This window comes from Oleiphilus sp. HI0043 (assembly GCF_001634935.1).
The window spans coordinates 1-57671 of the sequence record NZ_LWEY01001256.1 but is presented as its reverse complement, the minus strand read 5'-3'; the positions used below and the strand labels follow the sequence as shown (position 1 = coordinate 57671).

Annotated in this window: 46 protein-coding genes and 3 tRNA genes (1 of these 49 running past the window's edge); 35 read left to right on the top strand and 14 right to left on the bottom strand. The window is 43.8% G+C overall.

Annotated features, from left to right (window positions below; genetic code table 11):
- The 8 genes from bamB to A3729_RS15830 all read left to right on the top strand — a co-directional run.
- Positions 1–923: the 3' portion of an outer membrane protein assembly factor BamB gene (bamB, locus tag A3729_RS15865; protein WP_068634063.1), read on the top strand. The gene continues 322 nt to the left of window position 1, outside the view; the window shows 923 of its 1245 coding nt (coding positions 323–1245); its start codon lies off the left edge, out of view; it ends in the stop codon at positions 921–923.
- A 10-nt stretch (positions 924–933) separates the two neighbouring features.
- Positions 934–2376 (top strand): ribosome biogenesis GTPase Der, encoded by a 1443-nt coding sequence (der, locus tag A3729_RS15860; protein WP_068510592.1) that lies wholly within the window; start codon positions 934–936, stop codon positions 2374–2376.
- 39 nt (positions 2377–2415) lie between these two features.
- The gene (locus tag A3729_RS34635; protein ID WP_068510590.1) at positions 2416–2667 is read left to right on the top strand and encodes a cysteine-rich CWC family protein; all 252 of its coding nucleotides are present in this window, start codon (positions 2416–2418) and stop codon (positions 2665–2667) included.
- Positions 2668–2945: 278 nt separating this feature from the next.
- Positions 2946–4022: a Glu/Leu/Phe/Val dehydrogenase dimerization domain-containing protein gene (locus A3729_RS15850; protein ID WP_068510587.1), complete on the top strand. Its 1077-nt coding sequence runs from the start codon at positions 2946–2948 to the stop codon at positions 4020–4022.
- Positions 4023–4032: 10 nt separating this feature from the next.
- On the top strand, positions 4033–5220 hold the full coding sequence (pdhA, locus tag A3729_RS15845; protein ID WP_068510584.1) for a pyruvate dehydrogenase (acetyl-transferring) E1 component subunit alpha: 1188 nt from the start codon (positions 4033–4035) through the stop codon (positions 5218–5220).
- A gap of 1 nt (position 5221) precedes the next feature.
- Positions 5222–6283 (top strand): alpha-ketoacid dehydrogenase subunit beta, encoded by a 1062-nt coding sequence (locus tag A3729_RS15840; RefSeq protein WP_068510657.1) that lies wholly within the window; start codon positions 5222–5224, stop codon positions 6281–6283.
- Between the two features lie 2 nt (positions 6284–6285).
- The gene (locus tag A3729_RS15835) at positions 6286–7503 is read left to right on the top strand and encodes a dihydrolipoamide acetyltransferase family protein (protein WP_068634062.1); all 1218 of its coding nucleotides are present in this window, start codon (positions 6286–6288) and stop codon (positions 7501–7503) included.
- 159 nt (positions 7504–7662) lie between these two features.
- Positions 7663–8079, top strand: a complete 417-nt coding sequence (locus A3729_RS15830) for an MAPEG family protein (RefSeq protein ID WP_068510580.1) — start codon at positions 7663–7665, stop codon at positions 8077–8079.
- Positions 8080–8096: 17 nt separating this feature from the next.
- Here the strand turns inward: A3729_RS15830 and A3729_RS15825 are convergent, their stop codons facing one another.
- On the bottom strand, positions 8097–8435 hold the full coding sequence (locus A3729_RS15825; RefSeq protein ID WP_068507198.1) for a hypothetical protein: 339 nt from the start codon (positions 8433–8435) through the stop codon (positions 8097–8099).
- A gap of 203 nt (positions 8436–8638) precedes the next feature.
- Here A3729_RS15825 and A3729_RS15820 point away from each other — a divergent pair, with 203 nt between their 5' ends.
- The 6 genes from A3729_RS15820 to A3729_RS15795 all read left to right on the top strand — a co-directional run bounded on the left by A3729_RS15820 (position 8639) and on the right by A3729_RS15795 (position 12570).
- Positions 8639–9283, top strand: coding sequence for an MBL fold metallo-hydrolase (locus A3729_RS15820; protein ID WP_068510655.1), 645 nt, complete (start codon positions 8639–8641; stop codon positions 9281–9283).
- A 74-nt stretch (positions 9284–9357) separates the two neighbouring features.
- Positions 9358–10869: a glutamate--tRNA ligase gene (gltX, locus tag A3729_RS15815; RefSeq protein ID WP_068634061.1), complete on the top strand. Its 1512-nt coding sequence runs from the start codon at positions 9358–9360 to the stop codon at positions 10867–10869.
- Between the two features lie 72 nt (positions 10870–10941).
- Positions 10942–11017: transfer RNA gene (locus tag A3729_RS15810), tRNA-Ala, on the top strand.
- A gap of 21 nt (positions 11018–11038) precedes the next feature.
- Positions 11039–11114: transfer RNA gene (locus A3729_RS15805), tRNA-Glu, on the top strand.
- A gap of 459 nt (positions 11115–11573) precedes the next feature.
- Positions 11574–11804 carry a hypothetical protein gene (locus A3729_RS15800; protein WP_068634060.1) on the top strand — a complete coding sequence of 77 codons (231 nt, stop codon included), beginning with the start codon at positions 11574–11576 and terminating at the stop codon, positions 11802–11804.
- A gap of 142 nt (positions 11805–11946) precedes the next feature.
- Complete coding sequence (locus A3729_RS15795; RefSeq protein ID WP_068510570.1) at positions 11947–12570, top strand: alpha-ketoglutarate-dependent dioxygenase AlkB; 624 nt, start codon at positions 11947–11949, stop codon at positions 12568–12570.
- A gap of 11 nt (positions 12571–12581) precedes the next feature.
- Here the strand turns inward: A3729_RS15795 and A3729_RS15790 are convergent, their stop codons facing one another.
- On the bottom strand, positions 12582–13433 hold the full coding sequence (locus A3729_RS15790; RefSeq protein WP_068510568.1) for a 6-carboxytetrahydropterin synthase: 852 nt from the start codon (positions 13431–13433) through the stop codon (positions 12582–12584).
- 203 nt (positions 13434–13636) lie between these two features.
- Between A3729_RS15790 and A3729_RS15785 the strand changes: the two genes are divergently transcribed.
- Positions 13637–17182, top strand: coding sequence for a DUF1631 family protein (locus A3729_RS15785; RefSeq protein WP_068634059.1), 3546 nt, complete (start codon positions 13637–13639; stop codon positions 17180–17182).
- A 26-nt stretch (positions 17183–17208) separates the two neighbouring features.
- Here A3729_RS15785 and A3729_RS15780 read toward each other — a convergent pair whose 3' ends face one another.
- Positions 17209–18468, bottom strand: a complete 1260-nt coding sequence (locus A3729_RS15780) for a 1-acyl-sn-glycerol-3-phosphate acyltransferase (protein WP_068507188.1) — start codon at positions 18466–18468, stop codon at positions 17209–17211.
- Positions 18469–18520: 52 nt separating this feature from the next.
- On the opposite strand from A3729_RS15780, the gene A3729_RS15775 reads away from it, so the two are divergent.
- Positions 18521–19186 carry a TIGR04282 family arsenosugar biosynthesis glycosyltransferase gene (locus A3729_RS15775; RefSeq protein ID WP_068507183.1) on the top strand — a complete coding sequence of 222 codons (666 nt, stop codon included), beginning with the start codon at positions 18521–18523 and terminating at the stop codon, positions 19184–19186.
- 34 nt (positions 19187–19220) lie between these two features.
- Here A3729_RS15775 and A3729_RS15770 read toward each other — a convergent pair whose 3' ends face one another.
- Positions 19221–21215, bottom strand: a complete 1995-nt coding sequence (locus A3729_RS15770) for a M48 family metallopeptidase (protein ID WP_068507180.1) — start codon at positions 21213–21215, stop codon at positions 19221–19223.
- A 173-nt stretch (positions 21216–21388) separates the two neighbouring features.
- Positions 21389–23470, bottom strand: coding sequence for a flagellin (locus A3729_RS15765; RefSeq protein WP_068507177.1), 2082 nt, complete (start codon positions 23468–23470; stop codon positions 21389–21391).
- A gap of 470 nt (positions 23471–23940) precedes the next feature.
- Here A3729_RS15765 and A3729_RS34365 point away from each other — a divergent pair, with 470 nt between their 5' ends.
- The 4 genes from A3729_RS34365 (at position 23941) to fliS (ending at position 29159) form a co-directional block, all read left to right on the top strand.
- On the top strand, positions 23941–26013 hold the full coding sequence (locus A3729_RS34365) for a flagellin (RefSeq protein WP_068634058.1): 2073 nt from the start codon (positions 23941–23943) through the stop codon (positions 26011–26013).
- Between the two features lie 85 nt (positions 26014–26098).
- Positions 26099–26476: a flagellar protein FlaG gene (locus tag A3729_RS15755; RefSeq protein WP_068508417.1), complete on the top strand. Its 378-nt coding sequence runs from the start codon at positions 26099–26101 to the stop codon at positions 26474–26476.
- A gap of 232 nt (positions 26477–26708) precedes the next feature.
- Positions 26709–28697, top strand: a complete 1989-nt coding sequence (gene fliD, locus A3729_RS15750) for a flagellar filament capping protein FliD (RefSeq protein WP_068508419.1) — start codon at positions 26709–26711, stop codon at positions 28695–28697.
- Between the two features lie 66 nt (positions 28698–28763).
- Positions 28764–29159 (top strand): flagellar export chaperone FliS, encoded by a 396-nt coding sequence (gene fliS / locus A3729_RS15745; RefSeq protein ID WP_068508421.1) that lies wholly within the window; start codon positions 28764–28766, stop codon positions 29157–29159.
- 108 nt (positions 29160–29267) lie between these two features.
- Here the strand turns inward: fliS and rdgC are convergent, their stop codons facing one another.
- Positions 29268–30200, bottom strand: coding sequence for a recombination-associated protein RdgC (rdgC, locus tag A3729_RS15740; RefSeq protein ID WP_068508423.1), 933 nt, complete (start codon positions 30198–30200; stop codon positions 29268–29270).
- 126 nt (positions 30201–30326) lie between these two features.
- On the opposite strand from rdgC, the gene A3729_RS15735 reads away from it, so the two are divergent.
- Genes A3729_RS15735 through A3729_RS15725 form a run of 3 tightly spaced genes read left to right on the top strand, consistent with a single transcriptional unit; the run spans position 30327 to position 32238 of the window.
- Complete coding sequence (locus A3729_RS15735) at positions 30327–30632, top strand: glutaredoxin family protein (protein ID WP_082880485.1); 306 nt, start codon at positions 30327–30329, stop codon at positions 30630–30632.
- 42 nt (positions 30633–30674) lie between these two features.
- Complete coding sequence (yaaA, locus tag A3729_RS15730; RefSeq protein WP_068508425.1) at positions 30675–31463, top strand: peroxide stress protein YaaA; 789 nt, start codon at positions 30675–30677, stop codon at positions 31461–31463.
- 16 nt (positions 31464–31479) lie between these two features.
- Positions 31480–32238 carry a 1-acyl-sn-glycerol-3-phosphate acyltransferase gene (locus A3729_RS15725; RefSeq protein ID WP_068508427.1) on the top strand — a complete coding sequence of 253 codons (759 nt, stop codon included), beginning with the start codon at positions 31480–31482 and terminating at the stop codon, positions 32236–32238.
- Positions 32239–32287: 49 nt separating this feature from the next.
- Here A3729_RS15725 and gltA read toward each other — a convergent pair whose 3' ends face one another.
- Positions 32288–33559, bottom strand: a complete 1272-nt coding sequence (gene gltA / locus A3729_RS15720; RefSeq protein WP_068508429.1) for a citrate synthase — start codon at positions 33557–33559, stop codon at positions 32288–32290.
- A 603-nt stretch (positions 33560–34162) separates the two neighbouring features.
- Here gltA and sdhC point away from each other — a divergent pair.
- From sdhC to sucD, 9 genes are all read left to right on the top strand, one after another.
- The gene (gene sdhC, locus A3729_RS15715; RefSeq protein WP_068508431.1) at positions 34163–34537 is read left to right on the top strand and encodes a succinate dehydrogenase, cytochrome b556 subunit; all 375 of its coding nucleotides are present in this window, start codon (positions 34163–34165) and stop codon (positions 34535–34537) included.
- A complete protein-coding gene (gene sdhD, locus A3729_RS15710; RefSeq protein ID WP_068508433.1) occupies positions 34531–34878 on the top strand; it encodes a succinate dehydrogenase, hydrophobic membrane anchor protein in 348 nt (115 codons plus the stop codon). Before sdhC ends, sdhD begins: the two co-directional genes overlap by 7 nt.
- A gap of 3 nt (positions 34879–34881) precedes the next feature.
- Entirely contained in the window at positions 34882–36654 is a 1773-nt protein-coding gene (gene sdhA / locus A3729_RS15705) for a succinate dehydrogenase flavoprotein subunit (protein ID WP_068508435.1), read from the top strand.
- 15 nt (positions 36655–36669) lie between these two features.
- Positions 36670–37374 (top strand): succinate dehydrogenase iron-sulfur subunit, encoded by a 705-nt coding sequence (locus A3729_RS15700; RefSeq protein WP_068512317.1) that lies wholly within the window; start codon positions 36670–36672, stop codon positions 37372–37374.
- A gap of 392 nt (positions 37375–37766) precedes the next feature.
- On the top strand, positions 37767–40607 hold the full coding sequence (locus A3729_RS15695) for a 2-oxoglutarate dehydrogenase E1 component (RefSeq protein ID WP_068512320.1): 2841 nt from the start codon (positions 37767–37769) through the stop codon (positions 40605–40607).
- 17 nt (positions 40608–40624) lie between these two features.
- On the top strand, positions 40625–41854 hold the full coding sequence (gene odhB / locus A3729_RS15690) for a 2-oxoglutarate dehydrogenase complex dihydrolipoyllysine-residue succinyltransferase (RefSeq protein ID WP_068512323.1): 1230 nt from the start codon (positions 40625–40627) through the stop codon (positions 41852–41854).
- 25 nt (positions 41855–41879) lie between these two features.
- Positions 41880–43319 (top strand): dihydrolipoyl dehydrogenase, encoded by a 1440-nt coding sequence (gene lpdA, locus A3729_RS15685; protein WP_068553414.1) that lies wholly within the window; start codon positions 41880–41882, stop codon positions 43317–43319.
- Positions 43320–43508: 189 nt separating this feature from the next.
- Entirely contained in the window at positions 43509–44675 is a 1167-nt protein-coding gene (gene sucC / locus A3729_RS15680; protein ID WP_068512328.1) for an ADP-forming succinate--CoA ligase subunit beta, read from the top strand.
- On the top strand, positions 44675–45547 hold the full coding sequence (sucD, locus tag A3729_RS15675; protein ID WP_068512330.1) for a succinate--CoA ligase subunit alpha: 873 nt from the start codon (positions 44675–44677) through the stop codon (positions 45545–45547). Before sucC ends, sucD begins: the two co-directional genes overlap by 1 nt.
- A gap of 180 nt (positions 45548–45727) precedes the next feature.
- Here the strand turns inward: sucD and A3729_RS15670 are convergent, their stop codons facing one another.
- From A3729_RS15670 to A3729_RS34630, 4 genes are all read right to left on the bottom strand, one after another.
- Positions 45728–46096: a response regulator gene (locus A3729_RS15670; RefSeq protein ID WP_068512332.1), complete on the bottom strand. Its 369-nt coding sequence runs from the start codon at positions 46094–46096 to the stop codon at positions 45728–45730.
- Between the two features lie 73 nt (positions 46097–46169).
- On the bottom strand, positions 46170–47177 hold the full coding sequence (locus A3729_RS15665) for a chemotaxis protein CheX (RefSeq protein WP_068512335.1): 1008 nt from the start codon (positions 47175–47177) through the stop codon (positions 46170–46172).
- 54 nt (positions 47178–47231) lie between these two features.
- Positions 47232–47798: a hypothetical protein gene (locus tag A3729_RS15660; protein ID WP_068512340.1), complete on the bottom strand. Its 567-nt coding sequence runs from the start codon at positions 47796–47798 to the stop codon at positions 47232–47234.
- A 53-nt stretch (positions 47799–47851) separates the two neighbouring features.
- Positions 47852–48619: a methyl-accepting chemotaxis protein gene (locus tag A3729_RS34630; RefSeq protein WP_068512343.1), complete on the bottom strand. Its 768-nt coding sequence runs from the start codon at positions 48617–48619 to the stop codon at positions 47852–47854.
- 187 nt (positions 48620–48806) lie between these two features.
- Here A3729_RS34630 and A3729_RS15650 point away from each other — a divergent pair, with 187 nt between their 5' ends.
- Entirely contained in the window at positions 48807–51947 is a 3141-nt protein-coding gene (locus A3729_RS15650) for a GAF domain-containing protein (protein ID WP_068634057.1), read from the top strand.
- Positions 51948–52174: 227 nt separating this feature from the next.
- Here the strand turns inward: A3729_RS15650 and A3729_RS15645 are convergent.
- Both A3729_RS15645 and A3729_RS15640 read right to left on the bottom strand, forming a co-directional pair.
- Positions 52175–52250: transfer RNA gene (locus A3729_RS15645), tRNA-Asn, on the bottom strand.
- A 72-nt stretch (positions 52251–52322) separates the two neighbouring features.
- Complete coding sequence (locus A3729_RS15640) at positions 52323–53534, bottom strand: pyridoxal phosphate-dependent aminotransferase (protein ID WP_304439727.1); 1212 nt, start codon at positions 53532–53534, stop codon at positions 52323–52325.
- Between the two features lie 266 nt (positions 53535–53800).
- On the opposite strand from A3729_RS15640, the gene uvrB reads away from it, so the two are divergent.
- The gene (gene uvrB, locus A3729_RS15635; protein WP_068512349.1) at positions 53801–55813 is read left to right on the top strand and encodes an excinuclease ABC subunit UvrB; all 2013 of its coding nucleotides are present in this window, start codon (positions 53801–53803) and stop codon (positions 55811–55813) included.
- A gap of 500 nt (positions 55814–56313) precedes the next feature.
- On the top strand, positions 56314–57336 hold the full coding sequence (locus A3729_RS15630) for a quinone-dependent dihydroorotate dehydrogenase (protein ID WP_068512352.1): 1023 nt from the start codon (positions 56314–56316) through the stop codon (positions 57334–57336).
- Between the two features lie 46 nt (positions 57337–57382).
- Here A3729_RS15630 and rmf read toward each other — a convergent pair whose 3' ends face one another.
- On the bottom strand, positions 57383–57592 hold the full coding sequence (gene rmf / locus A3729_RS15625) for a ribosome modulation factor (RefSeq protein WP_068509010.1): 210 nt from the start codon (positions 57590–57592) through the stop codon (positions 57383–57385).
- Positions 57593–57671: the final 79 nt, after the last annotated feature.

The window sequence follows — 57671 nt, the reverse complement described above, 5'->3', positions numbered from 1 at the left end:
TAGCAGTTGACCGAGATAGCCTCTATGTTGTGACGTTTTCTGGTTATTTAGTGTCACTACAACTTGAAAATGGCCAAGAGAATTGGCGCTCTCCGCTAAGCAGTGAAGCAACGGCTCCGCCAGCAGTAAACGGAGAACTGGTGATCGTTCAAACTATTGATGGCAAAGTTGCTGCTTTCGGGGCACAAGATGGCAAGCAACGCTGGCGTCATGATAGTGTTGTGCCGATACTTTCCTTACGAGGTACTGCCAAACCTTTAGTATCGAGGAAGTATACGGTGACTAGCTTCGCCAATGGTGAGTTGCTCACATTGAGGAACGACATTGGTTTGCCTCTCTGGAAAGCAACACTTGCTCTACCAAAAGGGCGCACAGAACTAGAGCGTTTGGTCGACTCGGATGGTCAGCCTTTGCTTGATGGTGATACCCTTTATGCAGCCGCTTACCAAGGTAAAATATTTGCTTTAAGTGCGCTCGATGGGCAGGAAATTTGGTCTAAAGAAATTTCATCTTTTAACAAGCTCGCGTTAGGCTTTGGCAAGCTCTTTGTTACCACGGATAAAGGTGAGATTATTGCGCTTGATAAGCAAAGTGGAAAGGAGTTGTGGCGAAATGAAGAGTTCTTATATCGTCGTTTAGGCTCACCAGTGGTCTTTGACCAGTTTGTGATGGCCGCTGATTTCGAGGGCTATATCCATGTGCTATCAGTGCTGGATGGAAAAGTACTTGCACGGAAATACCCTGACAGTGATGGTGTCATGGGTGAGATGATTGTAAAGGGCGACCGGCTATATGTTTATGCACGTTCTGGTGACATAGTATCGTATCAGTTGAATTCGAAGGTAAAGGACCTTAGACCCTTGGGTTCGAGGTTTAGAAATAGAAGACTTTTCGAAGAGTCGTCTAACGAATATAGAGATTAAAGGTAGATAGATGGTTCCTGTAATAGCGCTAGTAGGTCGTCCTAATGTAGGTAAATCTACCTTATTCAATCGTTTGACCAAAACAAAAGATGCAATTGTCGCAGACTACGCAGGCTTAACTCGGGATCGTAAGTACGGCTCTGGAGTGGCGTTGGATAAGAAGTTCATTACTATCGATACCGGTGGTATAAGTGGTGATGAAGTCGGGATCGATGCTGTCATGGCTGAGCAGTCCTTGTTGGCAATAGAAGAGGCTGATCTAATCTTCTTTGTTGTGGATGGCCGGGATGGATTGACCCCTATTGATGAAGAGATAGCTCGTCATATCCGACAAACGGGAAAACCTTATACCCTGGTTGTTAATAAAATTGATGGCCTTAATGCTGATACTGTTGCCAATGATTTCTACTCGCTGGGTATGGAGAAGCTGCGCTTAACCGCAGCCTCTCATAACCGCGGTGTTAAATCGCTGATCGAAGATGCAATGGAGGACTTCCCGGAACAAATCGAGGAAGATGATGAAGCAAATGGTTGTAAAATTGGTATTATCGGACGACCAAATGTTGGTAAGTCTACCTTGGTTAATCGACTGCTTGGTGAAGACCGTGTTGTTGTTTATGATCAACCTGGTACCACGAGAGATAGCGTCTATATTCCTTACGAACGCCGAGAAAAGCCCTATACCTTGATCGATACGGCAGGTGTGCGCCGTAGGAAAAATGTTAAAGAGGCGGTAGAGAAATTCTCCATCATCAAGACCTTGCAAGCGATACAAGATGCCAACGTTGTTGTTGTCGTTATCGATGCCAGAGAAGGTGTCGTTGAGCAGGATCTTCACCTGATTGGCTTTGCTATGGATGCCGGGCGAGCGCTGGTATTGGCGGTCAATAAGTGGGATGGAATGACCCAAGATGACAAAAAATCAGTAAAGAGAGAGTTGGATAGACGTTTAGTTTTCCTTGACTATGCTCCAATTCATTTCATCTCAGCCAAACATGGAACCGGGGTGGGGGATTTATATAAGTCTATCGACCAGGGTTATAAATCTGCTTTCGATAAGTGGCCGACCAAACGTTTGACAGAGTTGCTTTCAGATTTAGTATCTGATCACCAACCACCAATTGTTCGTGGCCGACGGGTCAAGCTTCGTCATGCTCACCAGGGGGGATCAAATCCGCCTATCATCGTAGTGCATGGATCTAAGACTGATGACCTGCCAGATAGCTACAAACGTTATCTAGAGAAGAGCTTCAGGAAAGTACTTAAGATTAAAGGTACACCAATTCGTTTTGAATTTAAGTCGAGTGATAACCCTTTCGCTAGTCCGACTAACAAAATGAATGAGAAGCAGAGAGCTAAAAAAGCCCGTATTACCAAATCCAGAGAATTTGGTAACCGCCGTGGTAAAAACTCAACACGTAAGAGTAAAGGAAAGGGCAGTACTTCTCGTTAATTGATTTTAACGAGGGCTTGCCTAGGTGTTTAGCTTTCTATGACTGAACTGCATCCCCCTAAAGAAGATATTTGCCCCAGATGTGGCAAAGCAAACCTATGCTTGAATGTCATTAAAAAAGACCTTTCAACGGGGGCTATGATACCACCTAATACTGTTAGTATTCGGGAAGAGCCTTGTTGGTGCGCCTCCGTTAACTTGAACTCTAATCAACGTGCTGAAGCATCAAAATTTGGTAATGGTTTATGTTGTTTGTGCGCAAGCTGCATTGCTGAAATTCAAGCGATATAGCTGCCCTATTACCACTTTAAAAAAAGAAAAAGCCTATTTCCCCCTGTATGTGATCTCGTAAATATTTGTTACTTTCCCTTCACAGAGCCTTTTAAGTCGCTTTATACTCGAACTGTAGTGTGCAAAAAATAAACAGTTTTTGCATCACACCAAAATTTATATTTGCGCGTTCCCTCTATCGACGCGAGGTTACCACCTCTTACGACTTGTTTGAGTAGTCGTGGTCATAAGCCAGTATATATTCAAACAATCGTAAGTTATTCTGAGAGGATAGCATCATGTTTGAATTACTGGATCAACACCAGGTCAATGAGCTGCACGTTAGGTACGATGTTAGTAGCGGTCTCAGGGCATTCATTGCCATCCACAATACTGCACTGGGTCCTGCACTGGGCGGCTGCCGTTTTATTAAATACCCAAGTGAATCACACGCCCTTCAAGATGCGCTGAACTTAGCTAAAGGCATGAGCTACAAAGCTGCCTTGGCAGAGCTTCCTCAAGGCGGTGGCAAGTCGGTCATCATGGTTCCTGATCGTCACTTTGATCGAAGGTCATTATTTAGTGAGTTCGGGCGCTTTGTTGAATCCTTAAACGGTCGGTATATTACTGCGATTGACTCCGGCACCAGTGCGAGAGAAATGGATATTATTCAGACTGTGACATCGCATGTTACCAGTACGAGTGATGCTGGTAACCCGTCAAGTTATACCGCTGCTGGTGTATTTGAAGGAATAAAGGCAAGCGTCAATTTCAAGTTAGGAACAGAAAGCTTAAAAGGTCTACGTATTGCTATTCAGGGAATTGGCAATGTTGGTTACGAACTTGGTTTGCTGCTCGCAGAATCTGGTGCAGAGATTGTTGTGGCTGATATTAATAGAGAAAGGGTTGAGTCCGCCTTAAGAGAGTTTGCAAGTCACGCAGTCAGCCCTGAGCAGATTGTTCAGGAGCCATGCGTTGTCTTTGCCCCCTGCGGTTTAAGTAATGTCATCAATGAGTCTTCCCTTGAACGTTTGAGCTGCCGAATAATTGCCGGGTCAGCAAACGTTCAATTAGCGAAACCTGAGCTTGGGCAGCGCCTGCATGAAAAGGGAATATTGTACGCTCCCGATTACGTGATTAACTCTGGAGGTTTGATTTATGCCTCGCTAACCCACAGTGAGTCTTTGCGTTCGGACTTTGAGCTGGTTTCAAGAAATGAAGTTTTACAGGCCAGAATACATGAAAAAATATTGCAGATAGGTCGAACCTTAGAAGAGGTTTATCAAGGCTCAAGCTCAAAAGGCAGGGCAACAAGTGTTGTTGCCGACCAGCTAGCCGAAGAAAAATTGACTCGTCTTCAAGACTTTGCAGCATAGAGGAGGCGGTATGAAATCTTATACTTTTGAAGAAAACCTTAGGTTTGATGTAAGTTTTTCGAAATTTCTTGGCGATGACGGGCAGCTTAAGCAGTCTTTACCGGATTCTCTACTGCTCAAAGAAGAAATGCTAAAAGCTTATGAAACGATGGTTTTGATCAGAGCTTTTGACCATAAGGCTATCGCTTTACAACGAACTGGCAAGCTTGGAACTTACCCTTCAGTTCTAGGCCAGGAAGCAATTGGTACGGCCATTGGTATGGCGCTCAGCCCAGATGATATTTTTGCGCCTTATTACCGCGACTTCGCTACCCAATATTTGCGAGGGGTGTCTTTAAAAGAGATGTTGATGTATTGGGGAGGCTTGGAACGTGGTAGTGATTATAAATCATGCCCAAATGATTTCCCTGTTTGTGTGCCAATAGCGACACAATATGGCCACGCTGCCGGTGCAGCTGTTGCTCTGAAAACCAAAGGCATACATCAAGCATCTCTTGTTACGTGTGGTGAGGGCGCGACCTCGAAAGGCGACTTTCTCGAAACACTAAATCTGGCAGGGGCGTGGCAACTACCCTTGGTAATGGTTGTAAATAACAATCAATGGGCTATTTCGACCCCCCGCGATATTCAGTGCGGCGCGCAAACGATTGCCCAAAAAGCGATTGGCGCCGGGATTGAGGGACTGGTTGTTGATGGTAACGACTATTTTGCCGTGCGTCATGCAGTCAATATAGCACTGGAGAAAGCCTACGCAGGTAAAGGTGCAACGCTTATTGAAGCGGTGAGTTATCGCTTAGGGGATCATACTACCGCCGATGATGCTTCACGTTATCGCAGTGATTCTGAGCTGAAGTCAGCCTGGGACAAGGAGCCTATTTCAAGACTAAAAACTTTTTTACTGTCTAAAGGATACTGGTCGGAATCCAAGGAGAAAGAACTTCTCATACGAATTAAGAAGAAAATTAGTGAGGCTGTTGAAGCCTATCTTATAGAGGAGGATGACGTACCTGAGGCGATGTTTGATTATCTCTTCGAAACACTACCTGAGCCACTGCTTGACCAATACGCGCAGGTCAAATTGCTTGGTATGAAAAACACTAAAAAAATAAGCCCGCAATGTGAAGGGACAAGGTTTGAAAATACCGACGCTCAGGATAAGTTGAAGCCAGTTGATATGGAGGGGCATAGCCATGAATGATATGAATCTTACTAAAGCAATAGATGACTGTGCTCCTGAAAGTGTTGGCGCATCGAAGGTTTGTATTATTGAGGCCGTTAATATGGCATTGCATCGCGCAATGGCAGAAAGTGAAGAAGTGGTTGTGCTTGGCGAAGATGTTGCCGTTAATGGCGGTGTTTTTCGCGCAACGGAGGGCTTACGAGAAGCATTTGGTGTGCGTCGGGTTATGGATACACCACTAGCTGAAACGATGATTGCAGGCATGACTATAGGAATGGCAGCTCAAGGCCTGCGTCCGGTTGCAGAAATACAGTTTATGGGCTTCATTTATGCTGCAATGGAGCACTTGGTTAGCCATGCTTCACGTATGCGTAATCGCACACGTGGGCGCCTTTCTTGCCCAATGGTTATTCGCGCCCCCTATGGCGGGGGAATTCATGCACCCGAACATCATAGTGAAAGTACCGAGGCAATGTTTGCACATATTCCGGGTATTCGGGTTATACAGCCTAGCTCTCCAAAAAGGGCTTATGGACTGCTTTTGTCAGCGATTCGTTCCAATGACCCTGTTATATTTTTGGAGCCAAAACGCATTTATCGTTTATTTCATAGTGAGGTAAAGGATGATGGTGAAGGCTTGCCATTGGATAAGTCCTTTCTATTGCGTCAAGGAAGGGATATGACTTTAGTCTCATGGGGGGCGAGCATAAATGAAACTATGCAAGCGGCAAGTTTATTGGCTAGGGATGGGATTGAGTGTGAGGTGATAGACGTTGCCAGTATTTCTCCTATAGACCACGATACTATTATCCAGTCGGTTCAAAAAACTGGTCGCTGCATAGTTATTCATGAGGCGCCAAGAAGCTGTGGGCTGGGTGCGGAGATTGCAGCAACGCTTTCTGAAAGAGCCTTCCCTTACTTAAGGGAACCCGTGGCGAGAATCACTGGTTATGACACGGTAATGCCATATTTTCGTAACGAATCAAACTACCTGCCCGGCGTAGAGCAAATAACCGAATTGGCAGCGGTGATGTGCAGGGCCGCAACACCGGTTGACGCAGACGGAAACAAGGAGGCTTAGCTATGAGCAAATTTTATCTACCTGATCTCGGTGAAGGCCTCCAGGGTGCAGAAATTATTGAGTGGAAGATTAAGCCTGGCGATATGGTCTTGGTTGATCAGTTGATTTTAGTTGTCGAAACGGCAAAAGCTATTGTGGAAATTCCATCTCCTGTGGAAGCTAGAATCGGGAAAATTCACTGTAAAGCGGGCGACATGGTTGATGTGGGTTCAGTGTTATTAGAATACACTGAGAAGGAAAATGCTGAGTCCCCGATAGGTAAAGATACTTCGATATCGGAGTATCTAGGCGTCTCTCAAAATGTGCAAAAGAGCGTATCGGTCGTTGGAAGTTTGCAAACTGCAGAAGGTGAAAAGGATGTCGATCAATATGAGGATATGATTGTTGATCATGCCAGCCCGCCTGACAGTGCGCTTTTAAAGCAGAAACAGACTTTAAATGCGCCGCCTTCTGTCAGGGTCTTTGCAGAAAAAATAGGCCTGACAGAACAGCTCAGTGAAAAGTCTTATGGGATGCTTACAGAGAAAGGAATTCTGGAAGCTCATTACAAGAAGAATGAGCTGAAAGGAAGTTCTCCTGGGAGATGTGGTGATTCAATCACTAAATTAACAGGTGCCAGGAAAGTCATGGCGCAAACGATGAGTAAATCTCATGAACACATTCCAGCCGTAACGCTGTTCGATGATGCCAATATTTGTACTTGGAAGAAAAGTGAGGACATCACGCTCCGATGTATTAAGGCACTTGTCTTTGCGTGTATGAAGGAGCCAATACTCAATGCCTGGTTTGATGAGGAAGCTTTAGGTATTCAGTTATTCGAAGATATTCATTTAGGTGTGGCGGTTAATTCCGCGCAGGGTTTATACGTTCCGGTGATTCGAAAGGTGCAAACTCTAGACGATGCTAGAATCAGAAAAATCATGAAGAAACAGATTCAATCAGTTCATGACCGTACGATTAAGCCTCAAAAGCTACTTGGTGCAACGATTAGTCTAAGCAACTTTGGCTCGTTAAGCGGGCGTTACGCTACACCTATAATTGTTCCGCCACAGGTTTCGATCATGGGTGTGGGGAAAATTCGTGATGAGCCTGTCGTTGAAAACGGACAGATAAAGGTTGGTCGAGTTATGCCTATATCGCTGAGCTTTGATCATCGCGCAGCCAGCGGTGCAGAGGCGGCCAGGTTTATGCAGGCTTTTATCGAGTCGTTAGAGTCTTAAGGGCTCTCTGGTGCTTTGTTTCTCTGAGTGATCTACAGAGTTTCAAGTCTATACAAGTGATTGACCAAGGTCTCGCTTTATGTGAATGTGGTCTTGCGTTTGTGCATTAGTCAATACCGCACAATAGATAGGTACTCCACAACAATAGACGAGACTTTTATGGATACAGTTAGAATTATCTATCCCGCTATCGCGATGTTTTTATTAACCTCTTTTTTAGTTTTTAAACTAGGGTTAACACGCTTTGCGGCAATTAAACGCGGTGAAGTTAGTATGAAGTACTATCGTTCATACAATGAAGGGCAGGAGCCGCAAAGGCTCCATATTCTCACTCGCCATATTCATAACCACTTTGAGGTACCACCCTTATTTTATGTTGGGGTTATACTCACTTATATCACGGATAGCGTTGGTCTTGTGTCAGTTGTCGCTGCTTGGTTGTATGTGGCTTTGCGGCTAGTACATTCTTTTGTCCACTTGGGTAACAACAATGTCAGCCTAAGGTTTGCGAGCTTTGCTGCGAGTATGATGGCTTTAGCAGTGTTGTGGCTCGCCATGTTGTTTGCGTTGGTATAGTACTCGTAAGCACTTGTTTATCTGTCACATCGCAGTAACTTGAAGCGTTGTTTTCCCTCAAGAATCTCTGACTCTGGCCAGATCGCATTTGCCTTTTGCTCAAATGCTGCGTTCTGTGCCAGAATTTGAAGTTCTTCACTTATGGCTTTATCACTTCGTGTAATAAAAGCGTTTTCTGTCGGTACACTCGCTTCAAATGTATTGATCAATTCGCAGTTCTCGTCATTGGCAAAGATGATGTGCTTGGCTCCAGGGTTTAGTTCAATAAATGAGCAGCCAGAGAGCGCTGTACCGAGTATGAGTGCAGTAAACTTTGAAGACCGTTTGACTGAGGGGTAGCTATATTTAAGCAGCATCGTTATCGTCCTTTATTGTGACTAACGCATAGCTGACTGAAGGCATTTCCTTGCATCCATTTATACGTTTTTGGTTGAGTTTCATTCTTCTTCAGGGATAATGCATGTCAGAAAATTGCTGTGCAGTTCGGACGATTAGTTTAATCCCTTGTCACAAACTATATAGCAGCGATATAAGCTTGTTTTCTATCGGTAATTTTTTCATGAGTTTACAGTATAAGATAGTGCCGGTAACGGCTTTTGAGCAGAACTGCTCAATTTTGTGGTGCGATCAGAGTAAAAAAGCGGCAGTTGTCGACCCTGGTGGTGATTTACCCAAAATTTTGGCTGAGCTTGAATCTTTAGGCCTTCAGCTTGATAAGGTAATTTTGACACATGCGCATATTGATCATGCCGGTGCAACGGCGGATTTAGCTGAGCAGAGTGGGGTGCCTGTCGTTGGCCCTCATAAAGAAGATAAGTTTTGGATTGATATGCTGCCTCAGCAGAGCCAGATGTTTGGTTTTCCTGCTGCCAAGATCTTTACGCCTGACCAGTGGCTGGAACAGGGCGATACGGTTGAAGTGGGGAGCGAGATTCTCGAAGTGCTACATTGTCCTGGTCATACGCCAGGCCATGTCGTTTTTTACCATCGAGGTAGTGATTTATTGGTCGTTGGTGACGTTCTTTTTCAAGGCTCAATCGGGCGTACGGATTTCCCTAAGGGCGACTTCGACACGCTTGCGAAGTCGATTCGATCTAAGCTTTGGGCATTGGCGGATGAAACGAAATTCATTCCGGGTCATGGCCCGATGTCGACCATAGGGCATGAAAAAGCCAACAACCCCTTTGTTGGTGGTTACGGCTAGTAAGGTATACAGATAATATTTAAGCGCTCGATACCAGCGTTGACACAGTAAAAAATCAGATAGGCATAACGTTAATGACACAAATGGTAAGAACACGAATCGCACCATCCCCAACGGGTGACCCTCATGTTGGTACAGCATATATTGCATTGTTTAATATGTGTTTCGCCAAGCAACACGGAGGTAAGTTTATCCTTCGAATTGAAGATACTGACCAAGCGAGAAGCACGCCAGAATCGGAACGTGATATTTTATCTTCAATGAAGTGGTTAGGGCTTGATTGGGACGAAGGTCCAGATGTAGGTGGTGATTATGGGCCTTATCGCCAGAGTGAGCGAAAAGACGACTATCGTGCCTATGCCGAGCAGTTGGTCGAACAGGGTAATGCCTTTTATTGTTTTCGTACACCAGAAGAGCTTGATGCGATTCGTGAAGAGCGAAAAGCGGCGGGTTTAAACCCTGGGATTAAAGGTGACCTTGAGTTATCTAGTGACGAAGTCAAAGAACGTTTAGCTCGTGGCGATGCGCATGTTATTCGTATGAAAGTTCCGGACGAAGGTGTTTGCGAAATTGACGATATGTTACGTGGCAAGATAGAGATTGACTGGTCTCAGGTCGATTCTCAAATTCTGCTTAAGTCAGACGGTATGCCTACTTATCACCTGGCGAATGTAGTTGATGACCATTTGATGGCGATCACGCATGTTATCCGTGGTGAAGAGTGGATTAACTCGGCACCTAAGCACCAGTTGTTGTATAAGTATTTTGGCTGGGAGATGCCTGTGCTATGTCACATGCCATTATTACGAAACCCGGATAAGAGCAAGCTAAGCAAGCGTAAGAACCCAACCAGTATTAATTATTATGAGCGTGCTGGTTTTTTACCCGAGTCAGTCATTAACTATTTGGGGCGAATGGGTTGGTCTATGCCTGATGAGCGTGAGAAATTTACACTACAGGAAATGATTGAGAACTTCGATATTAAACGTGTTTCGCTTGGTGGACCGATTTTCGACGTCGAAAAGCTAAGCTGGTTGAATGGCGTGTGGATTCGTGAAAATCTAAGTGCTGACGAATTTATGGCGCGCGCTCAAGCTTGGGCATTCAACGAGGCAAACCTTAAACCTTTGGTTGAGCATGTACAGGGGCGTGTATCGACCTTTGCTGACATCGCACCATTAAGCACCTTTATGTTTTCAGGTATGCTGGAATTACAGGCTGCAGATTTTGCGCATAAAAAACTAGAAGAAGGGCAAGTTAAACGCGTGTTGCAGTTTGCTTTGTGGCAATTGGAATCATTACGTGATTGGAACAAAGATAATATCTTTGCCGAGATTAAGGCTTTGTCCAAGGTGATGGAGTTTAAGATAGGTGATTGCATGCAGCCAATCTTTATCGCTATTGCTGGTACACCAAACTCTTGGTCAGTAGTCGATTCTATGGCGCTTTTAGGGCCAGATATGAGTCGTGCCAGGCTGCGTCATGCTGTTAGCATATTGGGTGGCTTTTCCAAGAAAGAAACCAAGCGAGTAGAGAAGGAATATCAATCGCTTAGCGCAGAAATCAAAAAGTTAAAAGAAGTGTAAAAATAGTCTTGACTCGGGGGGGAGACTTCAATAATATACGCCCCCGTTGAATGATGCACAGCACACCAGTGCGGGGCCATAGCTCAGCTGGGAGAGCGCGACGCTGGCAGCGTTGAGGTCTGCGGTTCGATCCCGCATGGCTCCACCAAATCATTCAGGACAGTTTACTGTCCCCTTCGTCTAGAGGCCTAGGACACCGCCCTTTCACGGCGGTAACAGGGGTTCGACTCCCCTAGGGGACGCCATATAAAAAACCTCGATATCAATTTGATATCGAGGTTTTTTTTCGCCTGTAGAAAGTTGAGTATAGCCATTGTTACTTTCTCTCAGTCTTTTTCGGGCTATTTACTTGTCTACTGTAGTTGTTCTATGTGTTTTTCTCTGCCGATACTCAGTTAAATTTGTTTTTTAGAGGCTCATAAAGGAGGGGGATTAGCAGATCAAATCTGCCTGATGGATTTTTGACGTTTACTGGGTGTTAGTAGGTATTATGTTTGACGAAATCCGTACTCGAGACTTTTAAGTGAAATATGTTTGTGTATAAGGTATTGAATATAATAAGAAAATAAAAAGTAATCAAAGTTATTTATGAAGTTGGCATGCTAATCGCTTAATGTGAATCAACTAAATAAAAATGTACTTCAAAGAGAAGTACAAATACAAAAAATTGATTAATTAGCAGATTAAATTGACGGGTGATAAATATGTTCGCAACTAACAACGAAGTACAAATGGTGGAAAAGACTGAAACATCAAATGTTGTAAATATCCGTAGCGCACGTAAAGCACAAGAAAAAGCACAGCAAGAGTTATTAGATTATATGATGTGGACAATGAAGCACGATATGGATCCACACCGGTTGCATTATGACCCAATCGAAGTGTTTCGTGAGGAAATGAAAGCAAAAATGAAATCAGCGCAAGACGTAGCCTAAGCTGCTAGCTGTAGTTACGGAGTATAAATAGAAGCGCAGTCAACGCGACAATATAATAAACTGATTTGGCCTGAGTTGGTTTATCTATAAAAGGGAAGCATAGAGCTTCCCTTTTTTTGTGTCTTAGCTTCATAATATATCGATGACAGAAGATCTATTTGAAACTAGTGCTCACGCTTACCCAGAAGCAATTGATATTGGCTTAGATGGTGGGGCCTTAAGTTATTACCGTCACTTTTATTCTCGCAGTGAAGCTGACAGCTTATTTAAGTCTTTGCTTTGCGATATCGAATGGCAGCAAGAGTATATTCAAATGTATGGTGTCGAGCGCCCAATACCGCGGCTCAGTGCATGGTATGGTGATCCTAACATCTCTTACAGCTATTCTGGGATCGCTGCAAAGCCGAAAAACTGGACGCCCTTATTGCAAAATATAAAGATCTTGGTAGAGCAGCGTACGGGTGAAATATTCAATGGTGTCTTGGTCAACCGCTACCGTAATGGTCAAGACAGCGTATCCTGGCATAGTGATGACGAATCAAGCTTAGGCCCTGACCCGATTATCGCTTCACTTAGCTTTGGTCAAAGTCGCTACTTCCAGCTAAAACACAAAAGGAAAGAGGGAGAAAAATATCAGCTGGAGCTTGAGCACGGTTCTTTATTGCTAATGAAATCCGGCGTGCAAAAGAATTGGTTACACCAGGCGCCAAAAACTCGACGCGAGGTTGCAGAGCGAATTAATCTAACTTTCCGACGAATTATGTAAGGGGCGTGTCTTTATTTGGAAACAGCAATAGAGCCTTTTCCGACGCCTTCGTAGGCATTGACGCGATAATGGTTGGCGGGCTTCATTTCTTTACAGCGTAGGGCGACATGTTGAGCAATTAACTCAACAGTTGAGTCGCTATCAATTAAGTAGACACGTTTGGCAGGGAGCGTAACACTAAACTTACCTTGTTGTGCTCTATAGGCAAACGTTACGTGCGCTTTACCGTCAATATCAAACTCCTCGACAATATCTTCTTGCGTACCTATATAAATATTTCGGAAGCAAGCCGCCCAATAGTCTTCTAAGTCGAAATTTCGTTGGTGGTTTTCAAATATCTCAATTTTTGAACGGTGACCGTGAACGATTCTCTGGCAGTTGCCGTCATGTTTTTTGAGGCCGTGGCTATAGTGGTAATAAGCACCGTCAATGTGCTCCTCACTAAGAGAAAGTTCGACCTTACTGACATTGTCAGGAAGGGCATTAAGAATTATTGTTTCGAGATAAGCTGCAACGGTTTTAGTATTGATGGTTTTTACATCAAGTACTAGCACCGCTGATTCCGGGGATATGTGTTGATAAGACCCCATGACGTTTTTCCAATTTAGCTCACACACACCTTTATCTTGTTTTACTTCAAGGTTTTTGGCTTGTGCTGATATCACAAAGCGGTGATCGAGTTCTTCATCGATTATTTGCTTAATCTGCTTTTTTACATGACCGAAGTCAAAGACCATTCCCTGATCATCCAGCTCACCACTAAGCACTATGTCCACGATCCAGCTTTCACCGAGTATCCCGCGTTGAAAGTCATAGTAAGAGAAATCGATAACACTGAGGTTGTTAACAAACAGCTGGTTCATAAGTTTTCCTGAATGAAAGCAGGGGAGTCCCGACCTATCGCGTAATGATATCAAAGGATAGGTAGGGATTCCCCGACATTTTACAGTTTTTTTCCTTTTCTTGGTTTTTTGTAACATATTGAATACTTAACTTGTTAAATCAGGTATTTAGATTAGCCGTAATAGACACTAGTTAACTAAAGTTCCTATTAATATCGGTTTTCATGGCAGAATTTTCCGTATCCATCAAGCTTAAGACCCAGTTGCTGCAGGCGTTAGCCCAGCAGGTTGCCGTGTCGTTTAATGACGGCATTGGAAAAGCGATTCACGCTACCTCAGCTCAGTTATATAAGAAACTAGAGGATGCTGAGGATTGGCTGCGAGCGGATTTTTCTTTAGCCATTAATCTTCTAGAAGCAAATAGTGAATGGTTTGCTGCACAGGTTGCAAACAATGCTATTGGCGCTCTGAAGGAGGTTGAGCAGAGTTTATCAAATGAAGAGGTGCTCAGTGATGAACTAGAGCAAGTGAAAACTGATACACAAAAGCCGCATGGTGGCGATAAGCTTGACCTTGACTCACTTAGTCTTGTCTCCAAAGATGACTTTGAAGATTGGCTTAGTGCCAATATGGGTATCAAGTACCTAGAAGCTGAACTTGGTTACGAGCTTCATGAGGTTTGTTTAATTGTTTCGTACCTGTTTGGAGAAACAATTGGAAAGGAAGATTGTCCTCTGGCACCCCATGCAATTTTCAGCACCTTAAAAACAGCTATCGAGCAACTAGAAATCCCGGCGGCTCCCCAGATTGTCATCTATAAAGCGCTGTCTCGTAGCTTTCTTGAAGACTTAAGAGAGTCATATCTTGAGATAATCGGCACTGTCAAAAAAGTCCAAGTTAATTACAAGCCTAAGCAAACTCAAGAGCCGTTAACAAAGACAGAAAGTGAAGCAGATGCCGCACAAGAAGCCAGTTCAGCCGAAGAGACAGTAAATCACAATGTTGAAGGGCTGAGTGATGCACCAGTTATTGGAGGGGGCTCTTCAGCCGCGTCTATCCTTGAAAATCGCCACCAATATAAAGCTCAAGAAAACAGCACATTAGATACTTTGTCACGTCTGCACACCTCCTCTACTAGTGGGGGGCAATTAGGCTTAGCTTCTGCTGGGGAAGAAATCGATGCAAACTCGCAAAGTATACCTGTAGGTCAATACGCGCCTGCTCAGTTAGTTGGTGCAATTAGCCAATTACAGCAAGTTAGAGATGATACCGAGCTAATCGAACGTAAGAAGTTACGTACTTGGATTGAAAGTGGTCTAAGTGAAATGCCGGGCGGTGCCAAGAATATTGGCCAGCAAGAATCCGAGCTAATCGATGTGACGGATCGCTTTTTCGAAGTCATTGTCGAGAAAATCGGTGTCAGTGGTTTGCTCGAGCGTTGGTTAGAAAAACTTAAACTCACTATTCTTAAGGTAGTTCTTCGAGATAAAACTTTCTTCTCTAATGCTTCGCATCCAGCGCGTCAATTGTTGAATAAACTAGCCAAGCTTTCAGCGAGCGAGAAGTCTGATAAGAAACGACTAGAGAAAGTTTTGGATCGCTATATCGGTAAGGTTGTAAGTGACTTTGACCATGATGATCAAGCGATAGAAAAAGTTGTAAAAGAGCTAGATGATTTATTAGAACGCCAAGCAATCGCGCAAAAACGTAATTCGGATCGCATTGCTCGGGCCTATGAGGGAAAGCAAAAGGTAGCAAGTGCTCGTCATAAAGTTGTAACAGACCTTAATGAACTTTTGCAGGGACAGTCAGTTCCGGTTGTACTGATGGAGCTTCTTGATAAAGCCGGGTGGCGTGAGCATTTGGCCTTAGTCGCTGTTCGCGATGGCGAAACAAGTGAAGGCTATACCGAAGCATTAAATGTTGTAGATGTACTTTTATCGTGGTTGGGTGAAGAGGTTGATGATAGTGACCAATGGGCCGTTGAACTAGAAATGGAGTTGGAAGCGCCTTCTATATTAGAACTAATCACAAAAGAGTTAACAATTGTTGGGCCTGTTGGATATGAGACGGTATTGCAGCGACTGGAAGATTGTTTGTTCCATGATGTTGATCCGCTGCTCGTCAAGATTGATCGATACGAATGGCCTTACGAGAAAACTGAAAAAGAGATTAAAGACCTGCGTCCAGATCAGGGTCAGGACCCACAAGCTTCTCATTGGCATAAGCGCGTAGTGACGATGAAAGTTGGTGAATGGGTTGAAATAAAAGATGATCAAGGGCGTGCCAGATGCTTGCGCCTCGCCTGGTCAGGAAGTGAGTCTTTCCGGTTCGTATTTGTTGATAGCCAAGGCATGAAAGATGAAGATATGCCTTTGGATAAGTTGGTCGAACTGTTTAAAGCTAATAAAGCAAGCTTTGTTGATAACGATGAAGTGCCCTTGGTTGACCAAGGCTTACATCAAATGGTTCAGTCTGTTTACGAAGAACTTGCTAGCCAGTCTAGTTGTGATGTATTGACAGGTTTACTTAATCGTCAGGCATTTGAACGCGGCTTAGAACAAAGTATTTCCGGTGCTGTTACTAATCAAAGTAAAGCGACTTTGATTTATATCGATGTCGATAAGTTCAATTTAACCAATACCAGCTATGGGCATCATGCTGGTGATGCTTTATTGAAGCATGTTGCTCAGACCATTAAAGCACAAGGCCTGGAAGATGCATTTTGCGGGCGTTTGGGTGGTAATGAATTTGGTATGATTTTGGTCAATTGTTCGCTTGAAACGACAAACGATGTAGCAGAAAATATTTGTAAAGAAGTCAGTTCGCAAAGCTTTACTTGGGAAGACCATGCTATCAATACGACGGTGAGTATTGGTGTTGCCGATTTTGAAGTTGAAATTGACTCCTACGACACCTTGATGCGAAAAGCGGGTGTCGCATGCGACTCTGCTAAAGAGCATGGGCGAAATCGCGTTGTACTGTATGAAGCGCTAGACAAAGACCAGCACAAGCGTGATCAGATGTTGGAGTGGGTTCAAAAGCTTGATCAGGATCTCGATGAATTGCTGACACTTCGCTGTCAGGAAATTCGTCCGATCACCACCGACCCCAATGCCAAGCCTCATTACGAAATTCTTTTGGGTGTTAGGGATAATGGTCAGGTATTGCCGCCTGTTATGTTGATCGAAGCAGCAGAACACTTTGGACGAATGGCGATGGTTGACCGCTGGGTGATACATAACGTATTGCGTTGGATGGAGACACATGAAGAGTCTGTTGCTAAATCTGATGGCTTCTCAATTAATTTGTCTGGCAACTCTTTAAGTGATGATTCATTCCTTGAGTTTATACTAGGGCAGTTTGCAGCTAGCACGATTCCTCCGGAAATGATTTGTTTTGAGATTACTGAAACTGCAGCCATTACAAATCTGGCTGATGCGATCGAATTTATACGGGTACTAAAGCAGACTGGATGTAAGTTCTCACTAGATGACTTCGGTTCAGGTCTTTCGTCCTATGCTTACATTCAAAAACTTCCTGTTGATTTTATTAAAATCGACGGTGTGTTTATCGGCAATATCGCTAACAACGAACGTGACCAGGCTTTGGTCAAATCAATTAATGAGTTAGCTCACTTTATGGGTATGAAAACAGTTGCTGAATATGTAGAAAACTATGAAATTCTGAATGTTCTAAGAACTATTGGTGTTGACCACTCTCAAGGCTTTGGAATTAAAAAAACTGGTTTATTAGAAGAGTTAGCTTAAGTATAAGGCTTTGTGCTTGGAATACTTCAGCTATTCAGTACTTGTGAGTAGGCTGTGTAAACTCGCTTTTGGATCTCGATATTTTCGTCTTTTAGTCTCTCATCCAGTCGCTTGGCCGATTGGTTAATCTCTTGTTTAGAAAAGTTGCTAGGAATTGAGTGAGTCGCGTGGATTCGCTTGTAACTGGCGTAGTTCACTGGAAAGGGGCGGTAGGCTTTCTGAATCCCTTCATCAATAAGGTTAGCGACATCTTTATGGTCGTGTGTTTCAGAGATGCTTAGTGTATTTCCGAAGTCGATATGGATTTTACCCTTTTCTTCGCTCAGGCCTTTCTTACAAGAGATGAAATCATCAAACCGGTCTTTCTGATAGTCTGAGTTGTTTTCAGAGTTTATCAGTTCGTGAGCTTTGTCAATGTCACAAGGATCCCACTCGTAAGAGAAGCAGACAGGTACAATATTCAATGCGTTCATGTAATCGCTAAATGGTCGTTCCTTGGGCTTCGCTAAGATAAGCATTTTTATCAGGGCGGGGTTAGTTTTGTCTATATTGTCTTTTGCCCGGCCTTCCTTTTGCGCGATCCAAACGTTACCTTGCTGTGTAAAATGTAAATAACGAATGTACTCAGATTGTGTTTTCATCGCTTTAAGCATTGCTCTAGGAGACTTCAGAGATCTGAAGACCTTAAAGCAGCGGTTGAGTAAGGCAAGGTCGTTAGCAGCTGGGTGTTGAAGTAGGTTGTCACCGATAGCGCAATTTGAGGTAGAGAAGCCATATTCCCTTAGCGCTTTATTAAGGATGAGTGGATCCATCACGATGTCTCGGTGGTTCGAGATAAAAACATAGGGCGTCGCAGGGTCTAGTTCATCAAGACCGGAAACGCTCAAATCATCATAGCTTGTTTCTATGTAGGGGAATATAGACTCTGCCACCCAGGCTTGAAAGGCATCAATCGAGTGAATATCAGCTAAACGCTCAAATTGAATCGGCGCTTGATTTTCGTCTGACTTGAATAGGCTCTTGATCACGGAAATAAGTTCTTTATCGCTCAGTAGTGCGCGCAATACTTGATTGACTTGCTTGTCCTCATAGCACTGAATTTCTTTAAAGCTTTCTTGCCATGCTATATTGAAAGAGACTGCTTTAAGACTTTGCGACATGATTACCCGTAACGAATTGAAGATTGAGGTTTGAGTATAAACAAAAATGACGATTTCTTCGCGCCGATTATAATGAATTAAGTCTAGCTTCTGGCCATATATGCTGCCAGCGGCCAAAAACAACATTCGACTGGCCTGATAGAAGAGCTAATAATTTAAATATTGAGCAGAGGTAACTGTGAGAAAGTTTTTACTTGTTCAGTTTGCTAAGCGTCCTTTGTTGGGGCATGTAAAAACTCGTATTGCGAAAGTCTTGGGTGAGGAGGCTGCGCTATCTATTCATATGGAGCTTGTTGCAGATATTGCTTTAAGATTTAGTCAGTGTATCGCTTGTGACTATCAGTTATGGTTTGATCAAAAGAGTGCTTCGTTTGACTCGCTTGAAGCAGAATCTATAAATGCCCATAAAAAGCTTAAGGCACTAATTGCAGAAGAAGGTTTAGACTGCCACGAACAGCGAGGGGAAAATCTTGGTGAGCGAATGTGCGATACCCTTGAGCGTAGTTTAGTTGATTATCAGAGCGTTGCGATTATTGGCAGTGATTGTCCGAATGTCACTGTATCTGACCTGAAAGTTGTAAAAGATTCATTAAGTGAGCATGACGTGGCGATCATACCCGCAGAAGATGGTGGTTATGTATTACTAGCCTTACGCAGAGAAGCTCTGGCCCGAGTTAATGGTAATTGGCTCGATGGTGTTGAGTGGGGGAGTGATAAGGCGCTGGAGCAAACGCTTAGTTGCTGCAGTCGGATAGGACTAAGCTATCAAGTGCTTCCTGACTCGTGGGACGTTGACGAAGTGGCTGACTATGAGCGTTGGAAGGAAGTTATAGCTCAAACTTAGCGCATGATCTTGGCCAAGTTTGAGCTGAATATTGCTAGCGTTTTGCTAAATAAATTGAGTAGTCATGATTTATTTGCTTGGTTTTTGCTATTTTCAGTAAATTCTTTTTCGCCAAAGCGGTTGAAACGGCTTTCCCGTAGTGGTTTAGCACTTTACTTAGCTGCCAGTGAGAACTGCTGCTAAGTTCGATAGCAGTATTCAGCACAGGCTTCTGGTCATTGCTCCCAAACCATGCTTGGCGACATCCATCAATGGAATAGAAATATTCTTCGTTGATCAAACCTTCCCAATAAGCACTGTATTTGTCAGCGAGAATGGTGGATCTTAGAGCTCTGATATTTGCGCTGGTATTACGAAGGCCTTGCTTGGCAACCAGTGTTTCAATATCGGTACTCGCGTTATCGGGAGACTCACACAGCTTTATATTGAGAATGCCATTGGTACAAAGCTGACGCTTAACTAATTCAACGAATTCCGCATCAACTACCGGTGCTTCGGCCGAGATCGATGCAAAATGTATTTGGTTCCCATCTTCAAGAAAACGCTTTGCCAATGACTGTGGCCAAAACACTATATTAGATAAGCCTTTTTGATGGGCTTTTAGATGACACTCAGCTAGGTTCTCTAGACTATTTTCAAGGGCGAGGACATCAACATCGTTGAAGTGATTAGCATACTCAAGCGCACGTTGAGAAGCATTGGTGCCTGCAACTAATAGCAGTAAGCGTTCTGGCAGTTCCGATTCTGGCAGCTGGAAGTTATTGATTAGTTCCTGCTTCAAGGACTGCTGATTAAAAAAGTCGATTGTTTGCCGCCTTGGAAATGGCCCCGGTAAGTCATCTTTACTAGTTAGCAGTTCACTTTTCTTTTCTGGGAACTGCTGCTTGAAAGATTCACGCTCAGCTCGACGATATAGGGATGACTCCATTAAGGGTAATAATGCCGATGGCCACTGATCTAGTTCCAGCGCTGTTAAGTTAACTGCATAAGTCTGAGAGAAGAATGCCTTATACATACCCACAACAATCAATGCGCCGGCTACCTCATCAACTTCCCATTGGTGTTGGAGGGTATGTTGAAGAGATTGATCAATTAGCTCGACTTTTTCCTCTTCAACTTCATCAACGATTAAAGCGAAGTTAGTACGCTCCGCATAAACAGCAATCGCGATAGCTAGCACTTGTAGATCATCCCGAAGGGTGCCTGACTCAACGCACTCTAGCAAAATGCTTTGGCGCAATAGCGTTATAAATTCTTCAACATGCGGATCAGGTAAAATGCAGTTTAGTAAGGAGTAATACACTAAGGGGTCTTTTGCGACTTCAAGCATTTCAATCGTCGCATTTGGATTACTTAAATCATATTTTTTGACTAGCAATGCCGCGGCGAATCCGGCAAGTTTATCTAAAGCCAGTTCGCTCTTTGACAGAAGCAAAAACAAATCAGCTTCAAGCTGAGTGTTGTAAGATTCTATCTTTATATGAGGGCAGCAGTTAAGCATGCCATGCAAGATCGTAATGTCATCATAGCCATGATTGATTAAAGATCGATAATGGAGGTAAGCGACATCGAAGTGGCCAAGCGCATGATGAGCTCTGGCCATACCTAGAAATGCGTTCTTATTGCCATTATCAATTGAAAGTGCTTTTTCGAACTGTCTGATTGCTAACTCAGGCTCTTCAGAAATTATATGTAGATAACCTAGATTCGTCAGGTATTGTGTATTTTCAGGCGAGTGCTCTAAGCACTTATCAAATAGTTCTTTTGCGGCAGAAACATTCCCTCTATCAAGCTCTATGCGGCCAAGTAGGTTCATTGCCGGCGCGTTGTTCGGGTCGAAGTTGATGACTTCAGTAATCAGCTTGAAAGCTTTGTCCAAAGAAACCTTCTTGTCTTCAACAGCAGTATCGGTGCTGTTATACATTTTGTAGAGGTCATTCGCATGGATAAGCAGGCGTGCAATATCAGAACGTTCACAATCGCTGAATTCATTTACGATTGGTTGGAGCTTAGGAGTAGTAGGACTCATATTAGGTAAACCTCTTCCGCTTTTTTGTATTATCTAAGGTAGTGTCTAGTACTAAGCGAAGAGCGTGCCAGAAAAGATTGGTTTTCTAGGTGATATACAAGAAAAAAGCCGGCTAGGCCGGCTTGGAGAATAGATAGTAGTACTGTTTTTATTTTAATATTTTTAAGTCAGGTTTAACCCTGTAACAGTTGGAGTACCTGCTGTGGTTGTCCATTCGCCTGAGACAGGATCGAAAGACCCGCACTTTGTAATACCTGTGATCTAGACAGCTCAGCTGTTTCTGCGGCGAAGTCAGCGTCTCTGATTCGTGAGCTGGCTTCCGTAAAGTTTTCAGCTGCAATCGCTTGGTTCGTGATGGTGGATTCAAATCGGTTTTGAATCGCACCGAGGTTTGCACGTTGGAAGTTTATCGTTGTCAGTGCATTGTCGACAGCAGCCAAAGCTAAAATTGCGCCATCTGATGTTGATATATCAATGTCTTGTACTAGCTGTCCACTTTCGGCTGCGCCGTAGGTGCCGATTTCAAAGCCAGCTTTCTCAATGTCGCCTGTAATTGAGTCTAGCTCGATCTTACCAGCTGATTGCAGAGAAATTGATGCCCTATATTCGGTGCTAGCTGTTAGGCCGATGTTGGCAGGAGTGATACCTGTGAAAGCTCCAACGTCAATGTTTCTTCCATCATCGGCAATCAAGCGGAACTCTGAACCTAAAGCTTCCGCTCGAATACCTGTTTGGCCGGCCTTGTTGTTTATGGCTGAAATAATGGTGTTTTGTTTGTCTGCAACGGTATTTGTATCACTTGTCGAGATCTCAATGGTAACACCGTTTAACAGGAAGCTTCCAGACTCGCCAATACCGACACCAGGAGCTGCGATTGCTGTGGAATTAACCAACGTAGAGTTTACGGTTGCAGTAACACCTGACTGATCAGATACTAGGTTGATCGCATGCGCTTTTGCGATGGCGCTGGTTTCTGGGTTCGTAGAAGAAGGTGATGCTGTGTCAAAAGCGGCTAGTGTTGGTCCTACAGGGACGCTATTTATAACAAGATCTCCAGTAACAAATGTGGTGTTTGTAACGGCTTGACCAATGGCGCCACTGTTAGTGCCGCTGAATTTGCCAACAGCTAAGCCAGCATTTTCAATATCACCAGTTGTTGTGTCGATTTCAATTGGACCTCCATCGGAAGATACTAAGGAAAATGAGCCAGAGTAAGTTGCCGCACCAGCTAGGCCAACATCATTTAAATCTGTGATGGTTCCGGCTGTTGTTCCTATAGCTAATTCGATGTTCCTGCCATCTTCTGCTGATAACGATATACCAGTGTCTGCGCGACCATTAAAGGCAGCAACTACACCTGTTTGCCCGGATTTTTCGTTAATTGCGTTTGCGATGTTTTGAAGGTTTGCTTCGTCGCTGAGTAAGTCGCTGGCAGCAACATCAATGTCGACACCATTAATGGCAACTTGCCCAGATGATGCAGTGTTGTCGAACGTTCCTTCACCACCGCTTACGCGAGTGCTGCCAACTTTTGCCTCAATGCCTGTAATATCCGCTACCTTATTGATTGCGGCTGCTTTGGCGATTGCGCTCTTGTCTCGGTCTGAGCTAGAGAAGGCATCGTCTACACCGCTAGAAGCACCAACTGCAATACCATTAATAACTAAGTCACCTGCGGCCAATGCTGCAATTGCTTGTGTTGTGCCACCTTGTTGGTCTGAGCTGACGCCGTCAGTTTGTGCTGCGCCAAGCTTGTCAACTGTAGCGCCCTCAATGCTCACGGTAACAGATTCACCTTCATTTGAGCCGATTTGGAATGTGACACCGGAGAAAGACCCATCGAGCAAGTTGGTGCCATTAAAGTTTGTTTGCAGAGACACGCGTTCTATTTCAGCTTTTAATTGTTGAACTTCTTGGTCCAGTGCTTGTCTATCGATTGCACTGTTTGTTCCGTTTGCTGACTGAAGTGCTAGGTCCCTGATACGAAGCAGGTTATTGGTAATTGATCCTAATGCACCTTCAGCTGTTTGAGAAAGTGATACGCCATCGCCCGCGTTTCTTATGGCAACGTTGAGTCCTCTAACTTGTGAGTCAAAGCGTGTTGATATTGCCAAGCCTGCCGCATCATCCTTGGCACTGTTGATACGCAAACCAGATGAAAGACGCTGCAAGGCGGTCTGGTTAGCGGATTGAGAATTGTCCAGGTTGCGTTGTGCATTAATTGACGCGATATTGGTATTGATGATTTGAGGCATTGTATGCTCCTACTTATCTTCTATACCGGTGGACAGCATTCCTAAAGTTTTGGGATGAGTTACTACCGGCTACTAAATTAAAGTTTTTATAAAAGTTGTGATGCGTTAATTGAGCACCACTTTCCTTGCTGTTTGTAAAGCATGCACTGTGCCAGCTTTTGTTTGGGTGTTTTAAGTGTTTGTTAATATAGAAGTTTTTGTGTTTGTGTTAATGTGAGTAGTGTCTTTAAACGATATGTTTGCCGTTTTTTTGGCTAGTGCTTGCCGCAATCTATATAGCTAGTGAAGTAGGAGTGTTTGAGCAAGAAGGGGTTTGTTACACTTGCTTACATTGTTTTTGTAAAAAAAACTAAAGTAATTTTGTGGGGGGCCGTTAAATGATGTAACAAGCGATCGAGAGCGTGCTTTACAAAGCATGGTGTGTTTTAAAGTCTCGTTCGTTTACTTGCAAAATTGATCGGAGAAACGACATGCCTCAAATAATTAATACCAATATCGCGTCTTTAAATGCTCAGCGTAACCTTGAAAGTTCACAAAACGCTCAAAGCCAGGCTTTGCAACGTTTATCTTCAGGTTTACGTATCAATGGTGCGAAGGATGATGCGGCGGGTTTGGCAATTTCAAACCGAATCGACGCTCAGGTTCGTGGTCTTAACGTAGCTAACCGAAACGCAGGTGATGGTGTTTCTTTGGCACAAACTGCTGAAGGTGCTTTAAACAGTATCACAACTTCTTTACAGCGTGTTCGTGAACTAGCGCTACAATCAGCGAATGGTTCAAACACTGATTTGGAGCGTTCTTCTCTACAAGAAGAGGTTGAGCAGCTAAAAGCTGAAATTCAGTCAATTTCTGAAAAGACAAACTTTAACGGTCAAAGCCTTCTAGATGGCTCTTTCCAGGATACTGGTTTTCAGACCGGAGCAAACGTTGGTGACCGAATTGATGTAAGTATTAATGAAACTACTGTTGATACACTTGGCGCAGCTGCGACTGCTGGTGTGACGTCTAACAATAGTAAAACTGCATTAACTGCAGAGCAGACTATCGCCGCTGGTGACTTGACTATTAACGGTGCTGCTATTTCGGCTCCTGTTGGTAGTAATGACGACACGTCATTTGCTTTGCAGGGTTCAAGTGCAATTTCAAAGGCTGCTGCGATCAACGCAGAAACTGACCTGACGGGTGTGACCGCAACTGCAAACCCCAATACAGTCGAAGGTACAACTATAGCTGCGGGTGTTATCGGTACAGGTGTTGATGCTGAAACAGTCGCAATTAACGGTGTTGATATAGAGCTTCAGCTTGCAGAAGTTGAAGCAGAGACTGCGCTAACAGCAGTTGCAGATACAATTAATACAAAGAGTGACTTAACGGGTGTGACGGCATCGGTTGTCGAGACAAGCACAGGTTTTCGTGTTGATTTGACTTCTGAAGATGGTCGTAATATCACTGTTGATACAACAACTGGTGGTGCGGAAGACTTCGGTTTAGTTGATGATGGTACTGATGGTACCGCTGTCACATTTATTGGTGATGTAACGCTAACTAGTGATGACGGTTCTGATATTAATGTTGGTTCAAATACTCAGAATATTGATAACTTCGGTTTTGAAAAAGGTACATATAGTGGCAACAAGGCTGCACTAGTTGGTGATAATGGTAATGATGGTACTAGAGCTGCGCTACAGGCTGGTGACTTAACGCTTAATAATGTATCAGTTGGTGCGACAAAAGCAGGTGATGATACTGCATCTTCTACGCTATCAAGTTCAAGCGGTATTGCGCTAGCTGCTGCGATTAATAGGGTTTCAGACCAATCTGGTGTATCGGCTACGGTTAATGAAAACAGAGTTTACTCTGGTGATGTAACTGTGACTGGAACCGACTTTGATATCTCTATAAACGGGACGCAAATCACGGGTGCAATGGGGGCTGATCTTGCCACTAACCTAACAACAACTATTGATGCTATTAACGCTAAGTCTGGTTTGACGGGTGTAACAGCAGAAGCATTGGATAATAATCAATACACTTTGGTTGCTGAAGATGGTCGTAATATTGAATTGACTGTGGCTACGGCTGGTGACTCGGGTTTTACGACTGATGAAAACTATGTTGCTGGCGTTACGCTTGAGGCGGCTGGTGAGTTCTCAGTGGGTACGCTAACGGGCAATAATGAGCGGGCTGGTTTTAATGCAGTTGGTAGCTTTGGTGGATCAGAGTCGGGTACACTACTGAAAGATGTCGATATTAGTACCCTAGAGGGTGCTGAAGAAGCAATTACTGCGATCGATAACGCTATTAACCAGGTAGCAAGTGAGCAAGCGAAACTGGGTGCGATTCAAAACCGTTTTGAGTCTACTATTTCAAACAACTCTGTCAGTAGTGAAAACTTGTCAGCTGCAAACTCTCGAATTCGTGATGCGGACTTCGCGGCAGAAACTGCGGCATTGTCTAAGTCTCAGGTTCTACAGCAGGCAGGTATTTCAGTATTGTCACAAGCAAATGCTAGACCTCAGCAAGTTCTATCTCTTCTTCAGTAAGGGTTTAGTGCTTAGTTGATATGATGCCGGCTTTGATGAAAATCAAAGTCGGCTTGTTTGGTTATAAGTTAAATGAGGTGCTTATATGAGCGACGTAAAATTACAAGGTGTGGAGCAGTCTTTACGGCTAGCGGCAGCATCGTCGTCTCAGAAAACACGTGAGGCTGGCGATTCGCCTAAGAAAGACGCAGTCGATAAGTCAGTTGAGGAAGTTTCTGAGCTTGATCAATCTTCAGCAACTGAGAGTGTGGGTCAGGCAGTGACTCAGCTTAATGACTACGTTCAATCTGTAGAGCGAAATCTTCAGTTTAATCTTGATGATACATCCGGTAAGACGATTATTACGGTCGTTGATAAGGATACATCTGAGGTGATTAGACAAATTCCTGACGATGTCGCACTGAAGTTGGCTCAAGACTTGCAGCAGAATGAGCCATTGAGTCTTTTTAAGGCTAAAGTGTAATATTTTTTGTAAACTGTGAAGGGTGGTGCTCGTGCAAGTGGCAAGCTTTTCACAGTTCGTTACAATTTAGGGGGTAAACTTTTGCCCCTTCTTGCCGATATATTCTACAAGAGCGCTATATAGAGTTATTGTAGTGTTGACTCAATAGACAAAGTTTTCGCTGGGTTAGAGTGAGTCAAAGTCATTGTGGCTTTAACGCTTATTTAATCCTGTGGTATTCGAGGCGATAAGTATGGCAAGTGTATCTTCGGTTGGAATTGGTTCGGGTGTTCTCACCAGTGAGCTAATTGATAATCTCGCTAATGCAGAGCGCGCTCCGGTTGAGGCTCGCCTAGATAGTCAAGAAGCTGAAATTAATGCTGAGTTATCTATCTTTGGGCAGATTAAATCAGCAGTTACTGATCTTCGTCTACCTGCTCGTACATTATCAAATCCCCAGTTATTTGAATCGAAAACTGTTTCTTCTGGAAGCTCAGCATTTTCCGCTACGGTTAATACAAGTGAAGCGAGTGCGGGTGTTCATACTTTAGAAGTCTCCGCTTTAGCTGTATCTCAAACATTAACAACGACAGAATTTAGTGATTCAGATACCACTGCTTTAGGTGAGGGTGCGCTTTCTATCGTGGTGGATGGCAAAACTACCAACGTAACGATTGATAACTCAAACAATACGCTCGATGGTATTGCTGCAGCAATTAATGCTGAAGAGGATGTGGGGTTGACTGCATCAGTCTTATATACCGGTACGGGCTATAAGCTAGTCTTTAACGCCGACGAAACGGGTCTTGATAAAACTATCGATATAAGCGTTACTGACACGGGTGATGCAAGTAATACCGATGCAAATGGCTTGTCACGTCTTGCTTATACCGCAGGTGCCACCAATCTGATTCAAAGCCAGCCTGCTGCAGATGCAGCATTTAAACTTAATGGTGTGTCAATTACTCGCTCTAGCAACGAGATTGATGACGCTATCCCGGGTTTAAAGTTGTCATTAAATGGTACAAATGATGGTGCACCAGCGAGTCTGGTCATAGCAGATGATCACTCTGCAGTGATAGAGAAAGTGTCTGAGTTTGTTGAAAAGTTTAATGCCTTGCAGACTCTGATTAACGAAAATACCGAGTTTGACCCGAGTAGCGGTGTTGAAGCTGGCATATTATTGGGTGACTCAACGACTCGAAGTTTAATGAATCAGGTGCGCAGCGTGTTAGGTACTACCGTTGCTGGCCTGGAAAATGCCAATGTTAGAAGTTTGGCAGATATCGGAATTTCTACTAATTACCAGACTGGCTTGTTAGAGCTGAATGAAAGTGACTTGGCTGATAAGTTGGCTTCAGACCCTAGTGATGTTTCGGCTTTATTTAGTGAGCAGGGTCGAACAAGTGATGCTCAAGTAAGTTTTGAAACGGCAGGTATTAATACTAAGCCTGGCACATATGACATTGAGGTGACAACGGCTGCAACGCGTGGTGAGTTAGTTGGCGGGGTTAGTCTAGGTGCGAGTACAACGATCGATGCAAACAATGATGAGCTTACTATCAAGATAGATGGCGTTGAAAGTGGTGGTATTACACTCGATGCAGCGAGCTATACGCAGACGCAGCTGGCTGCAGAATTACAGTCAAAGATTAATGCTGACTCGGCGCTGAATGCTGCAGGTAAGTCTGTGACTGTAAGTTTAGATGCTTCAAACCAGTTAGTGATTAACTCTAATGTCTATGGATCGAGTTCAAAGGTTGAAGTTTCAGCTGTTGATACAAATACTTTAGCTCAACTGGGTTTGAGTGTGGCTGCTGGTACCGATGGGGTTGATGTTGAGGGTACGATTAATGGTGTGGCAGCGATAGGCTCGGGTCAAACGCTAAGTGCTGCGACGGGTGATGATTCTGAAGGCATTCGGGTTACAGTTGAAGGTACAGCAACCGGTTCTAGAGGTTCGGTAACCTATATTGAAGGTGTCGGTGAGCAGTTAGTTGATCTAATTACTCAGATTGTATCAATTGATGGTTCTTTGACAACAAAGAACGATACATTAAGTAAGTCGTTAGCAATGATTAATGAGGAGCGTTTAAAGCTTGATGAGAGAATTGAGTCTTTAACAAGTCGCTTGGCGCGTGAATTTACGGCAGCGGATATCGCAGTTTCGAAATTAAATAGTACGATGGATTTTATAAAGGCGCAGTTAGATGCGCTAGCAGGAACAGGTTCAGACAAATAAAGTTTGTTATTAATAATAAAAGAAGTAGCTAAGGAAATAGTACCTTAGTGATTGCAGGAGAATAATATGAATGCATTACATCAGTATCAGTCGGTTAATGCGCAGACAAGTGTTGTCGATGTAGACCGTCACCAATTAATTCAGCTTTTATTTGATGGTGCTGTTGAGCGCATTAATATGGCTAAGGCGCGCATTGCTGCGAGTGACTTTGAAGGCAAGAATCGTTTGATTAACAAGTCGATAGAGATTATATCGGGTTTGCGTAGCTTTCTAGATTTAGATAAGGGGCAGGAGGTCGCACAAAATTTATTTGATCTTTATGTCTACTGTGAGCATCGACTGTTTGAAGCTAATGTCAAAAACGATCTAGAAATGTTGGAAGAGGTGCTTTCTCACTTGAAGAAGATTCAAGGTGCCTGGTCTGGTATTCGTCAGGAAGTTATTGAAAAGGGTATTCTCTAGAGGCTTGTTCGCAAGTTTAGAGTGCTTTTTTGTTTATTGCTTTTGTATAAGAGATTGAATAGCGGCTATTGATTGCCGCTATTCCAATGTGCTCAGCGTTGCCGACAGTTAGTTCGATTCTTCGATCACTGCGCTGGTATCTTCACCGCCGAATGCTTCCAGGATCTCTGGAATTAGTTTGTCGAACTCTGCCGTCATAATGGTGAAGCCAGCGTCAAACATGCTGGCGGCATCTTCGGCGTTCATGTCGTCAAGTTGATCTTGTAGCATATCGCCAAACTTGATGCGCTTCACACTTAAATCAGAGCCTAATAATAGTGTTAGTGACTCGCGCCACTCGACAGCAAGTTTGGTGACTTCCATTCCTGATTTGATTTGTTGGTCGATCTGTTCTTGATCGAGTTCCAAGCCTTTATACTTAATAGATCCTTTCTCTTCACCTTGTGATGTAAGTTCGCATTCTAAGCCTACAGTCATAAAGCTTGGTAGGCTGCTTGGCTCGGTGACCCAGTGTGTCATGATCGAGCTTGGGGCCTGGTTAACTGCTGGTAGGCGAATAGGAAGTGAACCAATTGTTTTGCGTAAATAGCTGGTCAGTTCATCTGCCAATTTGGCTGATGAAGTGTTAATCACAAGGTAGCCTTTCGAAGGGCAAAGGTAGGCGAAATAGCGCGATGTCTTGGTGAAAGACTTAGGTAGTAAGAGGTTAGTGATTTCTTCCTTTAGCTCAGTTTTTTCTTTGCGTGTAACTTTGCGGTGCTGTTGTTCCTCGATCTCATTTACTTTCTCTTGTAATTGCTCATTGACCACAGAGCTAGGTAGAATACGCTCTTGCTTTTGAAGGCAGATCATCCAGTAATTCTGGTTAACGTGTACCAGTTGCTCGGAATGCTTTTGCAAAGGGCTGGACCAACCTAGTTGGTATATGTCGTTCGCGCCGCAGGGTTTAAATGGTGAGTCAGCAAGTTTACTTTCTAATTCTTCGCTTGATAGTTCGAAAGGTTTAGTAAAGCGATAAAACAGGATATTTTTAAACCACATAAGTATATTCAGGCCTTCAGTTAGATGTAGATATTCTTTCTTAATAAGATGTAAAGCAAAAGTATAGTATAAAATACTTTAAATAGATTGCTTAAATTATTGAAAATATTTAAAAAGAGTTTCAAATTGAACACCTGCCCAGTCTTTTATTTGTATTCGACACTTGGTTGTCACTTGTGTGATGAGGCGCTTGCGGTAGCTCAGGCCTTGCATGTGCAAATGGCTGAAAACTTTGCAGCATCGTCCTTTGATTCGGATGGAAAGCCGCTTTTTTTTAAACTGGAGTCGGTCGATATTGCAGACGATGATGCCTTAATTGATCGCTATGGCGCCAGGATACCTGTTTTGCTATCCCATGATAAATCCCTGGAGCTTGAATGGCCTTTTGATGTTCAATCACTTTATGAGTTTATGTGCCGCTGCCTTAAATAGGGTTTCGGTTTAGTCAATTTAATGAATTAGATGTGAATTAGTATGATTATTGTTGTGTCTCCTGCAAAAACGCTGGATTTCGAGTCAGCGAGTTTTAGTGATGAGTTTTCTGTGCCTGATTTTCTAGATGAATCAAAGCATCTGGTTGACGCTTTAAATAAAGTAGATTCCGCTGCGCTAATGAAGCTAATGAGTGTCAGTGAAAAGATTGCAGATTTAAATGTGCAGCGAATGAAAGATTGGACTGTTCCGTTCACGGCCCAGAATGCAAAGCAAGCTGTCTATGCCTTTAAGGGGGATGTATATACGGGGTTAGCAGTCGAGTCTATGGATAGTGCTAGTGTCGAATATCTTCAGGGAAAGTTAAGAATACTCTCGGGTTTGTATGGTATTTTGCGCCCCTTGGATTTGATGCAGCCATATCGTTTGGAAATGGGAACCAGGCTTGAAAATACACGCGGAAAGAATCTTTACGAGTTTTGGGGAGAGATGCTGACAGAGTCACTTAACCGGGAGTTAGAGGGGAGTGACGAGGTTCTCGTTAACCTAGCATCCAACGAGTATTTTAAATCAATCAAGCCTAAGTCGCTTAAGGCAAAGGTGATTACCCCTATATTCAAGGATGAGAAGAAAGGCACATACAAGATCATTAGTTTTTATGCCAAAAAAGCACGAGGCTTAATGGTCAGGTATGCTGCTGATAATAATATTCAAAGCGTTGAAGATCTAAAGGGTTTTGACTACGCGGGTTATCAATACTCAGAGAGTGAGTCCAGTGGCACTGATTGGGTCTTTACTAGAAGTGAGAGTGTAGCGGAGGCGCAGAAGTAAGGTTGTGTTTAGTGTTGTGAAGAATAGGGCGCGCCAAGGGTTGCGCTTCTCTCGTCTGCTCGCGAATTTACTCTCGGGTAGTGCTTTTATTGGTGCTTGTTATCAATTCCCGCAAGTGTCTAAAATTGACCAAAACGAGCTTAATGATTACGCTCTGTTTACCTTGTGGGTTGAGGATCTGGTTCGTTCAATGAATACGGAGGTCGTTGTCGAAGGCTCCCCCATGGAAGCAAGCGGTTTGTTTGTATCAAATCATATTTCATGGCTCGATACGATTGTTTTTAATCATCTCAGGCCTGTAGGTTTTATTGCGCGGCATGATTTGGAAGAGTGGCCTTTGCTGGGGACCTTTACCAAAAGAATGGGGTCTATTTATATTAATAGAACCAATAAATTTGAAGCGTATCGCTCAATTCCTTACCTTGAAGAGCGTTTAAGGCAAGGTGGTTCAGTGCACCTGTTTCCTGAATCAACGACCTCGGTAGGTGCAGAGGTGTTGCCGTTTTTCCCGATGTTTTATGAGGCAGCAGTTAGAGTGGGTGTGCCTGTTCAGCCAGTTGCACTAAAGTATACGGATGAATTTGGTCGGCTCTTGCCTGAGCCAGCGTTTATAGATGATGACTCGTTTATTGATACGCTTGAGCGTATTCTAAGGGTTGAAAAGGTGTATGCTCATGTCCGTTATCTGGAACCTATGGACTCAGCATCCTTATGTCGTAAGGGCTTGGCGAGGCGTACTCGGGAAATGATTGGTGCAGAATTAAAACTGATTTAGGTATAAAAAAACCCGCAAGAGCGGGTTTTTTTATACCTTAGCTTTGCGCTTAGGCAGGGTAGTCGCGCTTGTCGTGACCAGTATAAAGCTGGCGTGGACGACCAATGCGGTAGTTTTCACTAACCATTTCGTTCCAGTGTGAGAACCAACCAATAGTTCGAGACATTGCGAAGATAACGGTAAACATTGACTCAGGAATACCGATAGCTTTCAAAATGATACCCGAGTAGAAGTCTACGTTTGGATATAGCTTTCTTGCAACAAAGTACTCATCTTCTAGTGCTATCTGCTCAAGGCGACGCGCGATCTTCAATAGAGGATCATTCTCAAGGCCTAGTGCACCAAGAACTTCTTCGCATGTTTCGCGCATAACTTTGGCGCGAGGGTCGAAGTTTTTGTATACGCGGTGACCGAAGCCCATCAGACGGAATGGGTCGTTCTTGTCTTTCGCTTTGGCTACGTATTCATCGATCCGAGATACGTCACCGATTTCGTTAAGCATTGTTAGTACAGCTTCGTTTGCGCCGCCGTGAGCAGGGCCCCAAAGTGCAGCGATGCCAGAAGCGATACAAGCAAATGGGTTGGCGCCAGTTGAGCCAGCTAGGCGGACAGTTGATGTTGATGCATTCTGCTCATGGTCAGCATGAAGCATGAAGATCTTATCCATTGCCTTTGAGATGGCTGGGTCAAACTTAACATCGCCAGCTGGCGTGCTGAACATCATGTGCAGGAAGTTTTCTGCATAATCCAAGTCATTGTTTGGATACATGAAAGGCTGGCCGATTGAGTACTTGTAGCACATCGCTGCAATAGTCGGCATTTTAGCTACAAGGCGGAAGCCTGCTATTTCACGGTGTTCTTCGTCAGAGATGTCCATCGTATCGTGGTAGAACGCTGAAAGAGCACCAACGACGCCGCACATGATCGCCATCGGGTGAGCGTCTCTTCGGAAGCCCTTAAAGAATTGGTTAACTTGATCGTGAACCATTGTGTGGTTGCGAACAGTTTTTCTGAAATGTTCGTTTTCTTCTGCTGTCGGAAGTTCTCCGTGCAAAAGTAGGTGGCATAGTTCAAGGTAGTCTGAATTTTCAGCTAGCTGTTCTATTGGGTAGCCTCTGTGAAGAAGTACACCTTTGCCGCCATCAATGTAGGTGATTTTAGATTCGCATGCCGCAGTGGACACGAATCCAGGGTCATAAGTAAAGACACCTTCTGATACTAGGCCTCGTACATCTATTACATCTGGGCCGACAGAGCCAGAATAAATTGGTAAATCGATGGTTTTCCCATCAACCGATAACTGAGCTTTTTTATCAGTCATGGTGCTCTCCTGTTGCTGAGATAGAGTAAGCCAAGCGTAGCTGCTGCTTAATAGGTAAAAAGCTTGCGGCCAGTTGGCGACTTAAAAGTTTGCGCATTATGCCAAATAGAATGACTATAGTCACGTCTCTGTAATGTGCCAATGTAGATGAAAAAAAAATCAAAGAAAGTTTCGGCTTTTTGGGTGGGTGAAATTTGCACGGCTGTGGCGCGGAAATATCTAATAAAAGCTAATTTGGTGCAAAGTGGGTATGAAAACTAAGAAAAAAAGCTTGATATGGTGCCAGAGCTGCCTAAGGCGGGGCTACTATGTTGCTGAAATATTATTGTCAAATACAAGAAAATTTATAATGGCCAAATAATGCCGTTATTTTTGTTCGTGGTTTGTATTTCGCGGCCTTAATCCCTATAATCCGTCAGCAAAATTAGGTGGTGGCCTATTTCACGTTTTGTTTCGGATAATCTTTATTGTAGATTTTCGGGCGGCAAGGCTGAATAGCGTTGAAACATCTTATTATAAAAAGGTTGCAAGGGTTGGCGAATCTTTAGAGACGCCTTCCTTTGTTTAAATTAGCTCATGCCAACTTGAGAGAGTATATGTGCTGTGAAAGATAAACGACCTGTAAATCTCGATCTAACTCAATTTAGTTTTCCTCTGCCTGCGCTAACGTCAATTGTGCACCGTGTTACCGGTGTGGCCTTGTTCGTTGGTGTGGCAATTCTTATGTATGTCCTTGAACTTTCGCTCTCGAGCGAAGACGGTTTTAACGCCGCTAAAGAGTGTCTGGACGGTGCTTTTGTTACTTTGATTATGTGGGGCTTGGTTTCTGCGCTTCTTTATCACTTGGTAGCGGGAATTAAACATTTATTAATGGACTGTGGTATTGGTGAAACGCTTGAAGCTGGCCAGTTCGGTGCCAAAGTTGTTATAGCAGTGTCAGTTGTACTTATCTTATTGGCAGGAGTTTGGTTATGGTAGCAAGTGTTACTAGTTTTGGTCGTAGTGGACTCTATGATTGGATGATTCAGCGTGTTACAGCGGTTGTGTTGGCTGCTTACACGGTATTTATTCTGGGTTATCTAGTGCTAAACCCTGACTTGACATACATGCAGTGGAGTGAGCTGTTTAGTCAAACTTGTGTCAGAGTATTTTCTTTACTTGCTTTGTTATCTTTGGGTGCTCACGCTTGGATCGGTTTGTGGACGGTGTCTACAGACTATCTAAAAGCAATGGTATTCAGGTTTATTTTTCAAGCTGGTTGTGGCCTGGTCATGTTCGTTTACGTGGTCTGGGGTGTTCAGATTCTTTGGGGGCTGTAAGAAATGTCTAAATTAAGAACGCTTAATTATGATGCAATAGTTATTGGTGGTGGCGGTGCTGGTATGCGCGCAGCACTTCAATTGACAGAATCCGGCATCAAAACAGCTTGTATTACTAAAGTATTCCCAACTCGTTCTCACACGGTTTCTGCTCAAGGTGGTATAACTTGTGCGATCGCAAGTGCGGATCCAAATGATGATTGGCGCTGGCACATGTATGACACTGTTAAAGGGTCAGACTATATCGGTGATCAGGACGCAATTGAATATATGTGTTCAGTTGGCCCTCAGGCTGTATTTGAATTGGATCATATGGGTTTGCCTTTCTCGCGAACTGAAGCAGGTCGTATCTACCAGCGCCCGTTTGGTGGCCAGTCTAAAGGGCCGGATAATCCGACTCAGGCTGCACGTACTTGTGCTGCTGCTGACCGTACAGGTCACGCACTATTGCACGCACTATACCAGGGCAACTTGAAGGGCGGCACTACCTTTCTTAATGAATGGTATGCAGTCGATTTGGTGAAAAACCAAAAAGGTGCAGTGGTTGGTGTCATTGCTATCTGTATTGAAACAGGTGAGCGTGTATACGTTAAGGCTAAGGCAACTGTTATGGCGACGGGTGGTGCTGGTCGTATTTATCAGTCGACTACTAACGCTTTGATTAATACTGGTGACGGTATGGGGATGGCGCTTCGCGCTGGCTTCCCAGCGCAGGATATGGAAATGTGGCAGTTCCACCCAACAGGTATCGCTGGAGCGGGTACACTGGTAACAGAAGGTTGTCGTGGTGAAGGTGGTTACCTGATCAATGGCGAAGGCGAACGTTTCATGGAACGTTACGCACCTAACGCTAAAGATCTTGCTGGTCGTGACGTTGTTGCGCGTTCAATGGTTATGGAAATACTAGAAGGCCGTGGTTGTGGTCCAAATAAAGATCACGTTATGTTGAAGTTGGACCATTTGGGTGAAGAAACCTTGAATGCCAAGCTTCCAGGTATTCTTGAATTGTCACGTACATTTGCTCACGTTGATCCGGTTAAGGTACCAATTCCGGTTGTACCAACTTGTCACTATATGATGGGTGGTATTCCGACTAATATCGGTGGTCAGGCACTAACGCAGGATGCTGAAGGTAACGATCACGTTATCGAAGGTCTATATGCTTGTGGTGAAGCTGCTTGTGTATCAGTTCATGGTGCAAATCGTCTTGGTGGTAACTCGCTACTTGATTTGGTTGTATTTGGTCGTGCTGCCGGTTTGCAGATTGAGAAATCTTTGCGCGAAGGTTTTGCAACTGATGATGCAACAGAGGCTGATATCGAAGCCGCATTAAGTCGTTTGGATCGTTTGGATAATACGACTGGCGGTGAAAGTGTTGCTAAGGTTCGAGAAGATTTGCAAAGCACGATGCAGCTTTACTTTGGCGTTTTCCGTGAAGGTGAGACCATGCAGAAAGGTCTTAAGATGCTCGACGAAATAGGTGAGAGAGTTAAGAATACTCATCTTGAAGATAAGAGCGCTGCTTTCAATACTGCTCGTATCGAAGCGCTTGAGCTGGATAACTTGTTCGAAGTTGCTTACGCAACAGCTGTAGCTGCAGAAGGACGTAAAGAAAGTCGTGGTGCTCATGCTCGTAATGATTTTACTGAGCGTGATGATGAAAACTGGTTGAAACACTCAATGTACTTCCCTCTAGAGAAGCGCGTTGGTAAGCGTGATGTTAATTTCTCGCCTAAGACCGTTGATGCGTTCCCACCAAAAGTACGCTCTTACTAAGGGGAGATTTGGAAGATGTTAGTAAGTTTATATCGCTATAATCCTGAACAAGACACTGCACCCTATATGCAGGATGTTGAGTTACAGATCCCTGAAGGGAAAGATTTGATGGTTCTTGATGTCCTGGGCTTGCTTAAGGAAAAAGATCCATCACTGGCTTACCGCCGCTCTTGTCGTGAAGGTGTTTGTGGTTCAGATGGTTTGAACATGAATGGTAAGAATGGATTGGCTTGTATTACACCTCTTTCAGAAGTTGTGAAGGGTAACAAGTTAATCATTCGTCCTTTGCCGGGCTTGCCGGTTATTCGTGACTTGGTTGTAGATATGTCTATGTTCTACAAGCAATACGAGAAAATTAAGCCATTCTTGATTAATGATACGCCAGCACCTGCTATTGAGCGTATACAGACGCCTCAAGATCGTGAAAAGCTGGATGGATTGTATGAATGTATCTTATGTGCTTGTTGTTCAACAGCTTGCCCATCATTCTGGTGGAATCCTGACAAGTTTGTCGGGCCATCAGGTTTGTTACAGGCATACAGATTTTTGGCTGACTCACGTGATACTGCTACGGCAGAGCGTTTAGCTGATTTGGATGACCCTTTCAGTGTTTTCCGTTGTCGGGGTATCATGAACTGCGTTAGCGTTTGTCCTAAGGGGCTTAATCCAACGCGAGCTATTGGTCATATTAGAAATATGTTGTTGCAGCGCTCAACTTAATAGTGCTGAAGACGGTAGTGGTCAGGGTAGACTTTCTGCCGTCGAGACATAATCAATTGCAATAATCTGCAAGTTTTGAATTTATGTCTATAATCAAGTGATGAATCCTTTCAGACCTAGTGCTTTAGCCTAGGTCTGAAAACTTAGGAAACTGTAAAGTAAGCCCAAAAAGCCGAATTTGCAGTTCGCTGAGAAATAATAACCACTGGGGAATCGGGTAACACCCGTATTATCTTTGAGGCAGCAGTCATCCGAGCCTGTTATGTAGGGCGTTACAAGGCGAAATCGCTTTTTATCGTTAGGCTACGTATAGGTATCTTAGAGATACATATTGGCCGCCAATAAGATAGTGCCTGGTATTCGCATTTACTGCTAACTAAGGCGAGCTTTTAATGCAAGAAAGCATCATGGAACAACTCTGGCGGACATCTCACTTGTCTGGCGGAAATTTAGTATACGTTGAACAGCTGTACGACGCTTATTTGGCTGATCCTAACAGCGTCTCTGAAGAATGGCGAAGCTACTTTGACCAACTCCCAAGAGTTAATGGTCATGCTAAGAAAGACATCCCTCATTCGACCATTCGTGAACAGTTTCTCCACCTTTCCAAAAACAAATACGCAAGTCACGAACTGACTACTCCCGCAAGCGCAACCTCTGAGCACGATAAGAAGCAAGTTAAAGTCGCTCAATTGATTAACTCCTATCGAATTCGTGGCCACCAGGCAGCAAAGCTTGATCCCTTAGGTTTGATGGAGCGGGTTGATGTTCCTGATTTGGAGCTTGAATATCACGGTTTGAGCGAGGCCGACCTGGATACCGAATTTCAGATTGGTAACTTGGTCTTCGGTTCCGATGAGTTGAGTCTTCGAGAGATTGTTAACGGACTGAAAGAAACCTATTGCTCATCGCTTGGCGCTGAGTACATGCATATCGTAGACACAGATATTCGTACATGGTTTCAAGAGCGTATTGAGTCAGTAAAAGGTAAGCCCAATTACGAATTTGATACGCGCTACCATCTGCTAGAGCGTTTAACAGCAGCAGAAGGCTTAGAAAAATATCTTGGCTCTCGTTACCCAGGTACCAAACGCTTTGGCTTGGAGGGTGGTGAAAGTCTGATCCCGATGATGGATGAGCTGATTCAGCGTGCCGGTGGTTATGGTGCTAAAGAAATCGTTATAGGTATGGCTCACCGTGGTCGCCTAAACGTTTTGGTGAATACGCTTGGTAAAAACCCGAAAGACTTGTTCGATGAGTTTGACGGTAAAAAACTCCATGATATTGGTTCCGGTGACGTTAAATACCACCAGGGCTTTTCATCGAATGTGATGACGCCAGGTGGCGAAGTGCATCTAGCCTTATCGTTTAACCCCTCACATCTTGAGATTGTTTCTCCGGTTGTTGAAGGCTCGGTTCGAGCGCGCCAGGGTAGAAGGGAAGATGAGCGTCGGGATTCTGTCGTACCTATTATCATGCATGGCGATGCTGCGTTTGCAGGTCAGGGCGTGGTGATGGAAACCTTCCAGATGTCACAAACTCGTGGTTATGGTACGGGTGGTTCCGTACATATTATTATTAATAACCAGGTTGGCTTTACCACCAATAAGCGTGAAGACACGCGCTCAACAGAGTATTGTACCGACGTTGCAAAGATGATCGAAGCGCCAATCTTGCATGTAAATGGTGATGACCCCGAAGCTGTTTTGTTTGCTACTCAGGTTGCAATTGATTTCCGCAATCAGTTTAAGAAAGATGTCGTTATTGACTTGTTCTGCTATCGCCGTCGTGGTCATAACGAGGCGGATGAGCCTTCGGGCACGCAGCCATTAATGTATCAAGTGATCAAGAGCTTGAAGACAACTCGTTCTATCTACTCTGAGCGCTTACTTGAAGAGCAGGTGATCTCACAAGAACAGTCTAAAAAGCTTGAAAATGACTACCGTTCAGCACTAGAGAACGGTGATCATGTTACCAAGAGTTTGGTTCTGGAACCGAATAAGTCTATGTATGTTGACTGGACGCCATTCATTGGCCATGAGTGGACAGCTAAGGCTAAGACTTCGGTCAATGCCAAAACCTTGCAGCGTTTAGGTAAAAAGCTAGGTGCGATACATGAAGGCTTTCCTATTCAGAAGCAGGTTCAGAAGATCATTGAAGATCGAAATAAAATGAATCAGGGCGCAATGCCGCTGAACTGGGGTTATGGCGAGGTAATGGCTTATGCTAGTTTGCTAGCAGAAGGTCATGAAATTCGTATCTCAGGTCAAGATGTTGGTCGCGGTACCTTCTCTCATCGTCATGTTGTTTTACACAACCAGACAGATGGATCGACTTATGTGCCTTTGCAGAATATCAAAGAAGATCAGCCTAAGTGCGAGATTATCGACTCCTTGTTATCGGAAGAGGCGGTTCTTGCCTTTGAATATGGTTTTGCAACGACCAACCCTGGTGCACTCGTAGTTTGGGAAGCTCAGTTTGGTGACTTCGCAAACGGCGCACAAGTTGTTATTGACCAGTTTATTACCAGTGGTGAGTTAAAGTGGGGGCGCCTATGTGGCCTAACCATGCTACTACCTCACGGTTATGAAGGTCAGGGTCCTGAACACTCCTCCGCTCGCTTGGAACGCTACTTGCAGTTGTGTGCTGAGCATAATATCCAGGTTTGTGTGCCAACTACGCCAGCACAGGTGTTCCATATGCTTCGTCGTCAGGTTAAACGACCTTTGAGGAAGCCTCTGATCGCCATTACGCCGAAGAGTTTACTTCGTCACAAAGAAGCTACCTCAACGCTTGATGATTTGAGCTCAGGTACATTCCAGACAGTTATTGGCGATAGCTATGTTGATGATGTTCGCAATATAAAACGCGTCATTATGTGTAGCGGTAAGGTTTATTATGACCTGTTGAATTTCCAACAGCATAATGAAATTACTGATACTGCGGTGATTCGTATCGAGCAATTGTATCCGTTCCCTGGGGATGATCTTAAGGCCATCTTGGAACAGTACCCGAAAGCAAGTGATGTTGTTTGGTGTCAGGAAGAGCCCCAAAATCAGGGTGCATGGTATCCAACGCAGCATAGAATGCGTCGAGTGCTCAAAGAAATTGATGAAAAAATATATTTAAGATACGCCGGACGTAAAAGCTCCGCTGCTCCTGCTGCAGGCTATATTTCGGTACATGTTGAAGAACAAAATGCGCTAGTTAACCAAGCGTTTGATGTTGAATAGTTTAATAAGGATTGGAAATGTCTACAGAAATTAAAGCCCCAACCTTCCCAGAGTCAGTCGCGGATGGAACAGTTGCCACTTGGCATAAGCAAGCTGGAGAGCAGGTATCGCGTGATGAACTCATCGTCGATATAGAAACTGATAAAGTCGTTCTTGAAGTCGTTGCGCCAGATGATGGTGTGATTGAATCTATTTTAAAGCAAGAGGGCGATATTGTCCTAAGTGGCGAAGTCATCGGTAAGTTTACAGCTGGCGCAAGCGGTACAAGTGCCGCAGCACCCGCAGCTGAAGCGGCTCCGGCGGCGACTGAAGAGTCGGCCCCTGCTGCCGAAGTTATCATGAGCCCGGCTGCTAAAAAATTGGTGCAAGAAAATAGTCTTGATCCGTCAGCTATTGCAGCAAGTGGTAAAGACGGTCGTTTGACAAAAGAGGATGTTGTTGCGCACCTTGCAACTGCTACTAGTGCACCTGCTCCGGCCGCTGCTGCGCCAGCTAGTAAGCCAGTATCGGCCCCTGCTGCGCCAGTAGCGCTTGATCTTGGCGCTCGCGCTGAAAAACGAGTGCCTATGACTCGCTTAAGAGCAAGCATTGCACGTCGATTGTTGGATGCAAGTCAAAATACTGCCATGTTGACCACCTTTAATGAGGTTAACATGAAGCCCTTAATGGATCTTAGAAAACAATATAAAGAGTTGTTTGAGAAGAAGCATGATGGCACTAAGCTTGGTTTCATGTCCTTATTCGTTAAAGCAGCTGCTGAAGCCTTGAAGCGCTTCCCGGCAGTTAATGCGTCAATCGATGGTGATGAAATTGTTTATCATGGTTATCAGGATATTGGTGTAGCGGTATCAAGTGATAAAGGCCTGGTAGTACCAGTCTTACGCGATGCAGATGGTATGAGCTTGGCAACAATTGAAGGATCAATCAAAGAGTATGGTCAAAAAGCCCGTAACGGTAAGCTCTCTATTGAAGAAATGACAGGCGGTACTTTCACTATTTCTAACGGTGGTGTATTCGGTTCCTTGATGTCTACGCCAATCTTGAATCCGCCTCAAACGGCGATTTTGGGTATGCATAAGATTCAAGAGAGACCTATGGCTGTTAATGGTGAGGTTGTGATCTTGCCGATGATGTACCTTGCTTTGTCTTATGACCATCGAATGATTGATGGTAAAGAAGCTGTTCAGTTCCTGGTTGCGATCAAGGAAATGATTGAAGATCCAGCTAGAATTCTTCTAGAAATTTAAGTCGAGAACCGGGAGATAAATATAAATGTCAAATAAGTATGATGTAATCGTAATTGGTTCTGGTCCGGCTGGATATGTTGCTGCAATTCGTTGTGGTCAGCTTGGCTTAAAGACTGCGTGTGTTGAAAAGTGGACATCTGAGACAGGTAAGCAGATTCTTGGTGGTACCTGTTTGAACGTGGGTTGTATCCCTTCAAAAGCCTTGCTTGAGTCTTCACATAAGTATGAAGAGGCGAAGCATGATTTTGACGTGCACGGTATTGGCCTGGACGATTTGAAGATTGACGTGCCTAAGATGATTGGCCGTAAAGATACGATTGTTAAGAATTTAACAGGTGGTATTGCATCTTTGTTCAAAGCAAATGGTGTAACGTCGATTCAAGGTACGGGTAAATTGCTTGCGGGTAAGCAGGTTGAAGTAACGGATGCCAAGGGTGGTGTTACTGTTTACGATGCTGACAATGTGATTCTTGCAACAGGTTCAACACCTGTAGAGATTCCGCCAGCACCTTTAACTGAAGGCCATATCGTTGATTCAACTGGTGCGCTGAACTTTGATGAAGTTCCTAAGCGTTTGGGCGTGATCGGGGCAGGTGTTATCGGCCTTGAATTGGGTAGTGTATGGGCGCGCTTGGGTTCTGAAGTAACGGTCCTCGAAGCTCAAGATACCTTCTTAAGTTCTGTTGATCAGCAAATTGCAAAAGAAGCGCTTAAGCAATTTAAGAAGCAGGGCTTGGATATTAAATTAAAGGCGCGTGTTAATGGTACCGATATCAAGCGCGGCCTCGTAAACGTTAGCTATGAAGATACCAAAGGTGCGCAAGAACTTAAGGTTGATAAGTTGATAGTCGCTGTCGGTCGCCGACCAGTAACAGAAGACTTGTTAGCGGCTGATAGCGGTGTAAACCTCGATGAGCGCGGATTTATCTTCGTAGATGACCATTGTAATACAGGCGTTCCGGGTGTTTATGCCGTAGGCGATGTTGTACGTGGTCCAATGCTAGCGCATAAAGGCTCTGAAGAGGGGGTTATGGTTGCTGAGCGTATTGCTGGTCAAAAGACTGAAGTTAATTACGATACGATTCCCGGGGTTATCTATACCAACCCTGAAATCTCTTGGGTTGGACGTACTGAAGAGCAGCTAAAGGCTGACGGTGTTGAGTATAACGTTGGTACTTGTCCGTTTGCTGCAAATGGCCGTGCAATGGCAGCGAATAACACTGCAGGTATGGTTAAGGTATTAGCAGATGCTAAGACGGACAGAGTACTTGGTGTTCATATGATAGGTGGCAGTACTTCTGAGCTAATTGCGCAAGCGGTTATCGCGATGGAGTTTGGTTCTAGCGCTGAAGACCTTGGTTTGACAATGTTTGCTCACCCAACATTGTCAGAAACGGTCCATGAAGCTGCATTAGCTGTTGGTGGTCATGCGATTCATATTGCAAATAGAAAGAAACGTAAATAAATAATAACGCATATTCCCCGCATTATTTCAATAGATAAGCGGGGCTAGTGCGAACATAACACGGGAAAGAAAAGGGATTTACGCTGTGCCAGCAATGAGTGGCGCAATGTGATCGGTTAAGGATTGACCGAGATTTTGTCCGGCCACTTAATACGAGTGGCATTAATCAATTAAATGACGGAATGAATTATGAATTTACACGAGTATCAGGCAAAACAACTCTTTGCTGAATACGGACTGCCTGTTTCTACAGGTTATGCATGTGACACAGCTGACGAAGCGGCTGCTGCAGCCGATAAAATTGGCGGCGATATGTGGGTAGTGAAGTGCCAGGTTCACGCAGGTGGCCGTGGTAAAGCAGGTGGCGTTAAGCTGGTTAAGTCCAAAGAAGAGATCAAGGCCTTTGCTGAGAGCTGGTTGGGTAAGAATCTTGTCACGTATCAAACAGACGAGAGTGGTCAGCCAGTTGCAAAAATTCTTGTTGAAAGTTGCACTGATATTGCTAACGAATTGTACTTGGGTGCCGTCGTAGATAGAGCGTCTCAGCGCGTAGTGTTTATGGCTTCTACTGAAGGCGGTGTTGAAATTGAAACTGTTGCTGAAGAAACGCCTGAATTGATTCACAAAGCTGAAATTGATCCACTGGTTGGCCCACAGCAGTATCAAGGTCGTGAGCTTGCATTCAAGTTAGGTCTTGAAGGCGATCAGATCAAGCAGTTCGTAAAAGTGTTTATGGGTTTGTCGAACATGTTCAATGATCATGATTTCGCACTATTAGAAATCAACCCTCTAGTCATTACAGACGAAGGTAACATCCACTGCTTGGATGGAAAAATTGGCGTTGATAGCAATGCTTTATATCGTCAGCCTAAGATCCGTGAAATGCACGATCCTTCTCAAGAAGATGAGCGTGAAGCACATGCTGCTAAATTCGAATTGAACTATGTTGCTCTGGACGGAAATGTTGGTTGTATGGTTAACGGTGCCGGTCTTGCAATGGGTACGATGGATATCGTTAACTTGCACGGTGGTAAGCCTGCTAACTTCTTGGATGTTGGTGGCGGTGCGACGAAAGAACGTGTTTCAGAAGCATTCAAAATTATTTTGTCTGACGACAATGTAAAAGCAGTATTGGTTAATATATTTGGTGGTATTGTACGTTGTGACATGATTGCTGAAGGTATTATCGGTGCAGTTAAAGAAGTAGGTGTTGAAGTACCAGTTGTCGTACGACTTGAAGGTACAAATGCTGAAGCGGGCAGAGAAGTGCTTGCTAGCTCTGATTTGGATATTATCGCGGCAGAATCATTGACAGATGCTGCAGAAAAAGTTGTCGCTGCAGCGGAGGGTAAATAATGTCAGTTTTAATTAATAAAGATACAAAAGTTATCTGTCAGGGTTTTACTGGTGGGCAAGGTACTTTCCACTCAGAGCAAGCTATTGCATATGGCACGCAAATGGTTGGTGGTGTAAGTCCGGGTAAGGGTGGTCAGACTCATCTTGGTCTTCCAGTATTCAACACTGTTAGCGAAGCGGTTGAAGCTACGGGTGCGACGGCTACGGTTATCTATGTTCCAGCACCTTTCTGTAAAGATGCGATTTTAGAGGCGATTGATGCAGGTATCGAGCTGATCGTTACCATTACTGAAGGCATTCCTACTTTGGATATGGTTGATGTGAAGGTTAAGCTTGATCAAGCTGGCGTTCGTATGATTGGACCAAACTGTCCTGGTGTTATCACCCCAGGAGAGACTAAGATCGGTATCATGCCTGGTCACATTCACCTACCAGGAAAGGTTGGTATTGTTTCTCGCTCAGGTACTTTGACTTATGAAGCGGTTAAGCAAACAACTGATGCAGGCTTCGGTCAGTCAAGTTGCGTAGGTATTGGTGGTGACCCAGTACCAGGTACTAGCTTTATTGATGTTTTGGAAATGTTCCAGAACGACCCCCAGACAGAAGCTATTGTAATGATTGGTGAAATTGGTGGTACTGCTGAGGAAGAAGCAGCTGAGTACATCAAGGCTAATGTAACAAAGCCTGTTGTGTCGTATATAGCGGGTGTTACAGCGCCTGCTGGTAAGCGTATGGGGCATGCTGGGGCGATCATCGCTGGTGGTAAGGGTACAGCTGATGAGAAATTCGCTGCACTCGAGGCAGCTGGTGTGAAGACTGTTCGTTCTCTAGCGGATATTGGTTCAGCGCTGAAAGAAAAAGCTGGCTGGTAGGATATCGCTATTAGCGAGATTAACGATTTAAGTTAGTCTTTAAAGGGCGGGGTAGAGTTAATCTATCCCGCCTTTTTTGTATCCATTATAAAGTACAGTCTTGGCTCATTGCTTTTATTCGCAGGCAAAAAAAAGAGCGAATAAATCGCTCTTTTCAGGGGGGGCAATAAGGTTGTTTGCTTAAGCGCCAACAAGCTTCTTAATACTTGCAACAACATTGTCACCTTTGAAAGGCTTAACAATCCAGCCTTTAACGCCGGCAGCTTTACCGCGCTGCTTCATGCGTGGATCGCTCTCCGTAGTGAGCATGATAATATTTACAGTTGCGTTACCAAGTTCTCCGCGTACTTTTTCAACCATGGTTAAACCGTCCATGTTTGGCATGTTTACGTCCGAGATAATTAGTTTGATGCTTGGGTCTTTCTTCAGTTTTTCCAAGCCATCTTTACCGTCGACGGCTACTTCTACTGTCATGCCGTGCCCTTTTATAAATGAGCTAACTTCATTGCGTACGGTTGCAGAATCGTCAACAACAAGAATTTGAGCCATGTTTTTTTCCTCGTTTGTCTCTAAAGACTATTATTCAAATAAATTCAAAATATTTTAAGCAAATGCGCTGGGGTTAGAATAGCTCTAACTCTCCGCCATCTACGAAATCATCAACTGCTTTGTCGCTTTCAGCGAACTTTTCTGGTGACCAGCTTAGGTTAAATACCAGGCGCTGGTACAAGGTAATATTTGGGTAGCGTCTGCCCGGGTCGTTAAGCGTATATTTAAAGCATAGCTGAGGTTCCGTTGAACCAAAAGAAATATGCTTTTGTACATGGTTAACAATGATCGGTACTTGTGTTCGATGCCCATCATCCGGGCTTTCACCGCTATGGAAGTAACGGGATTTAATTCCGCCCCAAATCATATTTGTCAGCTCATTGAGAACCGAGTTGGTGTCTCTAGAGTCAGGGCGTGTTGTGTCTATATGAGTGCGTCCAGATCTAATAAGCTCCAATATCTCATTCTCAGTAGTCTGTAGCATCATGTACCCACGACACCAGTCACTTTCTAAAGGTATAAGGCTAAACAGCTCACCGTAAATGATTTGGTCTTTAACCAAATAGGGCTGCTCGCAACTAATATCTGTACCTTTAAAGATGTTCTCAAATGCATCTAAGGAAATATCCTGGATGCCCTGTGCAAGCTCGATAGGATAGTACATGCTGCACACATATGAGCTGATTAGCTCGTCTAGAGCTTCAGGTGTCTCAAGTGTATAAACACCTGTAATTGCTTCCTGAACATCAGGGTCAAGGTCTTGCGTATCAGTAAGGCTGCTTCTACGAAGAAAAATCGGTAGTTCAGGTCGTGTATGATGAATTTTCATGCACAAATCTAAACCGGTGAAGCCGTTCGGGTCAGGATCCTCTGATAGAAATATTGCGCCGAGGTCAACGTTAGACTTTAGTATGTCATCTATTTCGTTCGAAGCATCTTTAATGCCGATCATATTATTGCCTGTACTAACTTTTAGGCCGACAAGCTTATGCTTGGTGCAGACTTCTTTGAGTACAGATAGTGCATCATCATTACATTCGTGCACCAAAACTTTACTGACTATTTGTGTGGTTTCGCTCATTTTTACTCCTGCTTAAATCTATCTTTATTGCGTCTTCTTATTGGATAGATGCAATTAAAACATTTCTAACTCGCCTGAATCGGTTTCTTGTTCAATCAAGTGTCTATCAATACGTATATCGAGTTCTTCATCGGCAACTAAATAAACGCTCGCGTAAAAGAGGGCTTGGTCATCGTATTCAGCAACTGAATGAGATTCAAAATTTGTATTCAAGCTCTTCATGTACTTTAAACAATCTTTACTTAATCGGTTTGGTGTCGACACGCCAAGGCTTGGTACTGCTTTACCAATATCTCGTTTAATGGCACCTAAAAATGCATTACCTACTTCGCCGAGATAGTCATAGAACTTATCGTCATCAAGATTGCTTTGGTTAATCTTAAGTGTCTCTGAAATCAAGCTTTCTGTTTCTGGCTTTTTAGTAAAGTGAAACAGTGCGAATATTCTGAAAAGCTGCGAGGACATTGTCAGTACGTAGAACTCAGCCTCGTTAAGGTTGTCGAGATTTGTGCGCTCTTTTATGTACCAGCGGGAAGGGTCAGACCCCGCAGTTATTGACTCTTCAAAACTTGCTTTGAAGGTGCGCTTTATTTCATTTTTGAATTCTTCATTTACTAACATATGCGTGGCCAAAATTTACTTTTGTTTCGTTCTGTTCATTGTTATCAGCTGTTCTATAGCTGGTTAAGCATATTTTTAACAATCTCTGTCGTGGACGAGACATCGGTCAGTATCATTTTTCCGCTAGCCTGAATGTCCTGGAAGGTCGCGGTGGTCAAAAAGTCATTCTTGTTTAGATTTTCTTTATAGCTCTCACTTAATTCTTGGCTTCGCATCGCCAAGTTACGAACTTCGTCAGCCACTACAGCAAAACCACGACCGTGTTCGCCTGCTCTTGCAGCTTCGATAGCTGCATTCAGCGCAAGGATTACAATCTGCTTAACGATGTTGAAAAACTCCTGGTTCTGCGTGTGCATCTCAGCATTATGTAGCATGAGCTGGGTTAGGCTTTCGTGCCAGCGCTCGAACGTAACAAGTAGGTCAGCAAGGTCTGCCAGGTCTTTTTCAACTTGAGTAAGTTGAGAGCTAAGGCTTTCTTTCTCAGCGTTGAAGGTACTATTTAGTTCATCTATCTGTGCGCGATACTCATTCTCTAGAATTGCTTTTTCATTTTCGAGCTGATCTTGAACGGTAGATATCTGATTGTTGAGGCCGCCGATTTGTTCTTCAAAAGATGAAACAGAACCTAGAGCGATATCTAATTGTTCTTGTAGTGTCTGGTTACTTTCCTCTAGCTGAGTAATCTGATCCAGGTGCGCGTTTGTATCAGCATTAATAGCGGCTATAGCCTTATTAGCTCTTGTGCGTACCACGAAAAACGTGATCAAACTGCCAATAATAAAGGCAGCTATTGAAAACAAAAGGGTGTTGTTGTCAGTCATCTTCTTATAAATCTGAGTTAGGTGGATATGAAAGGTATCAAACGCTTACAAATTATATTAGCAGTATATTTTGAACTTGCTGGAAAAATATTAGAGAAATCATGACATTCCTAAAATCTACGCTAAAGTAACTAGGTGAGAGTTAAAAAATAAATTCTTTAGAACTATCAGAAAGAAAGAAAATACTATGCTGCAATTAACGTTTAATCAGAAAGTCGGTCTCGGTTTTGCCATTATCATCTCTTTGCTATTGGTGTCCGGGCTATCATCTTTATGGAATCTTAATGACATCAATGGGTCAACCTCAAGGGTGAATGAAACGGCTGTGCCTGTCGTGAAAGAAAGTAACGATGTACAGATACAGCTACTAAAATTAGCAAAACTCAGTTCTCTGGCATTTAATGCTGAGAATCAGGATGAGATTGCTAGTTTTAAAAAATCATTCGATAAAGGCGCTAAAAGTTTTGATGAAAGATATGTCAGTCTTGAAAAACTAGCTGAATCTGATGAGCAAATGAAGGCGCTCGTTATTGGTATTAAAAGTAACTATGACCTTTACCGTTATGCAGTTAACGAAATGTTTGAGTCAAAATCTGAAGTTTTGACGGCAAGAGATTACATGTTAGAAGAAGCTGACGTGTTATTTGGCTTAGTTGATAATGTTGGTGCTTCCCTTGATGAAATACAATATTACCTGCCACCTGAAGAGTACAAGGATCAGATGGATTTGGTAATAGGCTTTGCTAATCAATCGATTACCTTGATTAATAATATATTTAAGACCATTGATGAAATAAAAATCACTCAGGATATCGGGCGAGTCAGCGAAGGTATGGGAGATTTTGAGTGGTCGATCAATGACTCTCACTCTTGGTTCGTTAAGGGTGCTGAAGTGTTTAAGGATTTTGATGAAGACGATATGCTTCCCGCCGCCTTTGATGCTTATGCTGAAATAAGTGAATATATTAAAAAGACACCCTCAATTGTTGATCACAAAAAACGGCAGTTGGAGCAAATTGAAGTTGCAAAACAGAAGTTGTCTGAAGCAGATTCAGCAGTAACACAATCTATTGAAGGGCTTGACGAGTTATTGAAAGCAGCAGATGTTCGCTTTAATGACTTGCAGGGTGAAGTGTTAGGTAGTTTGGACTTCGGCTTTAAGAGTTCGATAGTGATGTTGATAGTTCTGATTTTACTTGCTACCCAGAACTTTAACTCGATGCGTTTAGCTATCCGTAAGAAGATGATCGATCTTGCCAAATTGAATGCAATTGGTCGTTCTTTGGCCGGTGCTCAGAGTCAAAATATTGCTCTTGAAGAAGTGCTTCAAAGTATGCATGAAAAGATTGGCGTTTCGCAGGGTTCGGTTTTTCTTACAAATGAAAATCAGCAGTTAGAGGTGAAAGCACATTTCCCACCTAAAGCGATTGAAGCTGGTAGTGGAGCTGTTAAGTTTGATATGGGACAAGGTGTTCTAGGCAAAGCAGCTGAAACCAAAAAGACTATTTTTGTTCCAAATACCGAAAAAGATAAGAACTTTGTCTCGTCTGCTGGCGGGCAAGAGCGTGCCTTACTATGTGTACCGCTTGTCGACAAAGAGATTCTCGTTGGTGTGATTAACCTTTCCGGTGATGTGAAGAATGTGAGTTTTGCTGATAGTGATTATGAGTTCGTTTCTTCTGTAGCGCGATCCTTGGTGACGACAATCAAAAGTATTCGAATGCGTGAAGTTATCGAAGAGCAAAACAGAAACTTGGAAGCGAAAGTGGAAGAGCGTACTGCAGAGCTTCGTCAGAAGAACAACGATATTGCAAACATGATGGCGAATATGCACCAAGGTTTGTTTACTATTACCGAGGGTGGTTTTATTCATCCAGAGTATGCAGCATTCCTTGAGCAGATCTTTGAAACTGACCGTATCGCAGATCGTAACTTTGCGGACTTGTTGTTTAGCAACACAACGGCGGGTTCTGATGCAGTTGATCAGAATATTACTGGTGTCGATGCTATTGTCGGTGAAGACGAGATGATGTACGACTTCAACTCTCATTGCTTAATGACTGAAATGAACATCCGCATGGATGATGATCGTGAAAAGATTCTTGAGCTGGATTGGGATCCAATTATCAGTGAAGAAGGTGAAGTTGATAAGTTAATGGTGACAGTCAGAGATGTTACCGAGCTTAAAGCTCTAGAAGCAGAGGCTGAAGAGCAGAAGCGTGAGTTGGCAATTATTGGTGAAATCCTTGCTGTTGATGCAAGTAAGTTTGCCGACTTTATTGGTACTTCTGAAGACTTCTTGGCTGAATGTCGACAGCTTATCGAAGCAAATGATGAGAAAGACCTGGACATTATTGCTAACCTGTTCCGCTCAATGCACACAGTGAAAGGGAATGCTCGTACCTATGGTTTGAGTCAGGTTACCGACATTGTTCATGAAGTTGAAAGTACTTATGACGATCTTCGTAAGAATGAAGATGTACTTTGGGATCAGAAGCAATTGCTCGAAGAGTTAAGTGGTGCGGAAGATATCATCGCGAAGTATGCATATGTGTTCCGTGAGAAACTTGGTCGTGATGGAGAGGCTGAGAGTGGTATTTCCTTAGACCCGGCACGCGTCAGCTCTTGGTTGGAAAATATCAAGTCACTTACCCAGCAAACGCTTGATGACAATGTTAAAGGTGTTGTTTCTGAGGCATACAGCATGCTGATGTCAATGGAAGCTAAGCCCTTAGATGGTGTGATTTCAGATGTTATCGAATCAGCTAACTCGCTCGCAGAGCAGCTTGGCAAGGGTAAACCAAATATCGAAATTGATAATGCAGGAATCTTTGTTAAGAGCGAAGCGCATAGCACGCTTAATAACATATTCATGCATGTTTTCAGAAACGCTATGGATCACGGTATTGAGGGGATTGATGAGCGCCTTGAAAAAGGAAAATCTGAAAGTGGTACTATTAGTCTGGACGTTAGCTATATAGACGATTTGGCAAACCTTGCGGTTCGCGATGACGGGCGCGGTATTGCAATTAGCCGTATCTATAAAATGGCGATCGAGAAGGGTATTTATGCAGAATCCGATCCGAAGCCTTCAGCGAGTGAAATCGCTAATTTGATCTTCTCCTCGGGCTTCTCTACTGCGGATGAGGTTACGGACGTTTCAGGGCGTGGTGTTGGTATGGATGCTGTTAAGGGCTTCCTGGAGCGCGAAGGTGGAAGTATTGAGGTTATTCTGGATGATGGTGATGAGAATGCAGACTTCAGATCATTTACTACAAATATACGTATCCCGGCAAGTTTCTACCAGAAAGCTATTAGCTTTAACTAGTTTTAATAGTTGAGATTAAAGGCAGGCCTCTTACGAAAGTAAGGGGCTTTTTTGTTTGTGTTTGCGATATTTATAGTTGGCAAATCGATGTGGCTTATTTGGGGGTGAAAAAAACGGTCTGGTTGTATCCTGCAGGTCTTAGGCCTGGTCTATAGATTGGAGTGGATCTACAAAGAATTAATTCAAAGCGCAGCTTTGATAAAGTTAGGAAAGTGGGAATAAGAAGTTGGCTCCCCGAGCTGGGCTCGAACCAGCGACAAACGGATTAACAGTCCGCTACTCTACCAACTGAGTTATCGGGGAACAGAAGACTAACGAAGACTTCGTTAATCAAGGCCGCGTATACTAAAGAGCAAAGCGGCCCAGGTCAAGACCTTAAAGTACTTTTTTGAGACGTGAAATTGCTGACTCTAATATTTCCATGCTGGTTGCAAAGCTTAGGCGCATGCATCCAGGAGACCCAAAAGCAGACCCAGGTACAAGTGCCACACCTGCTTCACTTAGCAGCATCTCGGCCATTTCAACATCGTTAGATATATTCGCTAGATTGTCGATAGCACCCTGGAAGTTTGGAAAGACATAAAATGTTCCATCGCCAGAAATACATTCCACGCCGGGAAGTTCATTAAGCGCTGCGACAAGATAGTCGTGGCGCTTTTTAAACTCGGTAACCATTGTTGTGATGCATTCCTGGCTGCCATTTAGTGCTTCCAACGCCGCGGCTTGAGAAATGGAGCAGGGGTTCGATGTGCTTTGCGACTGAATCTTTTTCATCGCAGCGATTGCTTTTTCTGGTCCTGCTGCGTAGCCAATGCGCCAGCCTGTCATGGAATATGCTTTAGAGACACCATTCAAAACAAAGGTGCGGTCATATAGCTCTGGGCAGGCGTTCAATATGTTAACGAAAGGTTGTTCTGTCCATAGAATATGTTCGTACATATCATCGGTAACGACTAAAATCTCAGGGTGTTGTTTTAGTGCCTCGCCAATGGCAACCAGTTCTTCACGTGTATAAGCAATCCCGGTTGGGTTCGAGGGAGAGTTTAAAACTACGATTTTGGTTTTATCGGTAATTGCTGCTGACAGTTGCTCGGCAGTCATTTTAAAACGGTTATCAAGGCTCGTTTCAACAATAACTGGTTTGCCTTCCGCTATCTTGACCATGTCGGGGTAGGATACCCAGTACGGTGCAGGGATAACGACTTCGTCGCCTGGGTTTAGCAAGGCAAGTGAGAGATTGAAAAAGCTTTGCTTTCCGCCAGACGATACGAGGATCTGCTTAGGCGTATACTCAAGCTTGTTATCGCGCTTGAATTTATCGATGATCGCGCCTTTTAGTTCTGGAGTGCCGTCTACTGCGGTGTAGCGCGTCTGGCCATTTTTTATTGCACTAATCGCAGCCTGCTTAATGTGTTCAGGGGTGTCGAAGTCTGGTTCGCCAGCGCCTAAGCCGATAATATCTTTACCTGCGGCTTTTAGTTCATTGGCTTTGTTGGTAACAGCCAAGGTCGGAGATGGTTTTATAAGTTGTACCCGGTTTGAAAGTTCCAGGGCAGATAAAGCTGGGTTGGATGATTGTGCTTCCAAGTCTGTTTCCTCAATCAGGAATAATTGCTCACCGTAAATAAAGAACGTGCACTGGCTTATTCTAAAGCAAAAAATTTGCTATCGTTTGCTACCCGATAAGCGCATCGCATAGCTGCAGTTGTATTTATATACAAGTGTCTTAGTGCTGCCACCCAAGTTTAGAAGGTCAATCTACAGTCATGCTTCGTGACTGATAATAGATTTTCCTTTAAGGGAGTGGTCAAACTTGCGAAGTCTATCATTTTTTCATTACGACCGGAATCATAATGGCGAAGGAATTTTTACTAGAGTCACGATTTTCCCCAGCGGGGGATCAGCCTGAAGCAATCAAACAACTTGTTGAGGGGATAGAAGACGGTTTGATGTATCAAACGCTTCTTGGTGTAACGGGGTCAGGTAAGACCTATACGGTTGCAAACGTTATCTCAGCGCTTCAGCGACCTACTATTATAATGGCGCATAATAAAACACTGGCGGCTCAGCTATACGGCGAATTTAAAGAGTTTTTCCCGCAAAACTCGGTCGAGTACTTTGTTTCTTACTATGACTATTATCAACCTGAAGCCTATGTTCCATCTTCAAACACCTTTATTGAAAAAGATGCTTCAGTCAATGAACATATTGAGCAGATGCGTCTATCTGCAACTAAAGCACTTATGGAGCGGCCAGACGCAATAATTATTGCCACGGTTTCTGCCATCTACGGTTTGGGTGACCCGGAATCATATCTCAAGATGATGCTACATCTAGATAGGGGGGAGCCGGCTAGTCAACGCGATATCTTAAAACGATTGGCCGAGATTCAATATACGCGAAATGACATCGAGCTACACCGAGCTACCTATCGTGTGCGTGGTGATGTGATAGACGTCTTCCCCGCTGAGTCTGAAAAAGAGGCAATCCGAATTGAGCTATTTGATGATGAGGTCGAGAACTTAAGTTTCTTTGACCCCTTAACCGGCGAAGTGACGCGTCGTGTGCCTCGGATTACGATTTACCCTAAATCCCATTATGTTACGCCGCGCCAAACAATTCTGAATGCTGTGGATGGAATTAAGTCCGAATTAGAAATTCGTTTAGCGCAGTTACGGGACAATAATAAGCTCGTCGAAGCGCAAAGGCTAGAAGAACGAACTCGCTATGATACAGAGATGATGACAGAGCTGGGTTACTGTAATGGTATTGAAAACTACTCGCGCTACTTGTCTGGGCGCGATGTCGGCGCAGCGCCGCCTACCTTGTTTGATTATTTGCCGGATAATGCCTTAATGGTAATCGATGAGTCGCACGTAACGATTCCTCAGATTGGTGCAATGTTTAAAGGCGACAGGTCTAGAAAAGAAACCTTGGTGGAGTATGGTTTTAGGCTTCCGTCGGCACTTGATAATAGGCCTATGCGTTTTGAAGAATGGGAGCGTATATCTCCCCAGTCTATTTTTGTTTCCGCGACACCATCAACCTACGAAGAAGAGCATGCTGACAAAACCGTTGAGCAGGTCGTTAGGCCGACGGGGTTGCTTGATCCTCTAATAGAAGTGAGGCCTGCTACAACTCAAGTAGATGATTTGCTGTCGGAGATTAATGCGGCAACCGAGCTAGACGAAAGAGTGTTGGTTACAACGCTAACAAAGCGTATGGCTGAGGATCTCACAGATTTCTTAATGGAGCATGGCGTTCAAGTCAGATACTTGCATTCCGATATAGATACTGTCGAAAGAATTGAAATTATTCAGGACTTACGTCGTGGTGAGTTTGATGTCCTGGTAGGTATTAATCTGTTAAGAGAAGGGCTTGATATGCCGGAAGTTGCCCTGGTTGCAATTCTCGATGCTGATAAGGAGGGTTTTCTTCGTTCCGAAAGATCACTGATTCAGACGATAGGGCGGGCGGCTAGAAACGTTAAGGGCAGAGCGATCTTATATGGAGATAAAATCACACGATCAATGGAGAAGGCGATATCAGAAACAAAGCGCCGTAGAGCAAAGCAGATGAACTTCAATGAAGTAAATGGTATTACGCCCCAAGGCCTGAATAAGAAGGTTGGTGATATCATGGAAGGTGCTTCTTTCATTCCTGGAAAGCGCAAAGCAAAAAATAAAGTTGCGGATGCAGGTCAGGAGTACGATATGGCAATCGCTGCTCGAACACCGAAAGAGCTGGAGTCTGAGATGCGTTCATTAGAAGAAGAAATGTATCAGGCAGCAAAAGACTTAAAATTCGAAAAGGCAGCAAGTTTACGAGATAAAATTTCCGAGATTAAAGAGCGCCTACTTCTATAGTTAGCGCGTTATTTACAATTCGCGTCAGAAAAACGTCGTTTTTATGCACATTTTCGAATTTGCTAAGAAAGTCAATATGAAACATGGCGTTTTTTTGCAAAAATACTAAAGAAACTATAAGGCATTGAAAAATAAGGCTTTTTTAATTGGTTAAAAAATAATCAGTTTGTGTGTCGCCGCCATTTCTAGCGGGGTTTGACCGTCTTTACTTAAGTTTTCAACAAAGTTATCCACAGAATTGGTGGATAAATGTCAAAAGCGTAATAATGCTTTTGTCTTAACGGGGATTGAATTTAAGTCGCTTTGAAAGTCAACATGCTAGAGGCGGAAATTAGCAAAAAAAATAGTAAAAAATGCAATTTTTTTGCTTGTCTTTTTTTGCCGAATGGACTTGCCAGTATTTTCTTTTCGTTTACCTGTGAACAAGTGTATATAATGAACGCCGATTATGTTTGTCTATAAAATGCACTTGTTAATATTTTTTAAAGTCGGGTCTGTATATGTCTTATTCACTTTTACGAAACTTATTATTTACACTGCCGCCTGAGACAGCTCATGAGCTTTCGTTGGATTGGATGAGCGCGTTCAATCGTTTGGGGTTGATTTCACCATTTTTGCCAGATGTGGTTTCTGACCCAGTCGAAGTGATGGGGGTACAGTTCCCAAACCGAGTCGGTCTCGCAGCAGGTTTGGATAAAAATGCCGATCACATTGATGCGCTGGGCCGAATGGGCTTTGGTTTTGTCGAGGTGGGTACAATCACTCCTCGACCACAACCGGGAAATCCCAAACCTCGTTTATTTCGCCTGAAAGAGAACCAGGCAATTATTAATCGAATGGGCTTCAATAATGAAGGGGTTGAGCACCTGTTGCAGCAGGTTGCAGCGAGTCAGTACAAAAATCCTATTGGAATTAATATTGGGAAGAATTTTGATACGGCTGTTGAGGATGCGAATTCAGATTATATAAAATGCCTTAACGCGGTTTATTCTCGTGCTACCTATATAACTGTAAATGTTTCGTCGCCCAATACGCCCGGCTTGCGTACCCTTCAATTTGGTGAGTCTCTGAACTCTTTGCTTGACGCGATTAAGGAAGAGCAGGCTAAACTGGCAGAGAAGCATGGCCGTTATGTCCCCACTGCAATCAAAATTGCTCCTGATATGACTAACGAAGAGCTTGTGATGGTTGCGCAGTCGCTAAAAGCGCGTGAACTGGATGGTGTAATTGCGGGCAATACTACATTGGCTAGAGAGGCTGTTCAGGGCTACCCCCATGCGCACGAGGCAGGTGGTTTGAGTGGTGCTCCGTTAACGACGCGATCGACCGAGGTGATCTCTCAGCTGAAAGCCGAACTTGGAGAGAGTCTGCCTATTATTGGCGTGGGGGGGGTTATGTGCGGTCAAGATGCGGTGGATAAGATTAATGCCGGGGCAAGCCTGGTACAGATCTATACAGGTTTCATTTATAAGGGGCCTGCTTTAATAAGAGATGCTGCCTTAGCGATTAAGTCGATGCGTTAAGCATAAAAAAAGGCCCTGATGTGGGCCTTTTCAATTTCAATTTTTGCTATGTTGTGATCCCGGGGAGTTTGTGAATACCGGATACTCCAACTAGACCGTCCCAGTTGTCGCCTCTACCTTCACGCCAGCCACTTAGCCAGTTTTGCTTTGCGGTGGTAGTAGAATTAGGGCAGAGAGATTTTGATTTTCCTGTAATGCCTGCTTGATAACCTTTTTTAAATGCTCTTTGATCAATATCACGCTTTTGTCTTTTCATTCGTTATGAACCTCATGAACATGCTTTAAACATTGTTATTTATAAGTAGCGCAGCAACGTTGTACCCGAAGGGGTTACG

Excerpts from the sequence above, each read along its gene's own strand:
- A3729_RS34635 (WP_068510590.1), top strand. The coding sequence starts at position 2,416 with ATGACTGAACTGCATCCCCCTAAAGAAGATATTTGCCCCAGATGTGGC.
- der (WP_068510592.1), top strand. The coding sequence starts at position 934 with ATGGTTCCTGTAATAGCGCTAGTAGGTCGTCCTAATGTAGGTAAATCT.
- A3729_RS15820 (WP_068510655.1), top strand. The coding sequence starts at position 8,639 with ATGAGTTTACAGTATAAGATAGTGCCGGTAACGGCTTTTGAGCAGAAC.
- sdhD (WP_068508433.1), top strand. The coding sequence starts at position 34,531 with ATGGTAGCAAGTGTTACTAGTTTTGGTCGTAGTGGACTCTATGATTGG.
- A3729_RS15650 (WP_068634057.1), top strand. The coding sequence starts at position 48,807 with ATGCTGCAATTAACGTTTAATCAGAAAGTCGGTCTCGGTTTTGCCATT.
- gltX (WP_068634061.1), top strand. The coding sequence starts at position 9,358 with ATGACACAAATGGTAAGAACACGAATCGCACCATCCCCAACGGGTGAC.
- A3729_RS15670 (WP_068512332.1), bottom strand. The coding sequence starts at position 46,096 with ATGGCTCAAATTCTTGTTGTTGACGATTCTGCAACCGTACGCAATGAA.
- uvrB (WP_068512349.1), top strand. The coding sequence starts at position 53,801 with ATGGCGAAGGAATTTTTACTAGAGTCACGATTTTCCCCAGCGGGGGAT.
- A3729_RS15700 (WP_068512317.1), top strand. The coding sequence starts at position 36,670 with ATGTTAGTAAGTTTATATCGCTATAATCCTGAACAAGACACTGCACCC.
- A3729_RS15765 (WP_068507177.1), bottom strand. The coding sequence starts at position 23,470 with ATGCCTCAAATCATCAATACCAATATCGCGTCAATTAATGCACAACGC.
- sucD (WP_068512330.1), top strand. The coding sequence starts at position 44,675 with ATGTCAGTTTTAATTAATAAAGATACAAAAGTTATCTGTCAGGGTTTT.
- A3729_RS15830 (WP_068510580.1), top strand. The coding sequence starts at position 7,663 with ATGGATACAGTTAGAATTATCTATCCCGCTATCGCGATGTTTTTATTA.
- A3729_RS15660 (WP_068512340.1), bottom strand. The coding sequence starts at position 47,798 with ATGTTAGTAAATGAAGAATTCAAAAATGAAATAAAGCGCACCTTCAAA.
- sucC (WP_068512328.1), top strand. The coding sequence starts at position 43,509 with ATGAATTTACACGAGTATCAGGCAAAACAACTCTTTGCTGAATACGGA.
- rmf (WP_068509010.1), bottom strand. The coding sequence starts at position 57,592 with ATGAAAAGACAAAAGCGTGATATTGATCAAAGAGCATTTAAAAAAGGT.
- A3729_RS15695 (WP_068512320.1), top strand. The coding sequence starts at position 37,767 with ATGCAAGAAAGCATCATGGAACAACTCTGGCGGACATCTCACTTGTCT.
- A3729_RS15780 (WP_068507188.1), bottom strand. The coding sequence starts at position 18,468 with ATGTTGTTTTTGGCCGCTGGCAGCATATATGGCCAGAAGCTAGACTTA.
- A3729_RS15850 (WP_068510587.1), top strand. The coding sequence starts at position 2,946 with ATGTTTGAATTACTGGATCAACACCAGGTCAATGAGCTGCACGTTAGG.
- fliD (WP_068508419.1), top strand. The coding sequence starts at position 26,709 with ATGGCAAGTGTATCTTCGGTTGGAATTGGTTCGGGTGTTCTCACCAGT.
- fliS (WP_068508421.1), top strand. The coding sequence starts at position 28,764 with ATGAATGCATTACATCAGTATCAGTCGGTTAATGCGCAGACAAGTGTT.
- A3729_RS15755 (WP_068508417.1), top strand. The coding sequence starts at position 26,099 with ATGAGCGACGTAAAATTACAAGGTGTGGAGCAGTCTTTACGGCTAGCG.
- lpdA (WP_068553414.1), top strand. The coding sequence starts at position 41,880 with ATGTCAAATAAGTATGATGTAATCGTAATTGGTTCTGGTCCGGCTGGA.
- A3729_RS15835 (WP_068634062.1), top strand. The coding sequence starts at position 6,286 with ATGAGCAAATTTTATCTACCTGATCTCGGTGAAGGCCTCCAGGGTGCA.
- A3729_RS15825 (WP_068507198.1), bottom strand. The coding sequence starts at position 8,435 with ATGCTGCTTAAATATAGCTACCCCTCAGTCAAACGGTCTTCAAAGTTT.
- pdhA (WP_068510584.1), top strand. The coding sequence starts at position 4,033 with ATGAAATCTTATACTTTTGAAGAAAACCTTAGGTTTGATGTAAGTTTT.
- odhB (WP_068512323.1), top strand. The coding sequence starts at position 40,625 with ATGTCTACAGAAATTAAAGCCCCAACCTTCCCAGAGTCAGTCGCGGAT.
- A3729_RS34630 (WP_068512343.1), bottom strand. The coding sequence starts at position 48,619 with ATGACTGACAACAACACCCTTTTGTTTTCAATAGCTGCCTTTATTATT.
- A3729_RS34365 (WP_068634058.1), top strand. The coding sequence starts at position 23,941 with ATGCCTCAAATAATTAATACCAATATCGCGTCTTTAAATGCTCAGCGT.
- A3729_RS15630 (WP_068512352.1), top strand. The coding sequence starts at position 56,314 with ATGTCTTATTCACTTTTACGAAACTTATTATTTACACTGCCGCCTGAG.
- A3729_RS15840 (WP_068510657.1), top strand. The coding sequence starts at position 5,222 with ATGAATCTTACTAAAGCAATAGATGACTGTGCTCCTGAAAGTGTTGGC.
- A3729_RS15665 (WP_068512335.1), bottom strand. The coding sequence starts at position 47,177 with ATGAGCGAAACCACACAAATAGTCAGTAAAGTTTTGGTGCACGAATGT.
- A3729_RS15795 (WP_068510570.1), top strand. The coding sequence starts at position 11,947 with ATGACAGAAGATCTATTTGAAACTAGTGCTCACGCTTACCCAGAAGCA.
- A3729_RS15800 (WP_068634060.1), top strand. The coding sequence starts at position 11,574 with ATGTTCGCAACTAACAACGAAGTACAAATGGTGGAAAAGACTGAAACA.
- sdhA (WP_068508435.1), top strand. The coding sequence starts at position 34,882 with ATGTCTAAATTAAGAACGCTTAATTATGATGCAATAGTTATTGGTGGT.
- A3729_RS15785 (WP_068634059.1), top strand. The coding sequence starts at position 13,637 with ATGGCAGAATTTTCCGTATCCATCAAGCTTAAGACCCAGTTGCTGCAG.
- A3729_RS15770 (WP_068507180.1), bottom strand. The coding sequence starts at position 21,215 with ATGAGTCCTACTACTCCTAAGCTCCAACCAATCGTAAATGAATTCAGC.
- yaaA (WP_068508425.1), top strand. The coding sequence starts at position 30,675 with ATGATTATTGTTGTGTCTCCTGCAAAAACGCTGGATTTCGAGTCAGCG.
- rdgC (WP_068508423.1), bottom strand. The coding sequence starts at position 30,200 with ATGTGGTTTAAAAATATCCTGTTTTATCGCTTTACTAAACCTTTCGAA.
- gltA (WP_068508429.1), bottom strand. The coding sequence starts at position 33,559 with ATGACTGATAAAAAAGCTCAGTTATCGGTTGATGGGAAAACCATCGAT.
- A3729_RS15790 (WP_068510568.1), bottom strand. The coding sequence starts at position 13,433 with ATGAACCAGCTGTTTGTTAACAACCTCAGTGTTATCGATTTCTCTTAC.